This is a genomic window from Streptomyces sp. SM10 (assembly GCF_002910915.1).
Lineage (GTDB): Bacteria > Actinomycetota > Actinomycetes > Streptomycetales > Streptomycetaceae > Streptomyces.
The window spans coordinates 1-45,142 of the sequence record NZ_NEUF01000052.1 but is presented as its reverse complement, the minus strand read 5'-3'; the positions used below and the strand labels follow the sequence as shown (position 1 = coordinate 45,142).

The window sequence follows — 45,142 nt, the reverse complement described above, 5'->3', positions numbered from 1 at the left end:
CGGGCGACCCGCAAGGCCACCGCCCCGGCAGGCTCGCCGTCAGGGGCCGACGAGGCCGCGGTCGTCGTGGTCGCGGGCGACTCCGAGGCGACCGGCGCCGCCGGCGCCGAGGCTTCGGAATCGGAAGCTCCGGTGAAGAAGGCCGCTGCGCGGAAGACCGCGAAGAAGGCCACGGCGAAGAAGGCGGCCACCAAGAAGACCGCCGCCAAGACGGTCGCGAAGAAGACCGCCGCGAAGAAGACGACCACCAAGAAGGCGGCGGCGAAGAAGACCGTCGCCGCCGAGCAGTCGTCGCCCTCCGCGGCAGCCTCCGCGCGTACCGGCGAGAGCGAGTAGCCGAGCCGCTGACGGCCCCACGTGTCCCGCCCCGAGCGCTTCGGGGCGGGACACGTGTGTTGTACCGGCCCCGGGTCGCCCGACAGCGGTGGAACCTCATCCCTGCGCTACATATGTCCATATGTGTCATGATTCGATGCATCCCTGGTATGGCAGGGCGAGGAGCGCGCGATCCGCGCACTCGTCAAGGAGGTCGTCGATGGCGAGCATCAACGAGCAGCCGGTTCCCGCAGCCAGTCCCGTCATCGGGGAGGCCGAGATCGAGGCCGTGGTCCGTGTGATGCGCAGCGGTCGCGTCGTGCAGGGTCCCGAGGTCGCGGGCTTCGAGGAGGACTTCTCCGGCCTGGTGGACGGACGGCACTGCGTCGCGGTCAACTCCGGCACATCGGCCCTTTACCTGCTGCTCCTCGCCCTGGGCATCGGCAGGGGCGACGAGGTGATCGTCCCCTCGTTCTCCTTCGCGGCGTCCGCGAACGCGGTACGGCTGACCGGTGCCGACGTGGTCTTCGCCGACATCGAGCGGGGGAGCTTCGGCCTCGACCCGGCCGCCGTGGAGGCCGCGATCACGCCCCGCACCGCCGCGGTCATGCCGGTGCACCTCTACGGGCACCCGGCCGCGATGGGCCGGCTCATGCGCGTGGCCGACGAGCACCGCCTCGCCGTGGTCGAGGACGCCTGCCAGGCGCACGCCGCGGCACTGGACGGGACTCCGGTCGGGGCGTTCGGTGCGGGCGGCGCCTTCAGCTTCTACCCGACCAAGAACATGCACTCCCTCGAGGGCGGCATGGTCACCACCGCCGACCCGGCACTGGCCCGGACCCTGCGCCTGCTGCGCAACCAGGGCATGGAGCAGCGCTACGCCAACGAGATCATCGGTGCCAACCTGCGGATGACGGACGTCTCCGCCGCCGTCGGCCGCGTGCAGCTCGCCAGGATCGGGGAATGGACCGAGCGGCGCCGGGCCAACGCCGACCACCTCGACACGCACATCACCGCTCCCGGCGTCACCACGCCGCCGGTCGCCGAGGGCGCCCGGCACGTCTACCACCAGTACACCGTGCGCGTCCCCGGCTCCCGGGACTCCGCGGCGGCGCAGCTGGCCGAAGCGGGCATCGGGCACGCGGTCTACTACCCGACGCCGATCCACCGGCTCAAGCCCTACTGGGAGCCGGACCAGAAGGCCGGCCGTCTCTGGGACCTCCCGGAGACCGAGCGGGCCGCCGCCGAGGTCCTCTCGCTGCCCGTGCACCCCTCCCTCGGCCAGGAGGACCTGGAGCGGGTGGTCGCCGCCGTCAACGCTCTGGAGGTGGTCCTGTGAACGCCGGACTGAGGGCAGGTCTGATCGGCCTCGGCTCCATGGGCCGCCACCACGCACGTGTCCTGGACGCCCTGGAAGGCGTCGAGCTGGCCGGCGTCGTCGATCCGCTGGGCGACAAGAACGACTGGGCCCAAGGGGCACCCGTCCTGCCGGACGTCGAGGACCTCCTGGCCCTGGGCATCGACTACGCCGTCGTCGCCTGCCCGACGGGCCTGCACGAGGAAGTCGGCCTGAGACTCGCCGAGGCCGGTGTCTGCGTGCTCGTCGAGAAGCCGCTCGCGGACTCCGTCGAAGGCGCCCTGCGCCTCGTGGACGCCTTCGAGTCGCGGCACCTGACGGCGGGCGTCGGCCACATCGAGCGGTGCAACCCCGCCCTGCGCTCACTCCGCAGCCGCCTGGAGACCGGCGAACTCGGCGACCTCTACCAGGTGGTGACCCGGCGCCAGGGCCCCTTCCCGCACCGCATAGCCGACGTCGGAGTGGTGAAGGACCTGGCCACCCACGACATCGACCTGACGGCCTGGATGACCGGCCGGAGCTACGTGTCTATCGCGGCCCACACCGTGTCGAAGTCGGGCCGCCCGTACGAGGACATGGTCAGCGCGGTGGGCCGGCTCTCCGACGGGACGATGGTCAACCACCTGGTCAACTGGCTGAGCCCCCTCAAGGAGCGGTTCACCTCGGTCACCGGCGAGCGGGGCTGCCTCATCGCCGACACCCTGACCGCCGACCTGACGTTCTACTCGAACGCGGCGGTCGACACCGAGTGGGAGGCCCTGCGCGCGTTCCGTGGCGTCTCCGAGGGCGACATGATCCGCTACGCGATCGCCAAGCGTGAGCCGCTGCTCGTCGAGCACGAACTCTTCCGGGACGCCGTGCAGGGCCTCTCCTCCGACATCTGCACGCTGCGGCAGGGGCTGCGCACCGTGGAAGTGGCCGCCTCCCTGCTCGACTCGGCCAGGACGGGCCGCACGGTGGTCTTCGAGGCGGAGGAGGCTGTTCCCCATGGAGCCTGACCCGGACGCGGTGCCCCGGCTTCGCCGCGGGAAGATCGTCATGCTGGTCGAGAACGGTGTGAAAGGCGACTCCCGCGTACAGAAGGAGGCCCGGTCCGCCGCGGCGGCCGGCTGGGACGTGGTGCTCCTGGGCAAGTCGCCCGAGAAGAAGGCGAAGAGCTGGCGGCTGGGGGAGGCGCGGGTACGGCTGCTGCCGGTCGCGACGCCCCTGCACCGCCGCCGGCACGAGTACCGCCGGGCGTTCCTGCGCGCACCGCTCGCCTATCCGCCGGGCCCGCTGGCCGAGTACCGCAAGCAGCGGATGAAGGCGTGGCGCGCCGAGCTCAACCTCCAGGTCATCGAGACCGGGCGGAACGGCTCGGCCGTCGCGAGGGCGCGGCTGCTGCCCACGCGGCTGCTCGCCCGGGGCATGGGCAAGTGGGTCCGGCTGCGTGCCCGGCACACCGCCGCGCTGGAGCGCCGCCGCAAGGACATGGACACCCCGCTCGACCGGTTCACCACGGCCTTCTGGGTCCGGGCGATGGGGGAGAGGGCCTGGCGCCGGCTCGACCCGGGTCTCTGGGACCTGGAGCTCGCCTACGGCAAGGTCATCGACTCCCTCGAACCCGACCTGATCCACGCGAACGACTTCCGGATGCTCGGTGTCGGCGCACGCGCCAAGCTGCGGGCCGAGGCCAGGGGCCGCACCGTACGGCTCGTCTGGGACGCGCACGAGTACCTGCCCGGCATCAAACCCTGGAACCCGCACCCGCGCTGGCACGTCGCCCAGTGCGCCCACGAGCGGGAACACGTGAAGTACGCGGACGCCGTCACCACCGTGTCGGGGACCCTGGCGCAGATGCTGGCCGAGCACCACGGGCTGAGTGAACTCCCGGAGGTGGTGCTCAACGCCCCCGACGCCGTGGTTCCCGCGGACCGGGCCGCCGAGCCGGTCCCCGACCTGCGGGCTCTGTGCGGAATCGGCCCCGAGGTGCCGCTGGTGGTCTACAGCGGCTCCGCCGCACCCCAGCGGGGACTCGACATCATGGTCGAGGCTCTGCCGCACCTGCCCGCCGCGCACGTCGCGTTCGTCGTCCCGCGCGGCGACTCGCCCTACGTGCGGACGCTCGGAGGGCGCGCCGTCGCGCTCGGCGTGCGGGACCGCGTGCACGTGCTGCCGTACGTCCCCCACGACCAGGTGGTCCGTCACCTGGCCGCGGCGGACGTCGGGGTCATCCCGATCCACCACTGGCCGAACCACGAGATCGCCCTGATCACCAAGTTCTTCGAGTACTCCCACGCCAGGCTCCCCCTCGTCGTCAGCGACGTCCGGACGATGGGAGGGACCGTCGCCACCACCGGGCAGGGCGAGGTCTTCACCGCCGAGGACGTCGCGGACTACGTACGGGCGGTGGCCGCGGTCCTCGCCGACCCGGGGCGCTACCGGGACGCCTACGACCGGCCGGGCATGCTCACGGAATGGACCTGGGAGACGCAGGCGGCGGTCCTCGACGGCGTGTACTCCCGGCTCGTCGAGGGCGCCCGTACACCGGTGGGCGGCGGGCGGATGGCCCCGGTGACCTCATGACCGTATGCCCCGACGTCACCGTGATCGTGGCGGTGTACAACACGATGCCCTACCTGACGGAGTGTCTGAACTCCCTGGTGGGGCAGAGCATCGGGCCGGAGCGCCTCGAAGTGATCGCGGTCGACGACGGCTCCACCGACGGTAGCGGAAGCGAACTCGACCGGTTCGCCGAACGATATCCGGATGTGGTCACCGTGCTGCGCCAGGCCAATTCGGGCGGCCCCGCCGCCCCCAGCAACCGTGCTCTGGACCGGGCCACCGGACGTTTCGTCTACTTCGTCGGCTCCGACGACTACCTGGGCGAAGAGGCCCTGGAGCGGCTGGTGGCCTATGCGGACACGCACGGATCGGACGTCGTCGTCGGTCGGATGGTCGGAGTCGGCGGACGGTACGTGCACCAGAAGCTGTACGCGCACAACGCCCCCGACATCAGTCTGTACGACTCGCCCCTGCCGTTCACTCTGGCGAACACCAAGCTGTTCAGACGTGAGCTGGTGGAGAAGCACCACCTGCGCTTCCCGGAGGACCTGCCGGTCGGCAGCGACCAGCCGTTCACCATCGAGGCGTGCGTGCGCGCGCGCAGGATCTCGGTGCTCGCCGACTACACCTGCTACTACGCGGTCAGGCGTGGCGACTCGAGCAACATCACCTACCGGGCCGACCACCTCGCCCGGCTGCGGTGCACGGCCCGCATCATGGACCACGCGGCCGGCCTGGTCCCGGCCGGTCCCCGCCGGGACGCCCTCCTGGCACGCCACTTCGCCTGGGAGCTCTCCAAGCTCCTGCTGGCGGACTTCGCCGCACTCGACGTCGACACCCGGCGGCACCTGTGCGACGGGCTCTCCGCGCTGCTGGACGCCTACTACACCGACGCGCTGCGCGACAGCACGGGAGTGAGGCGCCGGGTGCGCTTCGGCCTGGCCGGGCGCGGGGCCGTGGAGGCCCTCACCAGCGCCATCGCGGACGAGTCCGCGTACGGTGCCCCGCCCTTCCGGCTGGAGGGCGACCGCGCCTTCGCCGAATACCCGGGATTCCGGGACCCCGTGGTGGGCCTGGACGACCGGTACTACGAGGTCCTCGGCGAGACGGTGGCCGGCCGGCTGGCGGCGGGTACGGAGTTCGAGTCCGCCGACTGGGAGCAGCAGGGCGCGGACCTCTGGCTCACCGTGCGGGTGCGGCTCGGTGTCGTCGGGGACCTGTCCTCGGCGGTGGTCGTCCTCGCGCAGGGAGCCATGCCGCCGAGCGCGGACGGGCCGGGCGCCCGCAGGATGCGGCCGGAGGACCGGCTTGCCCAGGCACCCGGCGAGTTCACCGCCGCGGCGACCGAGGACGGGCGCGCCACCCGGATCCGCGGCCGCGTCCCGGTCCCCGCCGTCCGGGCGAAGAAGGGGGTCCGCGTCCACGTCGACGTCGCGGGGGCGGCCTACGAGATCCCGGTGAGGACCGGCGGACGGCCCATGCCGCTGGCCCGCCGGTGGGGTGAGGCCGAGCCCTACCGCGTCGCGGCCAGACCGAACACCAAGGGCCGGCTCGTGATCACGACAGCTCCGCTGGTGGAGTCCCGGGACGGACCGGGTACCAGGCTGTGGAGGCTGTTGAGACCGAAGAGAAGGCGAAGCCGATGAACATCTGTGTAGTGGCGCTGGGCAAGATCGGGCTCCCGCTCGCCGTGCAGTTCGCCGCCAAGGGCCACACGGTCATCGGCGCGGACGTCGACGAGGAGGTCGTCGGCCTGGTGAACTCGGCCACCGAGCCGTTCCCCGGCGAGCGCGACCTGGACGTCAGGCTCAAGGAGGCCGTGGGCGCCGGCCTGCTCTCCGCGACGACGGACACCACGGCCGCCGTCGCGGCGTCCGAGGCCGTCGTGGTCGTCGTCCCGCTCTTCGTGGACTCCGGGGGCGCCCCGGACTTCGGCTGGATGGACGCGGCGACGAAGGCCGTCGCCGCGGGCCTGCGCCCCGGCACTCTCGTCAGCTACGAGACCACCCTGCCGGTCGGCACGACCCGCAACCGCTGGGCGCCGATGCTGGCGGAGGGATCCGGCCTCACCCCCGGACGCGACTTCCCTCTCGTCTTCTCCCCGGAGCGGGTCCTGACCGGCCGCGTCTTCGCCGACCTGCGGCGGTACCCCAAGCTCGTCGGAGGCATCGACGAGGCGTCGACGCTGCGCGGCGTCGAGTTCTACGGGGCGGTGCTCGACTTCGACGAACGCGACGACCTGCCCCGCCCCAACGGTGTCTGGGACCTCGGCACGGCGGAGGCCTCCGAGATGGCGAAACTCGCCGAGACCACCTACCGGGACGTCAACATCGGTCTGGCCAACCAGTTCGCCCGCTTCGCCGACCTGCACGACATCGACGTCGAGCAGGTCATCGACGCCTGCAACAGCCAGCCCTACAGCCATATCCACCGGCCCGGCATCGCCGTCGGCGGCCACTGCATCCCGGTCTACCCGCAGATGTACCTGTGGAACGACCCCGGGGCGACCGTGGTGCGCGCTGCCCGTGAGGCCAACGCCGCGATGCCCCGGTACGCCGTGGACCTGCTGGCCGCTGCCTACGGCGACCTGGAGGGCGTAGGGGTCCTCGTGCTGGGCGCCGCCTACCGCGGCGGCGTCAGGGAGACCGCGTTCTCCGGCGTCTTCGGTGTGGTCCAGGCACTCCGGGAGCGCGGCGCGGTGGCCTTCGTGTCGGACCCCCTCTACAGCCCCGGGGACCTGCGGTCCCTGGGCCTGGTCCCGCACGAGAACCAGGCCGTCACCGCGGCGGTCGTCCAGACCGACCACCCCGAGTACCGCGAGCTGTCCGCGCGGAGCCTGCCGGACGTCCGCGTCCTCGTCGACGGACGCCGCACCACGGACCCGGCGCTGTGGGAGGGCGTGCGCCGCGTGGTCATCGGCGGCTGACCCCGCGGGTGCCGGACGCGGCGGGACGGGGAGCCGTCGTACGCCTCAGAGCGCCCGCGCGACGCGTTCCGTCAGCACGCCGTCGTCCTCGTCGTGCAGTGCGCCGGTCCGCGGGCACTCCCAGACCCCCGGCTCCTCCACTCGCTCGACGAGCTTGACGCCGGACCGCCCCACCCAGCCGATCCGGCGGGCCGGTACGCCTGCGACCAGGCCGAAGTCCGGAACGTCCTTGGTCACCACGGCGCCGGCCGCCACCATGGCCCAGCGTCCGATCCGCAGGGGCGCGACACACACGGACCGTGCGCCGAGCGAGGCGCCCTCGCTCACCTTCACGCCCACGGCCTCCCAGTCACCGTCGCGCTTCTGCCTGCCCCCGGGGTCGACCGAGCGCGGGTTGCGGTCGTTGGTGAGGACGACGGCGGGGCCGACGAAGACACCGTCACCGAGCTCGGCCGGCTCGTACACCAGGGCGTAGTTCTGCAGCTTGACGTTGTCCCCGATCCGCACATCCGTGCCCACGTAGGCACCGCGGCCGATCACGCAGCCCTCGCCGAGCCGGGCGCCCTCACGGATCTGGGCGAGCTCCCAGACACTGCTGCCGTCCCCGATCCGGGCACTCTGGTCGACCTGTGCGGTGGGCTGGACCTTGTACGTCACGTCAGCACCTTTCGGGGAACGGATCAGGACAAAGAGTACGTTCGATCCGCTCCGTACCGACTCGCACCCGCCCGCGTCCACCGTGTGCGCGGCGGGGAACCCGGTTTGACCCCCTGCGGTCCGCCCCGTAATCTTGACCCTCGGCGTGTTTCTGTGCGCCTACCCCCTGAGCACATCCCTCCCGGTGATCCGTCCCCGGGGGAGGCCGCTCATCCTTCCGGACTGTCGCGGGCCCCGGCCTGCGCGGGCGGCTGGCATCAGGGGATCCGTTCCGAGTGAGAGAGAGATCCGCGTGTACGCCATCGTGCGCAGCGGTGGTCGCCAGCACAAGGTTGCTGTCGGCGACATCGTTGAGGTTGACAAGATTTCCACCGCCAAGGTTGGCGACACGGTCGAGCTCTCGACCCTGCTCGTTGTCGACGGCGACGCCGTGACCAGCGACCCGTGGGTGCTGGACGGCATCAAGGTCCAGGCCGAGATCGTGGACCACCACAAGGGCGCGAAGATCGACATCCTTCGCTACAAGAACAAGACCGGTTACCGCCGTCGCCAGGGTCACCGCCAGCAGTACACGGCGATCAAGGTCACCGGTATCCCCGCGGCTGCGAAGTAAGGGACTGAGGAGACATGGCACACAAGAAGGGCGCATCGTCCACTCGGAACGGGCGCGATTCCAACGCTCAGCGGCTCGGCGTGAAGCGCTTCGGCGGTCAGGCCGTCAACGCCGGTGAGATCCTGGTCCGCCAGCGCGGCACCCACTTCCACCCGGGCACGGGCGTCGGCCGTGGCGGCGACGACACGCTGTTCGCGCTGACCGCCGGTGCGGTGGAGTTCGGTACGCACCGTGGCCGCAAGGTCGTGAACATCGTTCCCGTCGCTGCCTGATCCAGGCAACGGCGAGACGACACAGCACCTTCCGAGGGCGGATCTCAGCTTTCCCGGTAAACGGGGAAGCGGGTCCGCCCTCGGCGCGTTACGTCAAGAGACATTCCCGTATCTTTTCCGCAGTACCTGGAGGCACCCACCCATGACCACCTTCGTGGACCGCGTCGAGCTGCATGCCGCCGCGGGTAACGGAGGCCACGGCGTGGCCTCCGTGCACCGTGAGAAGTTCAAGCCGCTGGGCGGCCCGGACGGGGGCAACGGCGGACGCGGCGGCGATGTGATCCTCGTCGTCGAGCAGGCCGTCACCACACTGCTGGACTACCACCACCACCCTCACCGCAAGGCCACGAACGGCCAGCCCGGCGCCGGTGACAACCGTTCGGGCAAGGACGGCCAGGACCTGGTGCTGCCCGTCCCGGACGGCACCGTCGTGCTCGACAAGGCCGGCAACGTCCTCGCGGACCTCGTCGGCCAGGGCACCACCTTCGTCGCGGGCCAGGGTGGCCGCGGCGGCCTCGGCAACGCCGCGCTGGCCTCGGCGCGCCGCAAGGCGCCCGGCTTCGCGCTGCTCGGCGAGCCCGGCGAGAGCCGGGACATCGTCCTGGAGCTCAAGACCGTCGCCGACGTCGCGCTCGTCGGCTACCCGAGCGCCGGGAAGTCCTCGCTCATCTCCGTGCTGTCGGCCGCCAAGCCGAAGATCGCGGACTACCCCTTCACGACCCTCGTGCCCAACCTCGGCGTGGTCACCGCGGGCTCGACCGTCTACACCATCGCGGACGTCCCGGGGCTCATCCCGGGCGCCAGCCAGGGCAAGGGCCTCGGTCTGGAGTTCCTGCGCCACGTCGAGCGCTGCTCCGTGCTCGTGCACGTCCTGGACACCGCCACGCTGGAGTCCGACCGCGACCCGCTCTCCGACCTGGACATGATCGAGGAGGAGCTCCGGCTCTACGGCGGTCTCGAGAACCGCCCGCGCATCGTCGCCCTCAACAAGATCGACATCCCGGACGGCCAGGACCTCGCCGACATGATCCGCCCGGACCTGGAGGCACGCGGTTACCGCGTCTTCGAGGTCTCGGCCATCGCGCACAAGGGCCTCAACGAGCTCTCGTACGCCCTCGCCGGGATCATCGCCGAGGCGCGCGCCAGCAAGCCGAAGGAGGAGTCGACCCGGGTCGTCATCCGTCCCAAGGCCGTCGACGACGCCGGTTTCACGGTCACCGTGGAGGACGACGGCATCTACCGCGTCCGCGGCGAGAAGCCCGAGCGCTGGATCCGTCAGACCGACTTCAACAACGACGAGGCCGTCGGCTACCTCGCGGACCGGCTCAACCGCCTCGGTGTCGAGGACGCGCTCCGCAAGGCGGGCGCCCAGGCCGGCGACGGCGTGGCCATCGGCCCCGAGGACAACGCGGTCGTCTTCGACTGGGAGCCGACCATGGCCGCCGGTGCCGAGATGCTGGGCCGCCGCGGTGAGGACCACCGTATGGAGGCTCCGCGCCCCGCCGCGCAGCGCCGCCGCGAGCGTGAGTCCGAGAAGGATGTCGCGCAGCGTGAGTACGACGAGTTCGACCCCTTCTAGGCCTGCCTGCCGGGCGCCCCTGTCCTGCGGGGGCGCCCGGCCCGGTTTCACCGGGAACTGCCAGGTGGAGGCGGTGCGCTGCCCGCTCATGTGCGGATTGCGTAACACGTCTGTGGAGTCCGTCACCAGGGGCCGGGGCGGCGGAGCCGTCAATCTGCCTGGCCAGACGGTGAACTGCAGGTTTCCCAAGGGCAAGGGACGGTAAACGTCCACCTTGCGAGACGGTCGCGGAGAGTGCGACCATCACACTGTTCCCCCCTGTCATCGCAAGGTAGGTCGTCTGTGTCTGTGCCGCATGAAGCCAAGCCCCGGACCACAGCGGTCGTGCTCGCCGGTGGGACCGGTCAGCGTGTGGGACTGTCCATCCCCAAGCAACTGCTGAAGATCGCCGGTAAGGCAGTCATCGAGCACACGCTGACCATCTTCCAGAACGCCGAGGACATCGACGATGTCATCGTGCTGATGGCGCCGGGCTTCGTACCCGACGTCGAGAAGATCGTCGCCAAGGCCGGGCTGACCAAGGTCATCAAGATCATCGAAGGTGGCAGCACCCGGAACGAGACCACCGAGCGTGCCATCGAGGCCCTCGGTGAGGGGCTCGCCGAGGGAGAGGACCGCAACGTCCTCTTCCACGACGCGGTCCGCCCGCTCCTGTCGCAGCGCGTCATCAAGGACTGCGTGGACGCCCTCGGCCGGTACCAGGCGGTGGACGTCGCCATCCCGTCCGCCGACACGATCATCGTGACCCGCACCCACGGCGAGGACGGCGAGTTCATCACCGACGTCCCGGACCGGTCCCGGCTGCGCCGCGGCCAGACCCCGCAGGCGTTCAAGCTGTCCACGATCCGCAAGGCGTACGAGGTCGCGGCAGGCGACCCGAACTTCCAGGCCACCGACGACTGCTCGGTCGTCCTGCGGTACCTCCCCGACGTGCCGATCTTCGTGGTCGCGGGCGACGAGTACAACATGAAGGTGACCCAGCCGGTCGACGTCTTCATCACCGACAAGCTCTTCCAACTGGCCTCCACCGCGGCCCCCCGCCAGGCCGACGAGGCCGCCTACCGCGAGCTGCTCTCCGGCAAGACCCTGGTGGTCTTCGGCGGTTCGTACGGCATCGGCGCCGACATCGGCACCCTGGCCGAGCAGTACGGCGCCACGGTGTACGCGCTGGGCCGCTCCACCACCGGTACGCACGTGGAGAACCCCGAGCACATCGACGACGCGCTGTCCAAGGCCTACGCCGAGACCGGCCGCATCGACTACGTCATCAACACCGCGGGCGTGCTGCGCATCGGCAAGCTGGCCGAGACGGACAACACGACGATCCAGGAAGCGCTGAACGTCAACTACCTGGCCCCGGTGCAGATCGCCCGAGCCTCGTACAAGTACCTGGCGGAGACCCAGGGGCAGTTGCTCCTGTACACCTCCAGCAGCTACACCCGGGGCCGTGCCGAGTACAGCCTCTACTCCTCCACCAAGGCCGCGATGGTCAACCTCACCCAGGCGCTGGCCGACGAGTGGGCGGGCGAGGGCGTCAGGGTCAACTGCGTGAACCCGGAGCGCACCGCGACCCCCATGCGGACCAAGGCGTTCGGCCAGGAGCCGGAGGGCTCGCTGCTCTCCTCCGAGGCCGTGGCGCGCACCTCGCTCGACGTGCTCCTGTCCGCGATGACGGGTCACGTCATCGACGTACGGCAGCAGGACCCGACCCGTGATGTCACCGAAGCCTCGGGCTTCGAGCAGGCGCTGGCCTCGGTGCTGGACCGTCAAGAAGATGTGTAATAATTCTTGACAATTGTGCTTTTACGGGCCTCCGGATTCACTGAAAGGTGATTCCGGGGGCCCGTGTGCGTGAAGCCGAATCTTCACATTTCCCTCAATACGTGAATCAACCGGCACCCCCTGGAGCAGGTTCTTCGTGATTTCGACAGCCATCCGCCTGGCCCGTGTGGGCAGTCGGTCAGAACTGGCGGCAGCGATACTGATGATGCTGGGATATCCCTGCGTCATGATCGCCGCTCTTCTCCCCGATATCTGGTTCTTCGCGGCGGCCACGGCTGTCACGTACATCGCGGACTGGTACCTGCACCAGCGCGGCAGCTATCTGGTCAACAGGCTCGGAAAGGTGCGGGCGGGGCTCTCCATCCGCTTCCTGCTCCGTCAGCTGATGATCATCCTGCTCCTGGCCCGGCTGGACCTCGCCCAGGAGCCGCTGTTCTACGCGGCGGTCGCCTGCTTCCTTCTCTTCTACGGTCTGCAGGCTCCGCACGGCGCGCTCACGACGCTGATCCGGCTGCGCCGCAGCCTGCCGATCGTCACCCGCAACGTGGACCTGCACGGCGTCCGCATCCCCAACGGCCCGCCGCGCGCGCTGCTGCACCGCGCCAGCGAGAAGATGCTCCACCTCGACCTCCCCGCGGTGGCGGGCGTCCTGATCGCCGCCGGCACGGGCGAGGACATGATCGGGTACATCGGCGCGGCCGTCACGCTGCTGCTGGCCCTCGGCTACAACGCCGTGCTCGTCCCGTACCTGCGCAAGAACCGGCAGGCGCCCTCGGCCCCCGCCGTGCTGAAGGCGCTGGACACCTGGCTGGGCGAGTACCAGCCGACCGTCGTGCTCTACTTCTCCGGCTCCAGCGAGTCCGCCTACCAGGGCAACATGTGGCTCGAGACCATGGCGGCCGTCGAGGGACGCCCGCTCATCGTCATGCGCGAGCGCAACCTCGTGTCGCAGCTCGCGGACACCTCCGTACCCGTCGTCTGCGTTCCCGCCGGCACCCACCTGATGAACCTGGACCTCTCCACCGTCCGGGTGTGTCTGTATCCGGCCAACGTCGGCAAGAACATCCACATGCTGCGCGTCCCGACGATGAAGCACGTCTTCATCGGCCACGGCGACAGCGACAAGCTGGCCAGCGTCAACCCGTACTCCAAGGTCTACGACGAGGTGTGGACGGCCGGCCGTGCGGGCCGCGACCGCTACGCCCTGGCCGACGTCGGCATCCGCGACGAGGACATCGTCGAGGTCGGACGGCCCCAGCTGGCGCCGATCGAGAGCTGGACCGGCACCACCAGGAACCCCGTCCCGACGGTGCTGTACGCCCCCACCTGGGAGGGCTGGGACGACAACCCCGGCAACACGTCGCTGCTCCTGGCCGGCGAGCACATCGTCCGCCGCCTGCTCACGGCCGACAGCCCGGTCCGGGTCATCTACAAGCCGCACCCCTTCACCGGTATCCGCAGTGCCAAGGCCAAGGCCGTCGACACCAGGATCCAGAATCTGATCGCCACCTCCGCGCAGAAGCGCGCCGCCGAACCGCGCTGGGTGAAGGAGGCCGCCGCCGCGGCGGCCGGCCAGGGTGAGGCGAAGGCGGAACTGGTCCGCATCGAGGCCCGTCTGGAGGAGCTGGCGAAGCCGGGCCGCGCCGGTGGCGACGAGGCGGACGAGTCGCGTCTCGCGCTCGCCGACCCGGCTCGCCAGGCCGAGATCACCACCCTGCGGGCCGAGTGGAACGACGCCTACTGGCGCTCCTTCGGCTGGTGGCAGCACATGACGGTGACCGGCGCGCAGCCGAAGCTGTACGACTGCTTCAACCAGTCCGACGCCATGGTCTCGGACATCTCCAGCGTGGTGTCCGACTTCATCGCGAGCGGGAAGCCGTACGCGGTCACGGACTCGGCCGAGCTGGGCGCGGAGGAGTTCAAGCGTCAGAACACCGCCGTGAGGGCGGCCGTCATCCTCTCCAACAGCGCCGCGGAGATCGACGAACTGCTGCGGGCCGTCGCCGATCCGGCCGCCGACCCGCTGGCCGAGGCCCGGCATGAGCTCAAGACCTACCTGCTGGGTCCGGACGAGCCGACCTCCATGGAGCAGTTCAACGCCGCGGTCCACGCGCTGGCGGCCAAGGCGGAAGCACGGAACATCGGTGTCGCGCAGCGCGTCGGCGGGCAGCAGCCGGCCGCCCCCCTGCCGGACGCCGAGGCGGAGTCCAGCGGTGCGGGCGACGGCACGGCCGAGATCATCGCCGAGGCCGACGCCGCGGTCGACCCCGACGTGCCGGACGCTCCGGACGTGCCGGAGGCCGACGCCGGCATAGGAGCGGGTCCCACGGCGATCCGCTGAACCAGGGGGTGTCCGGCCGGCCACGGAACGTGAGAGTGGCGACCGGACACCGATGCGTTCACCTGGTGTTATCCATCCATTATCGCCCGGTTCGAATGTCGTCCGATTTTCGACACAACCCACACGACGGCCCGTCCGTCTCCTCCTGAGGGAGGGGAACGTACGGGCCGTTCGGCGTGTCCGTGCCTGGAACGGGGCGTGTGCCATCATTCCATCGTTTCTCCTGATTGATGCGTTTTTGTGTGAACCGGGGAGAAATGGGCACCACCGCCGCACCAGATGTGACCGTGATCATCGGCGCCTATGAGGCGATGCCGTATCTGATCCGCTGCCTGGAGTCCGTCGATGCGCAGACGCTTCCGGCCGGGCGCATGGAGATCGTGGCGGTCGACGACGGCTCGACCGACGGCACGGGGGAGTACCTGGAGGAGTTCGCCGCCCGGACCGCCATCGACATGCGCGTCGTCCGCCAGGAGAACTCCGGAGGCCCCAGCGGCCCGCGCAACGTCGGCATCGGGCTCGCCCGCGGCCGGTACGTCTTCTTCCTCGACGCGGACGACTACTTCGGCGAGGAAGCCCTGGAGCGGATGGTCGCGATGGGCGACCGGGCCGGAACCGACGTCGTGCTCGGCAAGGTGATCGGCGTCAACCGGGGGGCGCCCAAGTCGATGTGGTCGCGGACCGAGGAGCGCGTCGACGTCCACCGGTCCAAGGTGATCTACACGCTCAGTGCCCAGAAGCTCTTCCGGCGTGACCTGCTGGAACGGATCGGGCTGCGCTTCGACGAGCGGCTCGAGACCGGCGAGGACGCCCTCTTCACGATGGAGGCGTACCTGCGCGGCGCCGGCGTCTCCGTCGTCGCGGACTACGTCTGTTACCACCTCGTCGGCCGAGCCGACGGCAACCACGCGACCAGGAGGGGCGGTTACACCCTTCGCTTCGACGCGATGGAAGCCATGATGGCGCTCATCCACAGGCTGGAGCCGGCCGGCCCGAAGCGCGACCAGCTCATGGTCAGGCCCTTCACGGTCGGCATGCTCCAGCAGTTCGCCACCGGCCTGCTGAGGCAGCCGCCGGACGAGCAGCGGCACAAGATGGAGCTCGCGGCTCCTCTGATGCGGAGCTACTGGACGGACGGCGTCGCCCGCCGGATCAAGGTGGCCGAGCGGCTGAGGCTCGCCTGTGTCGCGCGCGGCCGCCTCGACCTGCTGACCGACGTGTTGAGGTTCCTCCGGGGAGGAGAGGTCCCGGAGCTCGTGCGTTCGGACCGCGGCGACAAGCTCTTCCTCGCCTATCCGTACTTCCGGGACGAGGCCGCCGGACTCCGGGAGTCCGACTACGAGGTCACGGTGCCCGACTGGCACGGCGACGACCGGGTCAGGCGGCCGAAACGCGCGCGGGGGACGGCACCGCAGCAGCCGTCCACGGCGCGGCGCGCCGTCCGGCGGCTGCGCAGGGAGATCCGTGGCTGGCGCACGCGCCTGAGCCTCGGCTGAGGGCCGGGGCGCCGCCCCCCCTGGTCCAACCGGCCCGCACAGAGGGCCGTTCGCGTCCCTTGTGCGCGTCCGGTGGCGGAACTTCGGGAGATGCAGAGACAAACTCCTACAATATTCATGATCCGTCGCAAGATCTACATATCATCGTCGGAACAGGAACAACGTGAAGGCTCTCGTACTCTCCGGTGGGGCGGGCACCCGTCTTCGCCCCATCACGCACACGTCGGCCAAGCAACTGGTTCCGGTGGCGAACAAGCCGGTCCTCTTCTACGGGCTGGAAGCCATCGCGGAGGCGGGGATCACCGACGTCGGCATCATCGTCGGTGACACGGCGCCGGAGATCCGGGAGGCGGTCGGTGACGGCTCCGCGCTCGGCATCGACGTCACGTACATTCCGCAGGACGAGCCGAGAGGGCTCGCCCACGCGGTCCTCATCGCCCGTGACTTCCTGGGGGACGACGACTTCGTCATGTACCTCGGTGACAACTTCATCGTCGGCGGCATCGCGGGACTGGTCGAGGAGTTCCGCACGGAGCGCCCCGAGGCCCAGATCCTGCTGACGAAGGTGCCCAACCCCACCGCCTTCGGTGTGGCGGAACTCGACGCCGAGGGCCGGGTGGCCTCCCTCGAGGAGAAGCCGAAGGAGCCCAAGAGCGATCTGGCGCTCGTGGGCGTCTACCTCTTCACCCCGGCCGTCCACGAGGCCGTGCGCTCGATCGAGCCGTCCTGGCGCGGCGAGCTGGAGATCACCCACGCCATCCAGTGGCTGATCGACCATCAGCACGACGTCCGCTCCACGACCATCTCCGGGTACTGGAAGGACACCGGCAACGTCACCGACATGCTGGAGGTCAACCGCTCCGTCCTGGAGACACTGAAGCCCAGCACGGAGGGGACGGTCGACGCGAGCAGCGAGATCATCGGGCGGGTGCGGATCGAGGCGGGGGCGCGCGTCACCAGCAGCCGCATCGTCGGCCCGGTGATCATCGGCGCCGACTCGGTCATCAGCGACGCCTACGTCGGCCCGTTCACCTCGGTCTCGGAGGGATGCCGGATCGAGGACAGCGAGATCGAGTACTCCATCGTCCTGCGTGGCGCGTCCGTCTCCGGTGTGCGCCGCGTCGAGGCATCACTCATCGGCCGGGACGTCGAAGTGACCCCCGCGCCCCGCAACCCGTCCGCCCACCGACTGGTGCTCGGTGACCACAGCAAGGTGCAGATCTCTTCATGACCACCCACATCCTGGTGACCGGCGGGGCCGGATTCATCGGCTCCCACTACGTTCGTACCGTGCTGGGCCCCCAGGGACCGGGTGATGTCGCCGTCACGGTGCTCGACAAGCTCACGTACGCGGGCAACCCGGCCAACCTCGACGAGGTCCAGGGCCATCCGGGCTTCACCTTCGTGCAGGGCGACATCTGCGACGCCGAGCTGGTCGGCAAGCTGATGGCCGAGCACGACCAGGTGGTGCACTTCGCAGCCGAGTCCCACGTGGACCGCTCCATCGACGGCGGCGCCGAATTCGTCCGCACGAACGTCGTGGGCACGCACACCCTGATCCACGCCGCGCACCTGGCGGGCATCAAGACCTTCGTGCACATCTCGACGGACGAGGTCTACGGGTCGATCGACGAGGGCTCCTGGCCCGAGACGCACCCGCTGGAGCCCAACTCGCCGTACTCCTCGGCCAAGGCGTCCAGCGACCTGATCGCCCTCTCGTACCACCGCACGCACGGCCTGGACGTGCGGGTGACCCGCTGCTCCAACAACTACGGGCACCACCACTTCCCCGAGAAGGTCATCCCGCTCTTCGTCACCAACCTCCTCGACGGCAAGACCGTGCCGCTGTACGGCGACGGCGCCAACGTGCGCGACTGGCTGCACATCGACGACCACGTCCAGGGCATCGAGCTGGTCCGCACGAAGGGCCGCGCGGGCGAGGTCTACAACATCGGCGGCGGCACCGAGCTCTCCAACAAGGAGCTCACGGGACTCCTCCTGGAGGCCTGCGGTGCCGACTGGGAGACCAGTGTCACCTACGTCGAGGACCGCAAGGGACACGACCGCCGCTACTCCGTGGACTGCACGAAGATCCGCGAGGAGCTCGGCTACGAGCCCCGCACGGACTTCGTCACCGGCCTTGCCGAGACGGTGCAGTGGTACCGCGACAACCGCGTGTGGTGGGAGCCGCTGAAGGACCGGGCGGCGCTGTAGGAATCGGCGGGGCGGGGGGCTCCGGCCGGCGGGCGGAGCGAGCCGGAGAGGGACGTGGAGGCCGGTCACCGCCCGGTGCGGCGTCACCGCGCAAGGGCCGGTTCACGGTCACGGCAACAGGCACGACGGAAAGCGGGATGCGGTATGAGCGGCAGCTGGTTGGTCACAGGCGCGGGCGGGATGCTCGGACAGGACGTCCTGGCGAGGCTGGCCCGGGACGGCGGGTCCACCGTGGGCCTGGACCGAAAGGCCCTGGACATCACCGACGCGGACGCCGTGCGCAGGGCGGTCGAGGAGCACGGCCCCGCCGTGATCGTCAACTGCGCCGCCTGGACCGCGGTGGACGACGCCGAGACCCGGGAGGACGAGGCGCTGCGCATCAACGGCGACGGCCCCCGCCTCCTCGCCGAGGCCTGTGCCGAGCGTGGAATCGTACTGATCCAGGTCTCCACCGACTACGTGTTCGACGGAGCGGGCGGCGAGCCCTACGCGGAGGACGCCCCCACCGCACCCCGCAGCGCGTACGGGCGTACCAAGCTGGCCGGGGAGGAGGCGGTCCTCTCGCTGCTGCCCGACACCGGATACGTCGTCAGGACCGCCTGGCTCTACGGCGCGGGAGGAGGGAACTTCGCCCGCACGATGATCAAGCTCGAAGGCATCAAGGACACCCTCGACGTCGTCGACGACCAGCTCGGCCAGCCCACGTGGACCGTCGACCTCGCCGACCGCCTCGTACGTCTGGGGCAGGGAGCCCTGGCCCAGACGGCGCCGGCCGGTGTCTATCACGGGACCAGCGGTGGCGAGACGACCTGGTTCGGCTACACGCGGGCCATCTTCGAGCAGCTGGGCGCGGATCCGGAGCGCGTCCGCCCGACCACCAGCGCGGCGTTCGCGAGGCCGGCGCCCCGTCCCGCGTACAGCGTGCTGGGGCACGACCGCTGGACGAGGGCCGGTATCGAGCCCATCAGGGACTGGCGGGAGGCGCTCGCCGAGGCATTTCCGGATCTGCGCGCGGCCCGGTGAGCTTCTGATGATTGCCGACTGTCGCCCGGACGCAGTAAGTTCACTGCCCATCGGGCCGGTCGATGCACAACAAAAACGCCTTTGGCGCGCAGGCTGTTCCTGAGCCGGCGAGGCCAGGCGAAACGGATCTGCACCTCTGGATTCCTGAAGCGCAGCTCGGCCGGACTTCGGGTGCCACACTCACCATCGTGACGCCTGGGCAGTGTTCCACACGGAAGGGGATCCGTAACATGGCAACACAGACGGCTGCGAAGAGGATGGTCAGGAAAATTGTCGGTGAGGCGGGGTGGAAGCAGCTGCGTCGCTATCGGCGAAAATTTGCGGGTGCGCCCACTCCCGTGCCTCGTCCCGCCAAGCCCGTGGGAATCGAGGCGATCTCGGACGACCTGTGCGAGCTCGCCAAGCATTTCGGGACGGACAAATGGGGAACCCATCGATATGCGCAGCACTACCAGCGGCACCTTCAGCATCTGAAGGGTGACTCCATCAACCTGCTCGAGATCGGTGTGGGCGGGTACAGCAGGGCGGGTCAGGGCGGCGCCTCCCTGCGCATGTGGAAGCACTTCCTCCCGAACGCCCAGATCTTCGGGATGGACATCCAGGACAAGTCCTTCGTCGACGAGGACCGGATCACGACCTTCATCGGTGACCAGTCGGATCCGGGCTCCCTCGTCGGTGTCGCCTCGAAGATCGGCACGCTGGACGTCATCATCGACGACGGGAGCCACCTCAGCCCGCACATCCTCACCACCTTCGAGACGCTCTTCCCACTGCTCCGGGACGGCGGCGTCTACGCCGTCGAGGACACGCAGACCTCGTACTGGCCGGAATGGCAGGGCAGCGAGGACCGAAGCGACCCGAAGACGAGCATGTCGATGCTGAAGAGGCTTGCCGACGGCCTGAACTACGAAGAGTTCGTGGACGTCGACTACGAGCCGTCCTACAGCGATCTCAACATTGTGGGGATGCACTTCTACCACAACCTGGTCATCATCGAGAAGGGTAAGAACGCCGAGGGAACGAACAAGAAGCGGGTGCTCAAGAAACGCTACAGCCAGGACGGCATCAAGCCCTGAATTCTTGGACCGGGTGCCCCTTTCCGGACTCGGCCGGGCCCTGGAATCCGCTGGACGGATTCGGGGTCCCGTGGCCAGGTTTCTCCTCTCCTGTTCCCGGTCACTCAGCGTCCCCATCCGATTACTGGACATCTGCCCGTGTGAGGCGACTTCGCCATCGATATATCCTGGCGGGCGGGCGCTCCGGGTGGGGTACGGCGCCGACTTATCGATTACCAAATGGGGTTCTGCATGTCCGTCAAGGTCAGCGTCGTCATTCCTGTCTACAACCCTGGTGAGTACATCGAGGACTGCATCTCCGCGCTGTTGAGGCAGAGCCTGCCGGAGGACGAGTACGAGGCGATCTTCGTCGACGACGGTTCCACGGACGCCACCCCCGCGCGCCTGGACGAGATCGCCGCCGCGCACCCGAACATCCACGTGGTCCACCAGGAGTCGTCGGGCTGGTCGGGCAAACCCCGAAACGTCGGAACGGCCCTGGCCAAGGGCGAGTTCGTCATGTACGTCGACAACGACGACTGGCTGGGCGACGAGGCGCTGGAGCGGATGTACCGCTACGGCGTGGAGAACGGCGCCGACGTCGTCATCGGCAAGATGGCGGGCAAGGGCCGTCCGGTCCCGGTGGAGCTCTTCCGGATCAACCGCCCGCGGGCCAGCGTCTCCGACGCCCCGCTGATGGACAGCCTGACGCCGCACAAGATGTTCCGCCGGGAGTTCCTGGAGAGCAACAACATCACGTTCCGCGAGGGCCGCAGACGCCTCGAGGACCATGTCTTCGTCGTGGAGACCTACCTCCGGGCCGCGAACATCTCCGTCCTCAGCGACTACCTGTGCTACTACCACATCAAGCGGGAGGACGCGTCGAACGCCGGCTTCCAGCGCTTCGACCCCGTCGGCTACTACGGCAACCTCCGTGAGGCTCTGGACATCGTCGAGAAGTACACGGAACCGGGCGCGCTGCGGGACAGCCTCTTCCGCCGCTGGCTGCGCAACGAGATGGTGGAGCGGCTTCGCGGCAAGCGCCTGCTGAACCTTCCCGAGGACTACCGCCAGGAGATCTTCACCGCCATCCGAGGCGTGGTCACCGAGCGCTTCGGACCGGGCGTCGCGGCCGGTATGCAGCCCACCCAGCAGATAGTCGCGGCTCTGGTCGTGGACGACCGGCTCGCCGACATCGAGGAACTGGCACGGTGGGAGGCCGGGATCAGGCCTGTCGGGCGGCTCGACAGCCTCGGCTGGCACGACGGTGCGCTGAAGGTCGGCTTCACCGCCGAGTACCAGGTGTCCGACCAGCCGATGACCTTCCGCTCGGAGGGAGGCGAGGACCTCCTGGACCCGCCGCTCGCCGAGGAGACGCTGGCCAGGATCGCCGGTCTCGGCGTCAGCACCCTGGCACCCGTGGAGAGGTCCAAGGTCGACCTGGTCGTACGGGAACGGTCCACGGCCGCCGAGTTCTTCCAGCCGGTCGAGTTCACGCGGGAGCGGATCCCGGTCGGGGGCGACTCCGCTTTCCGGCAGGAACTGCGGGCCACCGCGACGGTCGATCCGGAGACGGCCGCCAACGGCGCACCGCTCGGCAAGGGCATCTGGGACATCTTCGTCCGGATCAGCTCCTGCGGCTGGACCAAAGAGGCCCGGCTGGGATCGACGCGTGCCGACCAGGTCGAGGACGGGCGGCGCGGCGCGCTGAGCGGTCCCCCGCACCGGGTCGTCCTGCCGTACTGGACCGAGCCGCACGGCAACCTCTCGCTCGACGTGGACCTCGCCACCAGCCGCATCGACCGGGACGTCAAGGTGCTCGCCCCGAAGGACGTCCTGGTCGGCGGCGGACGCGTCGAGCTGCCGATCCCCGTCGAGGCGGACCGCACCGCGGAGAGCGGGGCCGTGGCCCTGCGCTTCAAGGCGGCGGGTGTCGCGGCGGTCCGCACCGAGGGCGTGCTCACCGCACGTCCGAAGGGCGCCGTGCTCACCGCGGACCTGCCCGACGGACTGCTCCCGGGCCACACCTGGGACATGGGACTGGGCCTGCCGTCGGCGCGGCGGGGCAAGCCGCGCTGGACGCCCCTTCCCACCGCCCTCCTGATCGCTGCCGACGGCACGATCACCACGGGGGCGGCCGGTACGCCGAGCGTCGCGCCGGCCGTGGTGCAGAGGCCCGCCGCCCCGAAGAAGAAGAGCTCCTTCCCCAGCCGTGTGGCAGGACGGATCAAGCGCGGCCTGTTCCGCTGAGGGCGTGTCCGCCGGGCGGCCGGGAACCGGCCGCCCGGCGCACGTGCCCCGGAGCGCAGACAAGCCAGTCGAGAAAGAAGCAGAAAAGTATGCGACCTCTGTCCATCGAAGGCGCCTGGGTTCACGAACCGAAGGTGTTCCCCGACGACCGCGGCAGCTTCCACGAGTGGTTCCGCGGCGCGGACTTCCGCACCGCCACGGGCCAGGACCTCAGCCTCGTCCAGGCGAACTGCTCGGTGTCCAGGCGGGGTACCCTGCGTGGCATCCACTACGCGGACGTGCCGCCGAGCCAGGCGAAGTACGTCAAGTGCGTACGGGGTGCGGTCCTCGACGTCATCGTCGACATCCGCGTCGGCTCCCCGACGTACAAGCAGTGGGAGATCGTCCGGCTCGACGACGTGACCCATCACGCCGTCTACCTCTCCGAGGGGCTGGGGCACGCCTTCTTCGCCCTGAGCGACGACGCCACCGTGGTGTACCTCTGCTCCGAGGGGTACGCCCCCGAGCGTGAGCACGGCATCAACCCGCTCGACCCCGAGCTCGGCGTCGCCTGGCCCGAGGACATCGCCCCCCTGCTCTCCCCGAAGGACGAGCAGGCTCCGACCCTGGCCGAGGCGGAGCAGCGGGGTCTCCTGCCCCGCTACGAGGACTGCGTCTCCTTCCGGGATCAGCTGCGCGCACGCTGACCGGTCCCGGCGAAGCCGCCGGCCCGCACGTCTCGCGCATGCCCGTGAGGTCCGGCCAGGGGCACGCGCGGGGCGGCGGACGTGCTTGCTACTGCTCCGGGCGCAGCAGCCTGCGCACCGGGCGGCCCACCACGCGCCGGGCACGCCGGTAGGCGGACGGCCACGCGGCCGGTGCGTCGCCGCCCTGGAGCTTGATGTTGACCGGGCGGCCGGCCTTCCTTTCGAGCTGGCCGAGCAGGAGGGCGTTCTGTTCGGCCAGCTCCTCCATCCGGCTCTGCATGAAGCTGAAACGGCTGCTCAGCGAATCGAGGCCGGCCTCGGTCCACGGCCGCACGGCGGGTGGCAGGGCCAGCTTGGAGAGCTGCGCGTCGAACGCCTTGCCGCCGTCACCGTGGTGGAAGGTGTTCTCCAGGCCGTTCTTCTCCATGAAGCCGGTGAAGCGGAGGAACCTCTCCTTGTGGCCGTTCACCAGTTCGCCGAAGTCGGCCGCCTCGTACAGCTCGGCGGGGTCGATGTTCCTGGGCGTCTCGGAGATCTTGCGGTGCGGGATGCCGAAGTACCGGCAGAGCTCCAGGGTCCGGGAGTCACTGCAGAGCACGGTGCTCGGGACCCCGGCCAGCAACGCCGCGATGTTGCCGTGGATGCGGGAGCCGAACGAGAAGTCGAACGCGCGTAGCTCCTCGATCCATGTCGCCGGATCGACGTAGAGCCTGACCTTGCCCTCGCGGTACATCGGGTGCGACGGATGCGTCGGCATCGAGGTCTGGGCGCCGATCGGGTTCGGCGTCTCCCGCCAGTGGAGCAGCTGGGCCTCGAGCAGGTTCTGCCCGACGAACCGCAGATGCGGGTAGCGCTCGTGGGCCTGCCGGATGATGGCGTCGAGGCCGTGCGAGCGGACGGCGCTGTGCGAGCCGTTCACCGAGATGCGGGACTCCGCGGTGAGCGACTCGGCCCCCTTCTCGAGCGTGAACGTCTCGCCGTTCATGAACATGGACGGGCAGCCGATGACCTCGACGTCCCGGAAGCCCATCTTCTTCAGGTACTGCTCGGTGAACTCGCCCCGCACGCCGATGGACGCGCTGTGGTTGAGCACCTCCGTGACGAACTCCCTGACCGTCGGCTCCATCGGCTTCAGCCGGTCCGCGTTGTACTTGAGGTCGGCCTGCGCGCCGACGCCCAGGACGACGACCGGGATGCGCAGCTTCTTGATCAGCTGCGTCATGCGCTTCAGCGGACGCTCGAAGGTGGGACGGAACGCGTTCGCCAGCGGCACGACGAAGGCGTCGAACTCCTCGTTTATGCGGTCGGCCGCAGAGGGATCCGTGCGGATGCCGTTGGAGAAGACCTCGGCCCGCGGAGTCGTCAGGAGTTTGTGTGCCGCGTCGCTGAAGATCAGGTTGCCCGCGTTGGTCGCGAAGACATCTCTGTGGAGGGAGTGTTCGAGCGAAGCCACATCGAAGGGGCTCTTGCCTGATCTGAGGAGAATGCGCCTCTGGCGGGTCGGTTCATCTGTCACATAAAGAGGGTAGCCCGATGAACGGCCCGTGGAGATTACGTAAATGACTCCATTCGGGCGCATGTCGGTCAGTTGTCCGTCGGCCTTTTTTCCCTCTACCGGGCCCAGGCCGTGACAGCAGCTGAGACGGCACGGTGCCCTCAGTCCCCCTCGCGTAGATTGGGAGGACCGAGCAGGACGACGTGATGTGGGGACGGGCGTACGTGTCAGGGGCAAGGGAATCTCGAGGCGCGGCAGAGGGGTCCGGGAGCGCACTCCGCGCACCCTCCGGCGGCGGAGCGGGGCGCAGGCCGGGTGTGACCGATGCCCGCAGGATCGTCGTCAAGGTCGGCTCCTCCTCGCTCACCACCGCGGCGGGAGGGCTCGACGCCGACCGGGTGGACGCCCTCGTCGACGCGCTCGCCAAGGTCAGGAGCGGCGGGGAGCGCGAGATCGTCCTCGTCTCCAGCGGCGCCATCGCGGCGGGCCTCGCCCCCCTCGGACTCGTCCGCAGACCCAAGGACCTGGCACGCCAGCAGGCCGCCGCCAGCGTCGGGCAGGGGCTGCTCGTGGCGCGCTACACCGCCTCCTTCGCCCGCTACGGCGTACGCGTCGGCCAGGTGCTCCTCACCTCCGACGACACCAGCCGGCGTGCCCACTACCGCAACGCCTACAGCACGCTCGACCAGCTGCTCGAGATGGGCGCGTTCCCCGTGGTCAACGAGAACGACACGGTGGCCACGGACGAGATCCGGTTCGGCGACAACGACCGGCTCGCCGCGCTCGTCGCCCACCTGGTCCACGCCGACCTCCTGGTGCTCCTTTCGGACGTCGACGGCCTCTACGACGGTGACCCGAGCACCCCGGGCACCTCCCGCATCGCCGAGGTGAGCGGACCGGCCGACCTGGAGGGCGTCACCATCGGCAGCGCGGGGAAGGCGGGTGTCGGCACCGGAGGCATGGTCACCAAGGTCGAGGCGGCACGGATCGCCACCGCCGCGGGGATCCCGGTCGTCCTCACCTCGTCGAGCCATGTCGCCGACGCACTGGCGGGGCGGGACACCGGCACCTACTTCCACCGGACGGGGCGCCGCTCGGCGGACCGGCTGCTCTGGCTGGCCCACGCCTCCACGCCGCAGGGTGCCCTCACCCTCGACGACGGAGCGGTGCGCGCCGTCGTCGAGCGCCGCACCTCCCTGCTGCCCGCCGGCGTCTCGGCGATCGAGGGTGAGTTCTCCGCGGGGGACCCGGTGGAGCTGCGGGACACCGCCGGCCGGGCCGTCGCCCGTGGACTCGTCAACTTCGACGCCAAGGAGATCCCCCAGCTCCTCGGCCGGTCCACCCGTGACCTCGCGCGCGAGCTGGGCCCCGCCTACGAGCGGGAAGTCGTACACAGGGACGACCTCGTCGTCCTCACGCCTCGCACGGCCCCCTGAAAAGGCTGAAAGTCCAGCCTTCGGGCGGAGACCTTCACGAAAACCGCCCCGAACCGGGCCCCGGGCTGGTCAACTTTGTCACGGGGACACAAGGGGTCAGCACAGCTACGCATTCACAGGAGGCCGCCGGTGAGACGAGCGCGCCCGGGGGCGCTGCCCCGCGGAACGGGCAGCCGCGCCCTGACCAGTGTCGGAGCGGGGGCCGACTTCGTCGGCACGCCCACCGACCAGCCCCTCGAGCAGGAACCGGTGGTGACGGAGGAGGAACGGACCCGCTCCAAGCTGTGGCACATCACCCTCAGCGTCTCGGGCAGCGAGACCCCGCTGAAGGAGGTCAGGCGTGGGCTGGAGCAGCTGGCGCACGACCACCCCTTCCTGCTGACCAGCCGCTACGCGAACGACCACGCCGAGATCCGCTACTGGGAAGAGGCCCGCGACCTGCACGACGCCGCCGCGGTGGCGCTGCGGCTGTGGGGGGAGCACCGCTCCAGCGCGAAGCTCCCGCCCTGGGAGATCGTCGGCCTGGAGGTCATCGACCGCGAGACCTACCACCTGCGCATCGCCGAGGGCTACGGCCCGCCACCGGCGGCCCCGGTCGGGGTGCACCCGTACTGACCGGGTGAACCGAACCGGGTGCACCCGCTGCGACCGGGGTACGACGAGGGGCGCACGCGTACCGATACGCCTGTCTCGCATCACGGGATACGTGACGGATGCCCGCAGTGTGCGCACTACCCTGCGGGCATGACCACGCTTTCGCCGTACGACAACATGTCCCCGGTCGCCCAGGCCGCCTACCGGGCACGCGCCGCCGCCGACGACATCGCGCCACTCCCGCGTGCGGCGAAGGACGACGCCCTGCTGGCGATCGCGGACGCGCTCGAGGTGCGCACCAGCGAGATCGTCGACGCCAACGCCGAGGACGTCGCGAAGGCCAGGGAGGCGGGTACGAGCGAGTCGGTCGTCGACCGGCTGACACTCACCCCGGAGCGGATCCGCGCGATCGCCGCGGACACGCGTGACGTCGCCGCCCTGCCCGACCCGGTGGGCGAAGTCGTCCGCGGTTCCACCCTCCCCAACGGCATCGACCTGCGTCAGGTGCGGGTGCCGCTCGGCGTGGTCGGCATCATCTACGAGGCGCGGCCCAACGTGACGGTCGATGCCGCCGCGCTCTGTCTGAAGTCCGGCAACGCGGTGCTGCTGCGCGGATCCTCGTCGGCGTACGCCTCGAACAGCGCGCTGGTCAGGGTCCTGCGTGACGCGGTGGGCGGGTCCGGTCTCCCGGCGGACGCGGTGCAGCTGGTCCCGGGCGAGAACCGCGATTCGGTACGCGAACTGATGCGGGCCCGCGGCCTCGTCGACGTGCTCATCCCGCGTGGCGGCGCCTCCCTGATCCGCACGGTCGTGGAGGAGTCGACCGTCCCCGTCATCGAGACCGGCACGGGCAACTGCCACGTGTACGTCGACGCGCAGACCGATCTCGGCATGGCCGTCGAGATCCTGGTCAACTCCAAGGCGCAGCGCCCCAGCGTCTGCAACGCCGCCGAGACCCTCCTGGTGCACAAGGACATCGCCGCGGAGTTCCTGCCCCTGGCCCTGGACGCGCTGGCCGATGCCGGGGTGACGGTGCACGGCGACGAGCGGGTGCTCGCGCACGCCGAGGGGTCCAAGGCCACCGTGGTGGCGGCGACCCCGGAGGACTGGGAGACCGAGTACCTCTCGTACGACATCGCGGCCGCGGTCGTGGAGTCGCTCGAGGCCGCTGTGGCGCACATCCGGCTCTGGTCCTCCGGCCACACCGAGGCAATCGTCACCACCTCGCAGGCGGCGGCCCGCCGGTTCACCCAGTTGGTGGATTCCACGACGGTCGCCGTGAACGCGTCCACACGCTTCACGGACGGCGGACAGTTCGGATTCGGCGCCGAGATCGGCATCTCGACGCAGAAGCTGCACGCCCGTGGGCCGATGGGCCTGCCGGAGCTGACGTCCACGAAGTACATCGTCACCGGCGACGGCCACATCCGTTAGCCAACGCCCCCGGCGGGGCGGGGCGAGTTTGCGGACTCTCTGCCCAAAACGCCCCGCCGGGGCTAGGCTGAAGCCGTGCCGGACGACGTGGGGGGCAAGCCGTTCCCGGACGGCTGGGAGCCCGACGACGACCGCGGGGGCGCGGACGAGGACTTCGCCTCCGTGGTGTTCGACGAGGACTTCGTCCGGTCCGCCGAGATTCATGAGCCCACCGCGGTCGAGCGCCTGCTGGCCGCCGCGCAGGCCCGCGCCGAGGCAGAGGCGAGCAGGGCGCGTTCGGGCGGCGGCGCCCTGGACGACGACCTCTACGACGACGGCTACGGGCCGGACGGGGTGTACGGCCGCGAGAGGGCCTTCCAAGGCTCCTTCGGCCCCGATGACCCCGATGGCGCCTACGGGGACGAATACGGCCCGTACGGACGCCATGGCGGCTCGCTGCGCCCTTACCGGGGCGCTGCCCGATGGCACCGGCCGATCGCCTGGCTGCTCGCCCTGCTGATGGGGGTCGGGATGGTGGCGCTGGCCTTCAGCGCCGTGTACCGAGGCGCGGCGGCCGGCCGGGAGGAGCAGGTGCCGCCTCCGGTGACCAGCGGCGTCGACAAGCCGGGCGTCGCCCCTTCGGCCTCGGCCGACTACTCGCGCCCCGCGGTCTCTGCCGTTCCCCGCTCGCCCTGAGCCTCCGGGTGTGACGGCCGGATCTCCAGCGACGGCTGGATCTCGGGCGGGGGCGGATCTTCGGCGGGAGGAGGTCCCCGTGGCGCGGCGCCCTGCCGGCCGGTGCTGACGAGTCTGCCCGGTGTCGACGATCCCGTCCGCCCGGGCCGTCGGTCCGATGAGAGCGGGCCGACGGCCTACGGGCGCCCTGCCGGCCGGTGCCGACGAGCCTGCCCGGTGCCTACCTGCCTGCCCGGCTCTGAGGATCCGCGCCGACGAGCCCGATCGGCGAGCCTGCGGCACGGGGCCCGGTGACGTGGGGCCTGGTGACGTGAGCCCCGGTAGAGCGGGCCGGTTTCCCCTGGGGCGCCCCTCCCGGCGGCGCTCCGCCTGCGCTCCCACCTGCGGGGCGTTTACCTTGATGACGATCGACCCAATCTGAAGGTACGACCCCCTGACCCCTCCTCCCGTCCCCGTCCCCGGGAAGAGGGTCGGCCACGTGTCCGAGTGCCGAATCGTCCCTATGCCGAACCCGTGACGGACAGGTCCGCCCGACGCCGAACGGCCCGGGGAGGATCCCAGCGCCCCGCCCGTGGCGCGGAGATCGGGAGATGTCATGACAGGCCGTGGAGAACCGCCGGAGGTGCCGCCCGAGAACCCCTCGGGCGGGGAGGACGAGTACCGCTCACTCGTCTTCGACGAATCGTTCGTGCGCGCTGCCCGGCTGCAGGAGTTCTCCGCCCAGGAGCGCATGGCCGACCATGCGCACGCCGTACGCTCCCTCCCGGGGCGCGGCAGCCGCCGGTACCGCTCCAGGGCCGGGATCGCGCTTGTCCTGCTGATAGCGCTGGCCTTCGCGGCCGCCGTCTACCTCGGCTTCCGCAACCCCTACCCGACACCCGCCGGCCGACGTGCCGAACCGCTCCAGACCACGGTCGTCCCACTCGCCCCGCAGGGATCCGTGCCCGGTGGAACCGCTGCGTCGCTCCTCGCCGAGGGTCCGGCCACCGGTCACAGCACCGGCGCCGCGGGCATCAACCTGCCGTCGGTCCGGCGGACGAAGAGTTTCTCGGACAGCCAGGTGACCATGGCCCTGACCACGGTCAAGGACTACCTGGTGAACTCCTCCCTCGATCCCGACGTCCTCACCGGCGGGGTCGTCCGGCCGGTGGGGCGGCTGCTCGACCCGGACCAGACGGCCCAGTTCGACCGGAGCATGGAGTCACCGGCCGACGACGGCCTCCACAGCGCCACCGGCTGGCTGGTGCGCTTCGACCCCGCGGAGGTGGAGCTGGCCTCCCCCGACACCCGGGTGCGGGGCACCCTCTCCTACGCGGAGGCGGGGGCGGACGCCCTGGAGGTGGTGTCCGACCACACCTTCACGTACGCGCTGCGGCCCACCGTGTCGGGACCCCACCGGCCGGACGGAGACTCGCTCTTCACCGTGCGCCGCGTGCTGCACTTCCTGCTCGACCGGGAAGACATCCGGCTGCACCGGCTGGAGGTCCGCAGCGCCTATGTCCAGGCCGGCCCCCAGTCCTGCTCGGCCGGGGCCACGGGTGCCATGCGCCCACTGCTCGCGGGAGAGCGCGCGGACACCCGGGGCCCGTCGGGCACCGATCCCTACGCCACGGGCGTACCCGCGGCGGGGCTCTGCGGCACGCTGGCCGTCAGCTCCCCGAGTCCGGGCTCTCCTCCCCGGGCTCCGGACGCCGCCACGTCCCCTCGGAGCCGTCCGTAGCGTCCGAGGACGGCGCTCCGCCCTTCCCCGCTCCGCTCCCGTTGCCGCCGCCTGTGCCGGTGAACCGGTCCCGGAGCTTGCCGCCGAGGTCGCCGGCCCCGCCCGCGATGTCGCCGACCAGCTTCATCAGCGGGTCCTTGCTGGTGCGGACCGTGTCGGCGTAGTGCGCGGCGGACTCACGGAAGGAGTCCGTCACCGATGTGTCCTTGTCCTCGTCCCGCTTGGGGTAGTGGCCGTCCATGACGCGCTGGAAATCCCGGGTCTCCGACCACTTCTTCAGCTCGGCTGCCCGGACCGTGGTGAACGGGTGCGTGCGGGGCAGCACGTTGAGGATCTTGAGCACGGAGTCGCGGAGGTCGCCGCCCTTCTCGTACTCGTCGGCCTGGGCGAGGAAGGCGTCCACATTCATCTCGTGGAGGTGATTGCCTCCGGCGATCTTCATCAGGCCGCGCATCGACGCACGCAGATCCTGACCCACCAGAAGTCCTGCCCGGTCCGCCGACAGCTCCGACTTGCGGAACCACTCGCGCAGTGCCGTCACGATCGCCATGATCGCGACATTGCCGAGCGGAATCCACGCCACCTTGAGCGCGAGGTTGGTGAGGAAGAGCAATATCGTGCGGTAGACCGCGTGACCGGAGAGCGCGTGGCCCACCTCGTGGCCGACGACGGCCCGCATCTCCTCCTCGTCGAGCAGCTCCACCAGCCCGGTCGTCACCACGATGATCGGCTCGTCGAGGCCGATGCACATGGCGTTGGGCTGCGGGTCCTGGCTCACGTACATCGGGGGGACCTTCTTCAGGTCCAGGATGTAACAGGCGTCCCGCAGCATGTCGTTGAGGTGGGCGAACTGTGCATCGCTCACCCGGACGGAGTCCGACAGGAAGAGCAGCCGCAGGCTGCGCTCGGGCAGCAGGCCGCTCAGCGCCTTGAAGACGGTGTCGAAACCGCTCAGCTTGCGCAGGGCCACCAGGGCCGAGCGGTCCGCCGGGTGTTCGTAGGCCCGGGAGGAGATGCCCGGAAATCGCTTGCGGTGCCTGCTCGGCACGCTCTTGTGACTGGTGTCGGTCATGGATGGCCCCCTGTTCGTACGAGACGTCGCTCGTCCCCCTGGCAGAAGCCAGCGTATGTGCTGGCGCTACGGTGTGCGGGGGGCTGTGGATAACGTTGAGGAGCGCCCGGAATGCCGCATACCGCCGTTTTGCTCGCCGCCGTGTCCGAGGAGCAGGGGCCTGGCAACACGCTGCGCGTCGTGCTGCTCGTCTCACTGGTCGGAGCCGCCCTGCTCGCCTGGTTCCTGCTTCGCGGATACCGCAACGACGACAACAACGACTGAGTCGGCGTGAGCGTGCCCAATGCGCCCGCATACGATGTGCGCGACGTCTCCCTCCTGATTCCCGATGGATAGGTCCTGCAGAAGATGAGCCTCTCGAGCACCGCGCACCAGCTGGTCACCCTCGCCTCCGAAGGCGAGCAGGGTGGTAACCACGAAAGCCTCAGCCCGTACCTCACCGGTGGCGGCGCGCTCTTCGCGCTGCTGCTCCTGCTGTGGATCACCACCCGTTTCAACCGAGACCGCTGAGACAGAGGCGAACGGTTGTGCCAGTAGGGTCTGCACGCATGGGAGAGCAGGAAGTGCCTACCGGCCGCGCCAAGCGCCGACTCGGCGTGATGGGCGGGACCTTCGACCCGATCCATCACGGACACCTCGTGGCGGCCAGTGAAGTGGCCGCCCACTTCCACCTCGACGAGGTCGTCTTCGTCCCGACCGGGCAGCCGTGGCAGAAGAGTCACAAGCAGGTGTCCCCGGCCGAGGACCGCTACCTCATGACGGTGATCGCGACGGCGTCCAACCCGCAGTTCTCGGTGAGCCGCAGCGACATCGACCGTGGCGGTCCGACCTACACGATCGATACGCTGCGGGACCTGCGTACGGCCCACGGCGACGCGGACCTCTTCTTCATCACCGGCGCCGACGCCCTGTCCCAGATCCTGACCTGGCGGGACGCCGAGGAACTGTTCTCGCTCTCCCACTTCATCGGTGTGACCCGGCCGGGCCATGTACTGACGGACGACGGGCTCCCCGAGGGCGGGGTCTCGCTGGTGGAGGTGCCCGCACTGGCGATCTCGTCCACGGACTGCCGCGCCAGGGTCGCGCAGGGAGAGCCGGTCTGGTACCTGGTGCCGGACGGCGTCGTCCGTTACATCGACAAGCGCCAGCTGTACCGCGGCGAATGAGCCACGGAGAGGGGCACCTGTGAACGACCGACAGAGTCCGTACGACCCGTACCAGCAACAGCCGCAGATCATCGGCTACGACGAGTACGGGCAGCCGGTCTATCAGCAGCAGGGGCAGCAGCAGTACGACCCGTACGCCCAGCAGCAGCCCCAGCAGCCCCAGCAGCCCCAGCAGGACGGGCAGCCCCAGCAGGGCTACGGCTACGACCCGTACGCGGGCGCGCAGCAGTACTACGACCCGTACACCGCCCAGCACGCCCAGCAGCAGGCACCGCCCACGCAGCAGCCCGGGTACGGCTACGACGACGGCGGTTACGGCACGAGCACCTACGACACGGGCACGTACGGCCACGACACCGGTACCGTGCCCGCCATGGAGGACTCCACCCAGCAGTGGAACGCCCCCCAGGCCCCTGCGGCACCGGCGGCCGCACCGCGGCCGCCGGTGCCGGAGCAGCGCCGCGAGCCCGAGCCGGAGTCCGACGCCGCCGTCCCCGGGCAGCGCCGCGCCGACCGTGACTACGGCACCGAGCAGTTCGCCTTCATCGAGGAGCCCGACGAGGACTCCGAAGACGTCATCGACTGGCTGAAATTCACCGAGAGCCGCAGCGAGCGGCGCGAGGAGGCCCGTCGGCGCGGGCACAACCGGATGGTGGCGCTGATAGTCGTCCTGGCCCTCGTGGTCGTCGGCGGAGCGGGCTACCTCTGGTTCGCCGGAAAGATCCCGGGGGTCTCGGGGCAGGACGAGCAGAGCGCCGCGGCGACCGGCCCGCAGAAGCGGGACGTCATCGTGGTCCACCTGCACAACACGAAGAAGGGCGGCACCTCCACGGCGCTGCTCGTGGACAACATCACCACCGAGCAGGGCGCCACCGTCCTGCTCCCCAACTCGCTGGCCGTGGCCGGGGACGACGGTTCCACCACCACCCTGGGCAAGTCGGTCGACGACGACGGCTCCACCGGGACCCGCGAGGCGATCGACACCGTGCTCGGCACCAGCATCAGCGGCACCTGGCGGCTGGACACCCCCTACCTCGAGAACCTCGTCGAGCTCGTCGGCAACATCGAGGTGGACACCGACACGGACGTGCCCGACACCAAGAAGGGCGCGGCACCGCTCGTGAGCAAGGGGGAGGGGCAGACGCTGAGCGGCCAGATGGCCGTCGCGTACGCCACCTACCAGGGCACGGGCGAGCCGGAGGCCAAGCAGCTGATCCGCTTCGGGCAGGTCATGCGCAGTGTGCTGCGCAAGCTGTCGGAGGACCCCAAGGCCGCGACCCTCACCATCGAGACGCTCGCGCAGATCCTCGACCCGTCCCTGCCGGAGCAGGACCTGGGCGCGTCGTTGGCGAAGCTCGCCGGGCACGCCAAGGTGGGGGACTACGAGACGGAGCTGCTCCCGGTCCAGAGTGACGGAACGCTCACCGAGAAGGCCACCGAGAGCGTCGTGAAGGACGTCCTGGGCGGCAAGGTGAAGGCCCCCGACCAGGACGCGGCGGTACGCGTCGGCATCAGGAACGCCACGGGGGACACGAAGGGCACGGAGCACGCCAGGGTCCAGCTGGTCAACGGCGGCTATGCCTTCGTCGACAGCGGCAAGGCGGACGCCGCGGTCTCGTCCCAGGTGGTCTACGGGGCGGCCGAGGACAAGGCGAAGGCGGTCGAGGTCGCCAAGACCCTGGGCCTGTCGGAGGGGGCCGTGAAGAAGGGCGAGCCCGCCGCGAACGCCGACGTGTCCGTGGTCCTCGGGCAGGACTACAAGATCCCCGAGCAGACGTCGTAAGGGCTGTCGGCGGTCCGTGAGACCCTAGAGGTCGATCTGACCGCCGACGAAAGCCTGCATGTGACCGCCACGGACCGCTCCATCGAGCTCATCAACGCCGCCGCCCAGGCGGCGGCCGACCGGCTCGCGCACGACATCATCGCCTACGACGTCAGCGATGTGCTGTCGATCACCGACGCCTTCCTGCTGGCCTCGGCTCCCAACGACCGCCAGGTCAAGTCGATCGTCGACGAGATCGAGGAGCGGCTGCAGAAGGAGCTCGGCGCCAAGCCGGTACGCCGCGAGGGCGACCGAGACGCCCGCTGGATCCTTCTCGACTACGTCGACATCGTGATCCACGTCCAGCACAGCGAGGAGCGTGTGTTCTACGCGCTCGAGCGACTGTGGAAGGACTGCCCCGAGATCGCCCTTCCGGAGGACGCGGTCAAGACCCGGGGCAAGGCCGAGGAGCACGCCCAGCTCAACGGCGGCACGGAAGGTGATCAGAGCTGAACGGCAGCAGGAGCGGCAGGGGCCGCAAGATCGTCCTCTGGCGGCACGGCCAGACGGCGTGGAATCTCGAGCGCCGTTTCCAGGGCTCCACGGACATCGAGCTGACGGAGACCGGCGTGGGTCAGGCACGCCGCGCCGCAAGGCTGCTCGCCTCGCTGCAGCCGGACGCGATCGTGGCGTCCGACCTGCGGCGGGCAGCGGCCACGGCGGCCGAGCTCGCCTCGGTGACCGGCCTCGACATCGCACACGACTCCGCGCTGCGTGAGACGTATGCGGGCGCCTGGCAGGGCCTCACGCACGAGGAGATCGTCGGGCAGTACGGCGAGCAGTACGCCGCCTGGAAGCGCGGCGAGCCCGTCCGCAGGGGCGGCGGCGAGCTGGAGACCGAGGTCGCCGACCGAGCCGCCCCGGTCGTGCTGGAACATGCCGGCAAGCTGCCCGACGCGGGCACGCTCGTCGTCGTGAGCCACGGCGGCACGATCCGGACGACCATCGGCCGTCTGCTCGGCCTCGAGGCCCACCACTGGGAGGGGCTCGGCGGGCTCTCCAACTGCTGCTGGTCCGTGCTGGGCGAAGGTGCGCGCGGCTGGCGCCTGCTCGAGCACAACGCCGGGACACTCCCCGAGCCGGTGCTCGGGGACGACGATTAGCGGGTGCCCGGGGGTTCCCTCCGGGCGGCAGGGGCCGGATTTCACTTTCCGGCTCGGCGCAGGCTAAAGTTCTTCTTGTTCGCAGCGCGGAAACGCAGGGAAACACAGCGGACAGCGGGGCTATAGCTCAGTTGGTAGAGCGCCTGCATGGCATGCAGGAGGTCAGGAGTTCAATTCTCCTTAGCTCCACAGTCAAGATCCCGTCCCCGGCAGGGGGCGGGATCTTTTTTTGCCAGATATGTCGAACCTGCGCCCCGGTCCGCGCCGTCGCGCTCCAACTGCCCTGGCCCGCCCGGGACAAGGGTCCAGGAGGCGCTCCGGGGGCTTCCTCGCAGGTGCGCGGGCCTGCCGGGCGCCCTTGCTTCAGGACAAAGGCGGTGGGCGGGACGGTCATCGGGCTGACCCTCTTGCGGCGCCATGGCAGAATCGGAGCGCCGGAGGGGGCGACGGACCGATCGGGAGGGAGCGCGATGCCTGCGAGTCGCGTACGGGTCCCGGGCCCGCCCTCTGCCCTCACGGCGACCCACGGCTCCACCCTCACCCCGGCCCTCGGCGCCCCGCGGGAACACTCCTTCGCCTGCACGGCCTGCGGCCACCCCCGGAGCTGACCGGGATGGGTGCACACAGGCGGAAGTGCGACTGGTGCGGCAGCGGTACGCCCATCGTCCGGGACATGGACCCCGTCAACGCGGATTTCCAGTACTGGTGCGAGGAGTGCGCGCGGGCGCTGATCATAAAAGGCGACCCCATCGAGACGTACCGGGAGCTCGAGGGGGAGCCCATCTACGGCCGGCTCCTGGAGGAGCACTGCACGCTCAAGCGGTTCTACTCCTTCGCCACTGCCTGACGGGGGTCTTCGGTCGGTCGCCCCGGCCCGGGCAACCGCTGGTCAGGGCGGTGCCGGCCGGTCATATCCGGACGGACCGGAATCGATTTTTGATGGGCCGGGGGGACCGTGTAATGTTCTCGATGTCGCCAGGGAAACCGGGCGGAGAACAACACGGGGCTATAGCTCAGTTGGTAGAGCGCCTGCATGGCATGCAGGAGGTCAGGAGTTCAATTCTCCTTAGCTCCACAGTGAGGAAGCGGGTCATCCGAATCGGATGACCCGCTTCTTGTCGTGCGCGGTCCGGGAGGTGTCCGGTCAGCCGCGTCCGCTGCCCAGGGCTCTGCGCTGGGCGCTCGGGAGTGCGGGGCGCTCGGCCGGCGCCTGCTCGATACGGAGGGCCAGCGCGGGGCATCGCCGTACGGCACGCTGGGCCCGGCCCCGCAGGTGCATCGGGACGGCGGCGTCCGCGAGCGCCGGATAGCCGTCGGGTCCCAGCCTGATCAGCTCGGGCACGATGTCCGCGCACAGTCCGTGGCCCTGGCAGAGCGTCCAGTCGACCGCCAGCTTCTCGCCGCTCGGGATGGACTCCTCCAGATCCTCGTAGCCGGGGGAGGGCAGCGGCAGCACCCCGAGCGTTTCGCGTCCGCAGCCGCCGTCGAGGACGTGTGCGGCCAGGTCGTCGGTGAACGCCGAGAGGGTGGACGACAGGAAGCGGGCGGATCCGTCCGGGTGTTTGCACGCCCCGCGGCCCTTCACGGCCTGGGTCACCTCGCGGAGGGCCTCCAGGGCGGCGGGACCGCCACCGTTCAGTACGTCCGAGAGGCCTCCGGCGGCGGCCGGGAGCCCCAGCTTGCACGGGCCGCACTGGCCCGCGGTCTCGGCGGCCAGCCAGTTCGCGATCCTCAGTGACTCACCGATCGGGCAGGTGTCCGGCCCGATGGGCAGGATCGCACCGGCGCCCAGTGCACCGCCTGCCGCGGCCAGGGAGGCTCGGGAGACCACGGCGTCGTGCGAGGCGATCGCGTCGATCCAGTTGCCGTGGTAGCCGCCGGTCAGCACGCCCTGGGGCAGCGGCGGGGCACCGGCCAGCTGCAGGACGTAGCGCAGTGGCACACCGGTGGGCACCTCGATCACCATCGGGCGCGCCACGGCCCCGGAGACGGTGAGCAGGACCGTGCCGGGCTCGTCCGGCAGACCTGTGTGGCCGTAGCGGCGCGAGCCCAGCCGTGCGGCGACGGCGAGCTGCGCGTAGGTCTCGGCGTTCGACAGGAGGGTCGGGGCGCCGGCCACACCGGACTCCGCGGCGCGTTCGCGGCGGCCCGGTGGCAGGGCGGGGCCGCCGTTCACGGCCCGGATCACCGCGGAGGCCTCCCCGGAGACCATGCGCTCCGGCGTACGCACCACCCGGGCCCGCAGATGCTGGCCGCGGCGGTCGGAGAGACCGCGTTCGGCCAGGGCGGACCGGACGGACATCTCCGTGGAGTTGCGTGTGACAGCCACGACCAGCGTGCGTGCGCCCAGTGCCTCCGCGGCGAGGAGGGCACCGTCGAGGATGAGATGAGGGGCGCGGTTGAGCAGCACGGTGTCCTTGCGGCAGGCGGGCTCGCCCTCGCTTCCGTTGATCACGACGACGGGCCGTACTCCGCGTCGTACGGAGGCCTTGGCGACCGCGCGCAGCTTTCGCCCGAAGGGGAAGCCCGCGCCCCCGCGGCCGCGCAGCGAGACGGACTCGGCCAGTGCGGCCAGCCGCTCGCCCGTCATCGGTTCGAGGGGGCCGTGCACCTTGAGGTGCATGGCGAGGTCGAGGCGCTCCACAAGGTCGAAGCCGGTGGTCAGCTGGGGGAGTCCGACGACGCGGACCTCCGGCACATCGGGGAGGGGGACGTTCACGGTCGGTCTCCTGCTGGTGCGTGCCAGGGCTCTCCTGCCGAGGGCGGAAAGAGCGGCCCCGGCAGTTGCTCGGTCTCCTGGTCTGAGGTCGGGGTGAAGGCGTTGGGCGGGTGCGGGGTGTACGCGGGCCTGAGCGACTGGGCGGGAGGCGCGGGGGACGGGGTGGGCCAGCGGCCGTCGGACGTCTGGGCCGGCCGGGCGGCCGGGCGGGCGACGGCCCGGTAGCCGGCGGAGATGCCGTTCGGGGAGCCCGGTGCCGGTGCGGGACCCGGAACGAGACGATCGGAACTGCGCGGCGGGGGTTCGTAGGGGGGCTGACGGTAGGGCTGCCGCGTTCCGTGGTCCGGTGGTTCGTAGGCGGGAGGCATGGGAGGAGCGGGGGGCAGGGGGGCCTCCAGCGTCCGGGAGCGGACAGGGGTGCCGCGTATCCCGCGGTCGTCGTCACCCCAGCCGGGCGCGTCGGGCGGCAGGCCTCGGCCGGACGGCTGAGACGCGTGTTCCGGGGCGGGGGAGGGCCGTATGACCGGGTCCGACGCCGACGGCGGGACGTCCGTGCCGATCAGGTCGCCGATCAGGCTGGTGAGCAGGCGCTTGGCAGGGTCGGGCAGCAGGCGCAGGCCGAGTGCGGCGGCCACCGCGGCCACGCAGAGCATGTACATCACGACGACCCAGGTTGCGGGCGGCCGGCCGGCGTACAGGCCGTGCACCAGTGCGAAACACCAGGCCGGGTAGGCCAGGGCATGCAGCGCGCGCCAGCGGCCGGCGATCCTGCCCGGGGTGGCGAAGGCGCTCCGCACGGCACCCGTCGCCGCAGTGGTGATCATCAGCAGTCCGGCCAGTGAGCCGAACCCGATGAGGCCCGCGGTGCCGCTCACGCCGGTGCCGAACGGTATGAGGGCACCGAGCAGACCGACGTGGCCGAGGGCCACCTTGACCGTGCCGTGCAGCAGGAGGAAGCCGAGCGAGGTGACCGCGGCGGCCCGGTGGACGGCTTGGCAGACCAGTCGCTGACGGGTCGAGAGGAACAGCCGGTCGGTGGCCAGCAGGCCCCAGGCGACGGCCGCGGTGAGCGAGACGAGCGTCAGGACACCGGTGGTGAAGTCGAACGCGGCACGCATGCCGTCGCTCCCCGCGACGGCGAGCAGAGGGATGAGAACGAGCGCCGCGACGGTGAGCCCACCCTGGACCGGGCGGCTCATTCCTCGGTCGGGGCTGAGGGTGGGGGACGAACGGATCCTGCGATGAGGGTTCATGGGGGGGCGACTCCGAATGGCTCGGCAAAGCGGTCCCGTTGCCGCATGCTAGGTCGCCGTCTACCGACCGGTACGGGGTTTGAGTTGTTGCCCCGATAGAGGGCAGTACGCGGAGTAACCTCCGGAGTGTGTGGGTCGTGTGGAAGGTTCGCGCGGATGGCGTGCGGTCCGACCCTCCGGGGAGAGGGTGTGTCCGGCCCCTCGGAGGACGAATGTGCCGGGCCGGGCTCCGGGCCCGTGCGGTACCCTGACGCCATGCGTGCCGTACGCCTTCTGCTTAGCGAGCCGCGCTGATCCTTCCCGACCGGTGAGAACGCCTGGTCGGACTCGGCGCGGCGTCCCCTCCTGTGCGAGGGGATTTTTCGTTTCCGTAGACGTGTGTCCGTAGACGTGGGCGCCGGCAGATGACGATCGATGGAGCTTTGAGGATCATGAGCGAGACGAACACCGCGGCCGAGGTGGCCGCGCCGCACCGCTACACGGCAGCGATGGCCGCCGACATCGAGGCACGCTGGCAGGACTTCTGGGACGCCGAGGGGACGTACGAGGCGCCGAACCCGACCGGTGACCTGGCGGACGGATCCGAGCTGGCCGCCAAGCCCAAGAAGTTCATCATGGACATGTTCCCGTACCCCTCGGGGGCAGGTCTGCACGTCGGCCATCCGCTGGGCTACATCGCCACCGACGTCTACGCCCGCCACCAGCGGATGACCGGGCACAACGTCCTGCACACGCTGGGCTTCGACGCCTTCGGCCTGCCGGCGGAGCAGTACGCCGTGCAGACGGGCACACACCCGCGGGCCTCCACCGAGGCCAACATGGAGAACATGAAGGTCCAGCTGCGCCGGCTGGGCCTGGGCCACGACAAGCGCCGCTCCTTCGCCACGATCGACGCGGACTACTACAAGTGGACCCAGTGGATCTTCCTGCAGATCTTCAACTCCTGGTACGACACCGAGGCCGACCGGGCACGCCCGATCGCCGAGCTGGTCGCCCAGTTCGAGAGCGGTGAGCGCGCGGTCCCCGGCGGCCGGGAGTGGAGTGCGCTGAGCGCCGCCGACCGCGCCGACATCCTGGGGCGGTACCGCCTGGCGTACGCCTCGGACGCGCCCGTCAACTGGTCGCCGGGCCTGGGCACCGTCCTGGCCAACGAAGAGGTGACGGCCGACGGCCGCTCCGAGCGGGGCAACTTCCCGGTCTTCAAGGCCGAGCTGCGTCAGTGGAACATGCGCATCACCGCCTATGCGGACCGCCTGCTGGACGACCTGGACGGGCTGGACTGGCCCGAGGCCATCAAGCTGCAGCAGCGCAACTGGATCGGCCGGTCCGAGGGTGCGCGGGTCGACTTCCCGGTCGACGGGGCCGGCGACATCACCGTCTTCACCACCCGGCAGGACACCCTGTTCGGTGCCACCTACATGGTGCTGGCGCCCGAGCACGAGCTGGTCGAGCGGATCATCCCCGCCGCCTGGCCCGAGGGCACCCACCCCGTCTGGACCGGTGGTCACGCGAACCCCGCCGAGGCCGTCACCGCGTACCGCAAGCAGGCCGCGGCCAAGTCCGACGTGGAGCGGCAGGCCGAGGCGAAGGACAAGACCGGTGTCTTCACCGGTGCCTACGCGACCAACCCGGTCAGCGGCCAGAAGGTTCCCGTCTTCATCGCCGACTACGTCCTGATGGGCTACGGCACCGGCGCGATCATGGCCGTACCGGCGCACGACGCGCGCGACTTCGCCTTCGCGCGCGCCTTCGAGCTGCCGATGCGCTGCGTCGTCGAACCGTCGGACGACCGCGGACTGGACCCCGCGACGTGGGAGGACGCGTTCGGCTCCTACGAGGCGAAGCTGGTCAACTCCGCCAACGGGGAGATCTCGCTGGACGGCCTGGGCGTCGTCGAGGCCAAGGCGAAGATCACCGAGTGGCTGCAGGAGCACGGCGTCGGCGAGGGCACCGTCAACTTCCGGCTGCGCGACTGGCTGTTCAGCCGCCAGCGCTACTGGGGCGAGCCCTTCCCGATCGTCTACGACGAGGAGGGCATCGCCCACCCGCTGCCCGAGTCGATGCTGCCGCTGGAGCTGCCCGAGGTCGAGGACTACTCGCCGCGGACCTTCGACCCGGAGGACGCCGACACCCAGCCCGAGACCCCGCTGTCCCGGAACGCCGACTGGGTCAACGTCACCCTGGACCTGGGCGACGGCGCCGGCCCGCGGAACTACCGACGCGAGACCAACACCATGCCCAACTGGGCGGGTTCCTGCTGGTACGAGCTGCGCTACCTGGACCCGAACAACGACCAGCGGCTGGTCGACCCGGCGATCGAGCAGTACTGGATGGGACCGCGCGAAGGACAGCCGACCGGCGGTGTCGACCTGTACGTCGGCGGCGCCGAGCACGCGGTGCTGCACCTGCTGTACGCGCGCTTCTGGTCCAAGGTGCTGCACGACCTGGGGCACATCTCGTCCGCCGAGCCGTTCCACAAGCTGTACAACCAGGGCATGATCCAGGCGTTCGTCTACCGGGACAGCCGCGGTATCGCGGTACCGGCGGCCGAGGTCGAGGAGCGCGACGGGGCGTACTACCACGGTGACGAGAAGGTCAGCCGTGTGCTGGGCAAGATGGGCAAGTCCCTGAAGAACGCCGTGACGCCCGACGAGATCTGTGGCGAGTACGGGGCCGACACCCTGCGGCTGTACGAGATGGCGATGGGCCCGCTGGACGTCTCCCGTCCCTGGGACACCCGGGCCGTGGTCGGCCAGTACAGGCTGCTGCAGCGACTGTGGCGCAACGTCGTCGACGAGGAGACCGGTGAGGTCACCGTCGTGGACACCGAGCCCGACGACGGGACCCTGCGGGCGCTGCACAAGGCCATCGACGGTGTCGGCCAGGACATGGCCGGGATGCGGTTCAACACGGCCATCGCCAAAGTCACCGAGCTGAACAACCACCTGACGAAGACCGGCGGCCCGCTGTCCCGGTCGGTGGCCGAGCGGCTGGTGCTGCTGATCGCCCCGCTGGCGCCGCACGTGGCGGAGGAGCTGTGGCGCCGGCTGGGCCACACGGAGTCCGTCGTGCACCAGGACTTCCCGGCCGCCGACCCCGCGTACGTCGTGGACGAGACCGTGACCTGTGTGGTGCAGATCAAGGGCAAGGTCAGGGCGCGTCTGGAGATCTCTCCTGCGATCTCGGACGAGGAGCTCGAGGCGCTGGCCCTGGCCGACGAGAACGTCGTCGCCGCGCTGGACGGGGCCGGGATCCGCAAGGTGATCGTGCGAGCGCCGAAGCTGGTCAACATCGTTCCCGCGTAACGGCACCGGGGCGCTCCGGCGGACGTGCCAGGGCTTGCGCGGACGTGCCAGGGCTTTCCCCTACGGGCAGGTTGGGGGTTCCGGTGGAACCCTCGGCCTGCCCGTTCCGTTTACGGTAGGAGGGTGACCGCACGCGGGCGGCCGATCCGACAACCGAGGGGCGTTCATGGAAACCGTGTTCCTGATCCTGACGCTGCTGTTCGTCGCGTTCATGGCGCTCGGGGTGTACGCCGGAGTCAAGGCGGTGCGCGCGGCCAAGCGCGGTGTGGACCGGACGATCACGCAGGCCCGCCGTTCCGTGGAGGACACCGCCCTGCGGGCCAAGAGCTACGGACAGCCGGGGGTCCCCGGGGAGCTCGCGCAGCTGCGGCTCGCCCTGCGTACGTCGATGCGGGCCACTCAGGACGCGCTGAACGCCCGGGCCGCGGAGGACGCCTCCCTCTCGGAGTCGCTGGGGCTCTTCGAGCGGCTGAGCGTGCACGGACGCGAGCTCGACGACGATCTCAAGCGCCTGGAGCGCGAGCCGGACCGCGCGACGGTGGCCACGCTCCTGCCCGGGCTGAGGGAGCGCACGGAGCGCATCACGCACTCGGCGGAGTCGCTGCGCTGGGCGGCGCGCGACCGGGCGAGGCAGTTCGCCGACGACGACCTGGCCGCGCTCAACGCGCAGATCGACCTGGAGGCCGGGGCGTTGCGTCACTGGACGACCGAGGAGCCGGCGGCACCGCGCGCGACGGCCGGGCACAGCTGGAGCGGGCCCGCGGATCAGGAGCAGCCCCCGTCACTCACCCCTCCTGATCCGCGGCTGCACGCGGGCTATCCGTGGCAGAAGTCCGCCAGACCGGAGACCACGAACTGACGCGCACCCGCTGCGAGGACACCGGCCGTTCCGCGGAGGGGCGGACACCGGCCGGGAGGAACGCGGATGCGGTGCGCACGCGTCCGGAAGCACTCCGAAAAGTCCCAGGCGCGTCAAAGACGGACACCGGACCGGACGGAAATGATCAGCAGGCCGGTCCCGGGCTGCCGCGCCGCCGCCGCGGAAGGTAATCTCCGGCTCATGTCCCGCCATGTCGCGATCGTCACCGATTCAACGGCCTACCTGCCGCACCAGACGATGGAACGGCACGGCATCACGGCGGTGCCGCTGACCGTCGTCCTGGGGGATGAGGCCCTGGAGGAAGGCACGGAGATCTCGGCTCGGTCGCTGGCGCTGGCCCTGCAGAAGCGCCGCTCCGTGACCACGTCGCGGCCCAGCCCCGAAGTCTTCGCCGCCGCCTATCGCGCCGTGGCCGAGGAAGGTGCCACCGGCATCGTCTCCCTCCATCTGTCGGCCGAGTTCTCCGGGACGTACGACGCCGCCGTGCTCGCCGCGAAGGACGCCCCGGTGCCGGTGCGAGTGGTCGACACCGGCATGGTCGCCATGGCCCTGGGGTTCTGTGCGCTCGCGGCGGCCGAGGCCGCCGAGGGGGGCGGTGGGCTGGACGAGGCGGTCGCGGCGGCTGAGAAGCGGGCGGCGGGAACGTCGGCGTTCTTCTACGTCGACACCCTCGACTACCTGCGCCGCGGGGGGCGCATCGGGGCCGCGCAGGCGCTGCTGGGGTCGGCCCTGGCGGTGAAGCCGCTGCTCCAACTCAACGGTGGCCGCATCGAGATGCTGGAGAAGGTGCGGACGGCGTCCAAGGCGATCGCGCGGCTCGAGGAGATCGTGGCCGCGCAGGCCGGCACGGGTGCCGTGGACATCGCGGTCCATCATCTGGCCGCTCCGGACGGGGCCGAGCGGCTGGCGGAGCGGCTGCGGGGCCGCGTTCCGGGGCTGGTCGACCTGCATGTGAGCGAGGTCGGTGCGGTGATCGGTGCACACACCGGTCCGGGGCTGCTGGGAGCGGTGGTCTCGCCGCGCTGATCCACTCCGGCGGGTGATGCGGTTGTCCACAACCGGAGAGTTATCCACCGTAATTGGGGCGGCTCGGCGGAATTCCGCAGAAGTGCCTAGCGTCGTGAGGCATGACCTTCCGATCATTTTCCCCGGCGATCCCATCGACCGACCGGCAGGGCCCGCCCGGCTTTGTCGCGGACCCGATCGCGTTCCGGATCGCGGATCCGCAGGGACACCGGATCGCGGATGTGCCCGCACCTGCGGCGATGGGCCCGCCCGCACACCGGGCCGCACATCGCGGCGCACATCGACTCTCGCGCGGGGCCGGGGCCGGGGCCGGGGCCGGGGCCGGGGCCGGG

At 70.3% G+C, this 45,142-nt stretch carries 37 protein-coding genes, 2 tRNA genes and 1 pseudogene; 35 read left to right on the top strand and 5 right to left on the bottom strand.

The features are described from left to right. From B9S57_RS06910 to B9S57_RS06885, 6 genes and pseudogenes are all read left to right on the top strand, one after another. A pseudogene (locus B9S57_RS06910) lies at positions 1 to 336 on the top strand (ribonuclease E/G); the annotation flags it as partial. Between the two features lie 199 nt (positions 337 to 535). Then, the gene (locus B9S57_RS06905) at positions 536 to 1,654 is read left to right on the top strand and encodes a DegT/DnrJ/EryC1/StrS aminotransferase family protein (RefSeq protein WP_103514637.1); all 1,119 of its coding nucleotides are present in this window, start codon (positions 536 to 538) and stop codon (positions 1,652 to 1,654) included. Further along, positions 1,651 to 2,670: a Gfo/Idh/MocA family protein gene (locus B9S57_RS06900; RefSeq protein WP_103514636.1), complete on the top strand. Its 1,020-nt coding sequence runs from the start codon at positions 1,651 to 1,653 to the stop codon at positions 2,668 to 2,670. Before B9S57_RS06905 ends, B9S57_RS06900 begins: the two co-directional genes overlap by 4 nt. Further along, the gene (locus tag B9S57_RS06895) at positions 2,660 to 4,237 is read left to right on the top strand and encodes a glycosyltransferase family 4 protein (protein WP_258036264.1); all 1,578 of its coding nucleotides are present in this window, start codon (positions 2,660 to 2,662) and stop codon (positions 4,235 to 4,237) included. The genes B9S57_RS06900 and B9S57_RS06895 overlap by 11 nt, the downstream gene beginning before the upstream one ends. Then, complete coding sequence (locus B9S57_RS06890) at positions 4,234 to 5,862, top strand: glycosyltransferase family 2 protein (RefSeq protein ID WP_103514635.1); 1,629 nt, start codon at positions 4,234 to 4,236, stop codon at positions 5,860 to 5,862. Before B9S57_RS06895 ends, B9S57_RS06890 begins: the two co-directional genes overlap by 4 nt. Next, complete coding sequence (locus tag B9S57_RS06885) at positions 5,859 to 7,142, top strand: nucleotide sugar dehydrogenase (protein ID WP_103514634.1); 1,284 nt, start codon at positions 5,859 to 5,861, stop codon at positions 7,140 to 7,142. The genes B9S57_RS06890 and B9S57_RS06885 overlap by 4 nt, the downstream gene beginning before the upstream one ends. A 45-nt stretch (positions 7,143 to 7,187) precedes the next feature. Here B9S57_RS06885 and B9S57_RS06880 read toward each other — a convergent pair whose 3' ends face one another. Next, positions 7,188 to 7,799, bottom strand: coding sequence for an acyltransferase (locus B9S57_RS06880; RefSeq protein ID WP_103514633.1), 612 nt, complete (start codon positions 7,797 to 7,799; stop codon positions 7,188 to 7,190). Between the two features lie 292 nt (positions 7,800 to 8,091). Here B9S57_RS06880 and rplU point away from each other — a divergent pair, with 292 nt between their 5' ends. The 12 genes from rplU (at position 8,092) to rfbC (ending at position 23,110) form a co-directional block, all read left to right on the top strand. After that, a complete protein-coding gene (rplU, locus tag B9S57_RS06875; protein ID WP_015577124.1) occupies positions 8,092 to 8,412 on the top strand; it encodes a 50S ribosomal protein L21 in 321 nt (106 codons plus the stop codon). A gap of 14 nt (positions 8,413 to 8,426) precedes the next feature. Continuing rightward, positions 8,427 to 8,684, top strand: a complete 258-nt coding sequence (rpmA, locus tag B9S57_RS06870; RefSeq protein WP_014045902.1) for a 50S ribosomal protein L27 — start codon at positions 8,427 to 8,429, stop codon at positions 8,682 to 8,684. A 142-nt stretch (positions 8,685 to 8,826) separates the two neighbouring features. Beyond that, positions 8,827 to 10,263: a GTPase ObgE gene (gene obgE / locus B9S57_RS06865; protein ID WP_103514632.1), complete on the top strand. Its 1,437-nt coding sequence runs from the start codon at positions 8,827 to 8,829 to the stop codon at positions 10,261 to 10,263. 282 nt (positions 10,264 to 10,545) lie between these two features. Next, positions 10,546 to 12,045, top strand: a complete 1,500-nt coding sequence (locus B9S57_RS06860; protein WP_103514631.1) for a bifunctional cytidylyltransferase/SDR family oxidoreductase — start codon at positions 10,546 to 10,548, stop codon at positions 12,043 to 12,045. Positions 12,046 to 12,181: 136 nt separating this feature from the next. Further along, positions 12,182 to 14,386, top strand: coding sequence for a hypothetical protein (locus B9S57_RS06855; protein WP_103514630.1), 2,205 nt, complete (start codon positions 12,182 to 12,184; stop codon positions 14,384 to 14,386). Between the two features lie 257 nt (positions 14,387 to 14,643). After that, positions 14,644 to 15,882 carry a glycosyltransferase family A protein gene (locus B9S57_RS06850; protein ID WP_103514629.1) on the top strand — a complete coding sequence of 413 codons (1,239 nt, stop codon included), beginning with the start codon at positions 14,644 to 14,646 and terminating at the stop codon, positions 15,880 to 15,882. A 163-nt stretch (positions 15,883 to 16,045) separates the two neighbouring features. Further along, the gene (locus B9S57_RS06845) at positions 16,046 to 17,113 is read left to right on the top strand and encodes a glucose-1-phosphate thymidylyltransferase (protein WP_103514628.1); all 1,068 of its coding nucleotides are present in this window, start codon (positions 16,046 to 16,048) and stop codon (positions 17,111 to 17,113) included. After that, positions 17,110 to 18,096, top strand: coding sequence for a dTDP-glucose 4,6-dehydratase (gene rfbB / locus B9S57_RS06840; protein ID WP_103514627.1), 987 nt, complete (start codon positions 17,110 to 17,112; stop codon positions 18,094 to 18,096). Before B9S57_RS06845 ends, rfbB begins: the two co-directional genes overlap by 4 nt. Before the next feature lie 144 nt (positions 18,097 to 18,240). Beyond that, positions 18,241 to 19,119: a dTDP-4-dehydrorhamnose reductase gene (gene rfbD, locus B9S57_RS06835; protein ID WP_103514626.1), complete on the top strand. Its 879-nt coding sequence runs from the start codon at positions 18,241 to 18,243 to the stop codon at positions 19,117 to 19,119. A gap of 338 nt (positions 19,120 to 19,457) precedes the next feature. Then, positions 19,458 to 20,195 carry a class I SAM-dependent methyltransferase gene (locus B9S57_RS06830; protein ID WP_219818553.1) on the top strand — a complete coding sequence of 246 codons (738 nt, stop codon included), beginning with the start codon at positions 19,458 to 19,460 and terminating at the stop codon, positions 20,193 to 20,195. 231 nt (positions 20,196 to 20,426) lie between these two features. Then, a complete protein-coding gene (locus B9S57_RS06825) occupies positions 20,427 to 22,424 on the top strand; it encodes a glycosyltransferase family 2 protein (RefSeq protein ID WP_103514639.1) in 1,998 nt (665 codons plus the stop codon). An 89-nt stretch (positions 22,425 to 22,513) separates the two neighbouring features. Then, complete coding sequence (rfbC, locus tag B9S57_RS06820; RefSeq protein WP_103514624.1) at positions 22,514 to 23,110, top strand: dTDP-4-dehydrorhamnose 3,5-epimerase; 597 nt, start codon at positions 22,514 to 22,516, stop codon at positions 23,108 to 23,110. Positions 23,111 to 23,198: 88 nt separating this feature from the next. On the opposite strand, the gene B9S57_RS06815 is transcribed toward rfbC, so the two are convergent. After that, the gene (locus B9S57_RS06815) at positions 23,199 to 24,563 is read right to left on the bottom strand and encodes a polysaccharide pyruvyl transferase family protein (protein ID WP_103514623.1); all 1,365 of its coding nucleotides are present in this window, start codon (positions 24,561 to 24,563) and stop codon (positions 23,199 to 23,201) included. A gap of 359 nt (positions 24,564 to 24,922) precedes the next feature. Here B9S57_RS06815 and proB point away from each other — a divergent pair, with 359 nt between their 5' ends. The 5 genes from proB (at position 24,923) to B9S57_RS06790 (ending at position 30,464) form a co-directional block, all read left to right on the top strand. After that, positions 24,923 to 26,041 (top strand): glutamate 5-kinase, encoded by a 1,119-nt coding sequence (gene proB, locus B9S57_RS06810; protein ID WP_103514622.1) that lies wholly within the window; start codon positions 24,923 to 24,925, stop codon positions 26,039 to 26,041. Between the two features lie 129 nt (positions 26,042 to 26,170). Then, on the top strand, positions 26,171 to 26,656 hold the full coding sequence (locus B9S57_RS06805; protein WP_103514621.1) for a hypothetical protein: 486 nt from the start codon (positions 26,171 to 26,173) through the stop codon (positions 26,654 to 26,656). A 129-nt stretch (positions 26,657 to 26,785) separates the two neighbouring features. Next, positions 26,786 to 28,069, top strand: a complete 1,284-nt coding sequence (locus tag B9S57_RS06800; protein ID WP_103514620.1) for a glutamate-5-semialdehyde dehydrogenase — start codon at positions 26,786 to 26,788, stop codon at positions 28,067 to 28,069. A 75-nt stretch (positions 28,070 to 28,144) separates the two neighbouring features. Beyond that, positions 28,145 to 28,744, top strand: coding sequence for a hypothetical protein (locus B9S57_RS06795; protein WP_103514619.1), 600 nt, complete (start codon positions 28,145 to 28,147; stop codon positions 28,742 to 28,744). A 595-nt stretch (positions 28,745 to 29,339) separates the two neighbouring features. Beyond that, on the top strand, positions 29,340 to 30,464 hold the full coding sequence (locus tag B9S57_RS06790) for a hypothetical protein (protein WP_103514618.1): 1,125 nt from the start codon (positions 29,340 to 29,342) through the stop codon (positions 30,462 to 30,464). On the opposite strand, the gene B9S57_RS06785 is transcribed toward B9S57_RS06790, so the two are convergent. Then, positions 30,394 to 31,536, bottom strand: coding sequence for a M48 family metallopeptidase (locus B9S57_RS06785; RefSeq protein WP_103514617.1), 1,143 nt, complete (start codon positions 31,534 to 31,536; stop codon positions 30,394 to 30,396). The genes B9S57_RS06790 and B9S57_RS06785 overlap by 71 nt on opposite strands. A gap of 111 nt (positions 31,537 to 31,647) precedes the next feature. Here B9S57_RS06785 and B9S57_RS34360 point away from each other — a divergent pair, with 111 nt between their 5' ends. The 9 genes from B9S57_RS34360 to B9S57_RS06750 all read left to right on the top strand — a co-directional run bounded on the left by B9S57_RS34360 (position 31,648) and on the right by B9S57_RS06750 (position 36,702). Beyond that, the gene (locus B9S57_RS34360; protein WP_181011257.1) at positions 31,648 to 31,800 is read left to right on the top strand and encodes a hypothetical protein; all 153 of its coding nucleotides are present in this window, start codon (positions 31,648 to 31,650) and stop codon (positions 31,798 to 31,800) included. An 84-nt stretch (positions 31,801 to 31,884) separates the two neighbouring features. Further along, positions 31,885 to 32,046 (top strand): hypothetical protein, encoded by a 162-nt coding sequence (locus tag B9S57_RS34355; protein WP_181011256.1) that lies wholly within the window; start codon positions 31,885 to 31,887, stop codon positions 32,044 to 32,046. Positions 32,047 to 32,084: 38 nt separating this feature from the next. Further along, the gene (nadD, locus tag B9S57_RS06780) at positions 32,085 to 32,702 is read left to right on the top strand and encodes a nicotinate-nucleotide adenylyltransferase (protein WP_103514616.1); all 618 of its coding nucleotides are present in this window, start codon (positions 32,085 to 32,087) and stop codon (positions 32,700 to 32,702) included. A gap of 19 nt (positions 32,703 to 32,721) precedes the next feature. Then, positions 32,722 to 34,485, top strand: coding sequence for an LCP family protein (locus tag B9S57_RS06775; protein ID WP_103514615.1), 1,764 nt, complete (start codon positions 32,722 to 32,724; stop codon positions 34,483 to 34,485). A gap of 60 nt (positions 34,486 to 34,545) precedes the next feature. After that, the gene (gene rsfS / locus B9S57_RS06770; protein ID WP_006124372.1) at positions 34,546 to 34,977 is read left to right on the top strand and encodes a ribosome silencing factor; all 432 of its coding nucleotides are present in this window, start codon (positions 34,546 to 34,548) and stop codon (positions 34,975 to 34,977) included. After that, positions 34,974 to 35,627 carry a histidine phosphatase family protein gene (locus B9S57_RS06765; RefSeq protein WP_103514614.1) on the top strand — a complete coding sequence of 218 codons (654 nt, stop codon included), beginning with the start codon at positions 34,974 to 34,976 and terminating at the stop codon, positions 35,625 to 35,627. Before rsfS ends, B9S57_RS06765 begins: the two co-directional genes overlap by 4 nt. Before the next feature lie 116 nt (positions 35,628 to 35,743). Next, a tRNA-Ala gene (locus tag B9S57_RS06760) sits at positions 35,744 to 35,816 on the top strand. 424 nt (positions 35,817 to 36,240) lie between these two features. Next, on the top strand, positions 36,241 to 36,474 hold the full coding sequence (locus tag B9S57_RS06755) for a hypothetical protein (protein WP_056785441.1): 234 nt from the start codon (positions 36,241 to 36,243) through the stop codon (positions 36,472 to 36,474). Between the two features lie 155 nt (positions 36,475 to 36,629). Then, positions 36,630 to 36,702 (top strand) — tRNA-Ala (locus B9S57_RS06750). A gap of 69 nt (positions 36,703 to 36,771) precedes the next feature. Here B9S57_RS06750 and B9S57_RS06745 read toward each other — a convergent pair. Next, complete coding sequence (locus B9S57_RS06745; protein WP_103514613.1) at positions 36,772 to 38,346, bottom strand: NADH-quinone oxidoreductase subunit NuoF family protein; 1,575 nt, start codon at positions 38,344 to 38,346, stop codon at positions 36,772 to 36,774. Further along, complete coding sequence (locus B9S57_RS06740) at positions 38,343 to 39,545, bottom strand: hypothetical protein (RefSeq protein ID WP_103514612.1); 1,203 nt, start codon at positions 39,543 to 39,545, stop codon at positions 38,343 to 38,345. The genes B9S57_RS06745 and B9S57_RS06740 overlap by 4 nt, the downstream gene beginning before the upstream one ends. Positions 39,546 to 40,030: 485 nt before the next feature. Between B9S57_RS06740 and leuS the strand changes: the two genes are divergently transcribed. The 3 genes from leuS to B9S57_RS06725 all read left to right on the top strand — a co-directional run bounded on the left by leuS (position 40,031) and on the right by B9S57_RS06725 (position 44,810). Further along, entirely contained in the window at positions 40,031 to 42,904 is a 2,874-nt protein-coding gene (gene leuS / locus B9S57_RS06735; protein WP_103514611.1) for a leucine--tRNA ligase, read from the top strand. A 166-nt stretch (positions 42,905 to 43,070) separates the two neighbouring features. Then, positions 43,071 to 43,763 carry a hypothetical protein gene (locus B9S57_RS06730; RefSeq protein WP_103514610.1) on the top strand — a complete coding sequence of 231 codons (693 nt, stop codon included), beginning with the start codon at positions 43,071 to 43,073 and terminating at the stop codon, positions 43,761 to 43,763. Between the two features lie 201 nt (positions 43,764 to 43,964). Next, on the top strand, positions 43,965 to 44,810 hold the full coding sequence (locus B9S57_RS06725) for a DegV family protein (RefSeq protein ID WP_103514638.1): 846 nt from the start codon (positions 43,965 to 43,967) through the stop codon (positions 44,808 to 44,810). Positions 44,811 to 45,142: the final 332 nt, after the last annotated feature.

Excerpts from the sequence above, each read along its gene's own strand:
- B9S57_RS06905 (WP_103514637.1), top strand. The coding sequence starts at position 536 with ATGGCGAGCATCAACGAGCAGCCGGTTCCCGCAGCCAGTCCCGTCATC.
- B9S57_RS06895 (WP_258036264.1), top strand. The coding sequence starts at position 2,660 with ATGGAGCCTGACCCGGACGCGGTGCCCCGGCTTCGCCGCGGGAAGATC.
- B9S57_RS06890 (WP_103514635.1), top strand. The coding sequence starts at position 4,234 with ATGACCGTATGCCCCGACGTCACCGTGATCGTGGCGGTGTACAACACG.
- B9S57_RS06885 (WP_103514634.1), top strand. The coding sequence starts at position 5,859 with ATGAACATCTGTGTAGTGGCGCTGGGCAAGATCGGGCTCCCGCTCGCC.
- rpmA (WP_014045902.1), top strand. The coding sequence starts at position 8,427 with ATGGCACACAAGAAGGGCGCATCGTCCACTCGGAACGGGCGCGATTCC.
- obgE (WP_103514632.1), top strand. The coding sequence starts at position 8,827 with ATGACCACCTTCGTGGACCGCGTCGAGCTGCATGCCGCCGCGGGTAAC.
- B9S57_RS06850 (WP_103514629.1), top strand. The coding sequence starts at position 14,644 with ATGGGCACCACCGCCGCACCAGATGTGACCGTGATCATCGGCGCCTAT.
- rfbB (WP_103514627.1), top strand. The coding sequence starts at position 17,110 with ATGACCACCCACATCCTGGTGACCGGCGGGGCCGGATTCATCGGCTCC.
- rfbD (WP_103514626.1), top strand. The coding sequence starts at position 18,241 with ATGAGCGGCAGCTGGTTGGTCACAGGCGCGGGCGGGATGCTCGGACAG.
- B9S57_RS06825 (WP_103514639.1), top strand. The coding sequence starts at position 20,427 with ATGTCCGTCAAGGTCAGCGTCGTCATTCCTGTCTACAACCCTGGTGAG.
- rfbC (WP_103514624.1), top strand. The coding sequence starts at position 22,514 with ATGCGACCTCTGTCCATCGAAGGCGCCTGGGTTCACGAACCGAAGGTG.
- B9S57_RS06800 (WP_103514620.1), top strand. The coding sequence starts at position 26,786 with ATGACCACGCTTTCGCCGTACGACAACATGTCCCCGGTCGCCCAGGCC.
- B9S57_RS06790 (WP_103514618.1), top strand. The coding sequence starts at position 29,340 with ATGACAGGCCGTGGAGAACCGCCGGAGGTGCCGCCCGAGAACCCCTCG.
- B9S57_RS06785 (WP_103514617.1), bottom strand. The coding sequence starts at position 31,536 with ATGACCGACACCAGTCACAAGAGCGTGCCGAGCAGGCACCGCAAGCGA.
- B9S57_RS34360 (WP_181011257.1), top strand. The coding sequence starts at position 31,648 with ATGCCGCATACCGCCGTTTTGCTCGCCGCCGTGTCCGAGGAGCAGGGG.
- B9S57_RS34355 (WP_181011256.1), top strand. The coding sequence starts at position 31,885 with ATGAGCCTCTCGAGCACCGCGCACCAGCTGGTCACCCTCGCCTCCGAA.
- nadD (WP_103514616.1), top strand. The coding sequence starts at position 32,085 with ATGGGAGAGCAGGAAGTGCCTACCGGCCGCGCCAAGCGCCGACTCGGC.
- B9S57_RS06755 (WP_056785441.1), top strand. The coding sequence starts at position 36,241 with ATGGGTGCACACAGGCGGAAGTGCGACTGGTGCGGCAGCGGTACGCCC.
- B9S57_RS06740 (WP_103514612.1), bottom strand. The coding sequence starts at position 39,545 with ATGAGCCGCCCGGTCCAGGGTGGGCTCACCGTCGCGGCGCTCGTTCTC.
- leuS (WP_103514611.1), top strand. The coding sequence starts at position 40,031 with ATGAGCGAGACGAACACCGCGGCCGAGGTGGCCGCGCCGCACCGCTAC.
- B9S57_RS06730 (WP_103514610.1), top strand. The coding sequence starts at position 43,071 with ATGGAAACCGTGTTCCTGATCCTGACGCTGCTGTTCGTCGCGTTCATG.
- B9S57_RS06725 (WP_103514638.1), top strand. The coding sequence starts at position 43,965 with ATGTCCCGCCATGTCGCGATCGTCACCGATTCAACGGCCTACCTGCCG.